The 57206-nt window shown below is 43.3% G+C and carries 62 protein-coding genes and 2 pseudogenes (2 of these 64 cut by a window edge); 42 read left to right on the top strand and 22 right to left on the bottom strand.

The genetic code is table 11. From position 1 onward, the window contains the following. The 9 genes in view from icmH to tssB are tightly spaced (at most 23 nt apart) and all read right to left on the bottom strand, a layout consistent with a single transcriptional unit that may run on beyond the window. A protein-coding gene (icmH, locus tag PTE_RS10375) for a type IVB secretion system protein IcmH/DotU (protein ID WP_036845997.1) crosses the window boundary here: on the bottom strand, positions 1-614 show its 5' portion. 157 nt of this gene lie to the left of the window's left edge; only the first 614 of its 771 coding nucleotides appear in the window; it begins with the start codon at positions 612-614; its stop codon lies off the left edge, out of view. Continuing rightward, complete coding sequence (gene tssK / locus PTE_RS10370; RefSeq protein ID WP_036845995.1) at positions 614-1966, bottom strand: type VI secretion system baseplate subunit TssK; 1353 nt, start codon at positions 1964-1966, stop codon at positions 614-616. The genes icmH and tssK overlap by 1 nt, the downstream gene beginning before the upstream one ends. Before the next feature lie 2 nt (positions 1967-1968). Continuing rightward, positions 1969-2535 carry a type VI secretion system lipoprotein TssJ gene (gene tssJ, locus PTE_RS10365; RefSeq protein WP_071992969.1) on the bottom strand — a complete coding sequence of 189 codons (567 nt, stop codon included), beginning with the start codon at positions 2533-2535 and terminating at the stop codon, positions 1969-1971. Further along, entirely contained in the window at positions 2535-3821 is a 1287-nt protein-coding gene (gene tagH / locus PTE_RS10360; protein ID WP_036845992.1) for a type VI secretion system-associated FHA domain protein TagH, read from the bottom strand. The genes tssJ and tagH overlap by 1 nt, the downstream gene beginning before the upstream one ends. 5 nt (positions 3822-3826) lie before the next feature. Beyond that, a complete protein-coding gene (tssG, locus tag PTE_RS10355) occupies positions 3827-4879 on the bottom strand; it encodes a type VI secretion system baseplate subunit TssG (RefSeq protein ID WP_036845990.1) in 1053 nt (350 codons plus the stop codon). Next, complete coding sequence (tssF, locus tag PTE_RS10350) at positions 4843-6687, bottom strand: type VI secretion system baseplate subunit TssF (protein ID WP_036845987.1); 1845 nt, start codon at positions 6685-6687, stop codon at positions 4843-4845. Before tssF ends, tssG begins: the two co-directional genes overlap by 37 nt. 2 nt (positions 6688-6689) lie before the next feature. Continuing rightward, a complete protein-coding gene (gene tssE / locus PTE_RS10345; protein WP_036845985.1) occupies positions 6690-7130 on the bottom strand; it encodes a type VI secretion system baseplate subunit TssE in 441 nt (146 codons plus the stop codon). Between the two features lie 6 nt (positions 7131-7136). Then, complete coding sequence (tssC, locus tag PTE_RS10340; protein ID WP_036845982.1) at positions 7137-8615, bottom strand: type VI secretion system contractile sheath large subunit; 1479 nt, start codon at positions 8613-8615, stop codon at positions 7137-7139. A gap of 23 nt (positions 8616-8638) precedes the next feature. Beyond that, a complete protein-coding gene (gene tssB, locus PTE_RS10335) occupies positions 8639-9136 on the bottom strand; it encodes a type VI secretion system contractile sheath small subunit (protein ID WP_036845980.1) in 498 nt (165 codons plus the stop codon). A 937-nt stretch (positions 9137-10073) separates the two neighbouring features. Between tssB and PTE_RS10330 the strand changes: the two genes are divergently transcribed. The 4 genes from PTE_RS10330 (at position 10074) to PTE_RS10315 (ending at position 15284) form a co-directional block, all read left to right on the top strand. Further along, complete coding sequence (locus PTE_RS10330) at positions 10074-10592, top strand: Hcp family type VI secretion system effector (RefSeq protein ID WP_021323277.1); 519 nt, start codon at positions 10074-10076, stop codon at positions 10590-10592. A 599-nt stretch (positions 10593-11191) separates the two neighbouring features. Continuing rightward, a complete protein-coding gene (locus PTE_RS10325; protein ID WP_036845978.1) occupies positions 11192-12034 on the top strand; it encodes a 23S rRNA (adenine(2030)-N(6))-methyltransferase RlmJ in 843 nt (280 codons plus the stop codon). Between the two features lie 110 nt (positions 12035-12144). Next, positions 12145-13497, top strand: coding sequence for a glutathione-disulfide reductase (gene gorA, locus PTE_RS10320; protein WP_110742871.1), 1353 nt, complete (start codon positions 12145-12147; stop codon positions 13495-13497). A 395-nt stretch (positions 13498-13892) separates the two neighbouring features. Beyond that, the gene (locus tag PTE_RS10315) at positions 13893-15284 is read left to right on the top strand and encodes an amidohydrolase family protein (protein ID WP_036845973.1); all 1392 of its coding nucleotides are present in this window, start codon (positions 13893-13895) and stop codon (positions 15282-15284) included. Between the two features lie 111 nt (positions 15285-15395). On the opposite strand, the gene mobB is transcribed toward PTE_RS10315, so the two are convergent. Both mobB and mobA read right to left on the bottom strand, forming a co-directional pair. Further along, complete coding sequence (gene mobB / locus PTE_RS10310; protein ID WP_036845970.1) at positions 15396-15914, bottom strand: molybdopterin-guanine dinucleotide biosynthesis protein MobB; 519 nt, start codon at positions 15912-15914, stop codon at positions 15396-15398. Then, positions 15911-16501 (bottom strand): molybdenum cofactor guanylyltransferase MobA, encoded by a 591-nt coding sequence (gene mobA, locus PTE_RS10305; RefSeq protein WP_036845968.1) that lies wholly within the window; start codon positions 16499-16501, stop codon positions 15911-15913. Before mobA ends, mobB begins: the two co-directional genes overlap by 4 nt. Positions 16502-16729: 228 nt before the next feature. Between mobA and PTE_RS10300 the strand changes: the two are divergent. From PTE_RS10300 to spfP, 5 genes and pseudogenes are all read left to right on the top strand, one after another. Beyond that, a pseudogene (locus tag PTE_RS10300) lies at positions 16730-16921 on the top strand (DUF1040 family protein); the annotation flags it as partial. A 15-nt stretch (positions 16922-16936) separates the two neighbouring features. After that, entirely contained in the window at positions 16937-17929 is a 993-nt protein-coding gene (locus PTE_RS10295; RefSeq protein WP_036845965.1) for a serine/threonine protein kinase, read from the top strand. A 20-nt stretch (positions 17930-17949) separates the two neighbouring features. Then, entirely contained in the window at positions 17950-18573 is a 624-nt protein-coding gene (dsbA, locus tag PTE_RS10290; protein ID WP_036845963.1) for a thiol:disulfide interchange protein DsbA, read from the top strand. A gap of 378 nt (positions 18574-18951) precedes the next feature. Then, positions 18952-21741 carry a DNA polymerase I gene (gene polA / locus PTE_RS10285; protein WP_036845961.1) on the top strand — a complete coding sequence of 930 codons (2790 nt, stop codon included), beginning with the start codon at positions 18952-18954 and terminating at the stop codon, positions 21739-21741. Positions 21742-22261: 520 nt separating this feature from the next. Then, on the top strand, positions 22262-22318 hold the full coding sequence (gene spfP, locus PTE_RS27445) for a small protein SpfP (protein WP_445375908.1): 57 nt from the start codon (positions 22262-22264) through the stop codon (positions 22316-22318). Between the two features lie 70 nt (positions 22319-22388). Here spfP and yihA read toward each other — a convergent pair whose 3' ends face one another. Further along, entirely contained in the window at positions 22389-23021 is a 633-nt protein-coding gene (yihA, locus tag PTE_RS10280; RefSeq protein ID WP_036846551.1) for a ribosome biogenesis GTP-binding protein YihA/YsxC, read from the bottom strand. 306 nt (positions 23022-23327) lie between these two features. Between yihA and ppiA the strand changes: the two genes are divergently transcribed. Then, complete coding sequence (ppiA, locus tag PTE_RS10275; RefSeq protein WP_036845959.1) at positions 23328-23897, top strand: peptidylprolyl isomerase A; 570 nt, start codon at positions 23328-23330, stop codon at positions 23895-23897. Between the two features lie 95 nt (positions 23898-23992). Here the strand turns inward: ppiA and PTE_RS10270 are convergent, their stop codons facing one another. After that, on the bottom strand, positions 23993-24343 hold the full coding sequence (locus tag PTE_RS10270; protein WP_051477349.1) for a YcgJ family protein: 351 nt from the start codon (positions 24341-24343) through the stop codon (positions 23993-23995). A 245-nt stretch (positions 24344-24588) separates the two neighbouring features. On the opposite strand from PTE_RS10270, the gene PTE_RS10265 reads away from it, so the two are divergent. Together PTE_RS10265 and argD are read left to right on the top strand one after the other, a co-directional pair. Continuing rightward, the gene (locus PTE_RS10265) at positions 24589-25164 is read left to right on the top strand and encodes an aminodeoxychorismate synthase component II (RefSeq protein ID WP_036845957.1); all 576 of its coding nucleotides are present in this window, start codon (positions 24589-24591) and stop codon (positions 25162-25164) included. Positions 25165-25286: 122 nt separating this feature from the next. Continuing rightward, on the top strand, positions 25287-26498 hold the full coding sequence (gene argD / locus PTE_RS10260) for a bifunctional acetylornithine/succinyldiaminopimelate transaminase (protein WP_036845955.1): 1212 nt from the start codon (positions 25287-25289) through the stop codon (positions 26496-26498). Positions 26499-26547: 49 nt separating this feature from the next. On the opposite strand, the gene crp is transcribed toward argD, so the two are convergent. After that, the gene (gene crp / locus PTE_RS10255; protein WP_004240730.1) at positions 26548-27180 is read right to left on the bottom strand and encodes a cAMP-activated global transcriptional regulator CRP; all 633 of its coding nucleotides are present in this window, start codon (positions 27178-27180) and stop codon (positions 26548-26550) included. A 321-nt stretch (positions 27181-27501) separates the two neighbouring features. On the opposite strand from crp, the gene PTE_RS10250 reads away from it, so the two are divergent. Continuing rightward, a complete protein-coding gene (locus tag PTE_RS10250; protein WP_036845953.1) occupies positions 27502-27909 on the top strand; it encodes an OsmC family protein in 408 nt (135 codons plus the stop codon). Positions 27910-28030: 121 nt separating this feature from the next. On the opposite strand, the gene PTE_RS10245 is transcribed toward PTE_RS10250, so the two are convergent. From PTE_RS10245 to PTE_RS10235, 3 genes are read right to left on the bottom strand one after another with little or no spacing between them, the layout of a single operon-like run. Beyond that, positions 28031-28900 carry a phosphoribulokinase gene (locus PTE_RS10245; RefSeq protein WP_036845952.1) on the bottom strand — a complete coding sequence of 290 codons (870 nt, stop codon included), beginning with the start codon at positions 28898-28900 and terminating at the stop codon, positions 28031-28033. 20 nt (positions 28901-28920) lie between these two features. Next, positions 28921-29139: a YheU family protein gene (locus tag PTE_RS10240; RefSeq protein ID WP_036845946.1), complete on the bottom strand. Its 219-nt coding sequence runs from the start codon at positions 29137-29139 to the stop codon at positions 28921-28923. Continuing rightward, on the bottom strand, positions 29136-30116 hold the full coding sequence (locus tag PTE_RS10235; protein WP_036845943.1) for a hydrolase: 981 nt from the start codon (positions 30114-30116) through the stop codon (positions 29136-29138). Before PTE_RS10235 ends, PTE_RS10240 begins: the two co-directional genes overlap by 4 nt. Before the next feature lie 104 nt (positions 30117-30220). Between PTE_RS10235 and PTE_RS10230 the strand changes: the two genes are divergently transcribed. Next, entirely contained in the window at positions 30221-30829 is a 609-nt protein-coding gene (locus PTE_RS10230; protein WP_036845940.1) for a LysE family translocator, read from the top strand. A gap of 27 nt (positions 30830-30856) precedes the next feature. On the opposite strand, the gene murP is transcribed toward PTE_RS10230, so the two are convergent. Next, positions 30857-32308, bottom strand: coding sequence for a PTS N-acetylmuramic acid transporter subunit IIBC (gene murP, locus PTE_RS10225; RefSeq protein WP_036845937.1), 1452 nt, complete (start codon positions 32306-32308; stop codon positions 30857-30859). Positions 32309-32340: 32 nt separating this feature from the next. Continuing rightward, a complete protein-coding gene (murQ, locus tag PTE_RS10220) occupies positions 32341-33246 on the bottom strand; it encodes an N-acetylmuramic acid 6-phosphate etherase (protein ID WP_036845935.1) in 906 nt (301 codons plus the stop codon). A gap of 224 nt (positions 33247-33470) precedes the next feature. On the opposite strand from murQ, the gene PTE_RS10215 reads away from it, so the two are divergent. Continuing rightward, positions 33471-33707, top strand: coding sequence for a hypothetical protein (locus tag PTE_RS10215; protein ID WP_036845932.1), 237 nt, complete (start codon positions 33471-33473; stop codon positions 33705-33707). A gap of 36 nt (positions 33708-33743) precedes the next feature. Here the strand turns inward: PTE_RS10215 and PTE_RS10210 are convergent, their stop codons facing one another. Beyond that, the gene (locus tag PTE_RS10210) at positions 33744-34223 is read right to left on the bottom strand and encodes an Hcp family type VI secretion system effector (protein ID WP_036845929.1); all 480 of its coding nucleotides are present in this window, start codon (positions 34221-34223) and stop codon (positions 33744-33746) included. A gap of 469 nt (positions 34224-34692) precedes the next feature. On the opposite strand from PTE_RS10210, the gene PTE_RS10205 reads away from it, so the two are divergent. From PTE_RS10205 to PTE_RS10175, 7 genes are all read left to right on the top strand, one after another. Beyond that, positions 34693-34899 carry a hypothetical protein gene (locus tag PTE_RS10205; RefSeq protein ID WP_036845927.1) on the top strand — a complete coding sequence of 69 codons (207 nt, stop codon included), beginning with the start codon at positions 34693-34695 and terminating at the stop codon, positions 34897-34899. A gap of 42 nt (positions 34900-34941) precedes the next feature. Then, positions 34942-35655: a hypothetical protein gene (locus PTE_RS10200; protein ID WP_036845924.1), complete on the top strand. Its 714-nt coding sequence runs from the start codon at positions 34942-34944 to the stop codon at positions 35653-35655. A gap of 8 nt (positions 35656-35663) precedes the next feature. After that, entirely contained in the window at positions 35664-35873 is a 210-nt protein-coding gene (locus PTE_RS10195; protein WP_070974822.1) for a hypothetical protein, read from the top strand. 259 nt (positions 35874-36132) lie between these two features. Next, positions 36133-36339: a hypothetical protein gene (locus PTE_RS10190; RefSeq protein WP_036845918.1), complete on the top strand. Its 207-nt coding sequence runs from the start codon at positions 36133-36135 to the stop codon at positions 36337-36339. A gap of 43 nt (positions 36340-36382) precedes the next feature. Continuing rightward, entirely contained in the window at positions 36383-37252 is an 870-nt protein-coding gene (locus PTE_RS10185; RefSeq protein ID WP_165577090.1) for a hypothetical protein, read from the top strand. Next, entirely contained in the window at positions 37239-37646 is a 408-nt protein-coding gene (locus PTE_RS10180; RefSeq protein ID WP_051477347.1) for a DUF1240 domain-containing protein, read from the top strand. The genes PTE_RS10185 and PTE_RS10180 overlap by 14 nt, the downstream gene beginning before the upstream one ends. A 600-nt stretch (positions 37647-38246) precedes the next feature. Further along, positions 38247-39143: a LysR family transcriptional regulator gene (locus PTE_RS10175; protein WP_036845912.1), complete on the top strand. Its 897-nt coding sequence runs from the start codon at positions 38247-38249 to the stop codon at positions 39141-39143. A 256-nt stretch (positions 39144-39399) separates the two neighbouring features. Here the strand turns inward: PTE_RS10175 and PTE_RS10170 are convergent, their stop codons facing one another. Continuing rightward, positions 39400-41325, bottom strand: coding sequence for an ABC transporter ATP-binding protein (locus PTE_RS10170; protein WP_036845910.1), 1926 nt, complete (start codon positions 41323-41325; stop codon positions 39400-39402). 127 nt (positions 41326-41452) lie between these two features. On the opposite strand from PTE_RS10170, the gene kefG reads away from it, so the two are divergent. The 4 genes from kefG (at position 41453) to slyD (ending at position 44702) form a co-directional block, all read left to right on the top strand. Further along, the gene (gene kefG / locus PTE_RS10165; protein ID WP_036845907.1) at positions 41453-42004 is read left to right on the top strand and encodes a glutathione-regulated potassium-efflux system ancillary protein KefG; all 552 of its coding nucleotides are present in this window, start codon (positions 41453-41455) and stop codon (positions 42002-42004) included. Between the two features lie 2 nt (positions 42005-42006). Continuing rightward, positions 42007-43851 (top strand): glutathione-regulated potassium-efflux system protein KefB, encoded by a 1845-nt coding sequence (kefB, locus tag PTE_RS10160; RefSeq protein WP_051477345.1) that lies wholly within the window; start codon positions 42007-42009, stop codon positions 43849-43851. Continuing rightward, a complete protein-coding gene (locus tag PTE_RS10155) occupies positions 43835-44038 on the top strand; it encodes a YheV family putative zinc ribbon protein (protein WP_036845904.1) in 204 nt (67 codons plus the stop codon). The genes kefB and PTE_RS10155 overlap by 17 nt, the downstream gene beginning before the upstream one ends. An 88-nt stretch (positions 44039-44126) precedes the next feature. After that, positions 44127-44702, top strand: coding sequence for a peptidylprolyl isomerase (gene slyD, locus PTE_RS10150; protein ID WP_036845901.1), 576 nt, complete (start codon positions 44127-44129; stop codon positions 44700-44702). Between the two features lie 115 nt (positions 44703-44817). Here slyD and PTE_RS10145 read toward each other — a convergent pair whose 3' ends face one another. Next, positions 44818-45036, bottom strand: coding sequence for a protein SlyX (locus tag PTE_RS10145; protein WP_036845898.1), 219 nt, complete (start codon positions 45034-45036; stop codon positions 44818-44820). A gap of 250 nt (positions 45037-45286) precedes the next feature. On the opposite strand from PTE_RS10145, the gene fkpA reads away from it, so the two are divergent. The 16 genes and pseudogenes from fkpA to rpoB form a co-directional block, all read left to right on the top strand. Beyond that, on the top strand, positions 45287-46051 hold the full coding sequence (gene fkpA, locus PTE_RS10140) for an FKBP-type peptidyl-prolyl cis-trans isomerase (protein ID WP_051477343.1): 765 nt from the start codon (positions 45287-45289) through the stop codon (positions 46049-46051). Positions 46052-46336: 285 nt separating this feature from the next. After that, positions 46337-47062, top strand: a complete 726-nt coding sequence (locus tag PTE_RS10135) for a helix-turn-helix transcriptional regulator (RefSeq protein ID WP_036845895.1) — start codon at positions 46337-46339, stop codon at positions 47060-47062. After that, entirely contained in the window at positions 47062-47457 is a 396-nt protein-coding gene (gene tusD, locus PTE_RS10130; protein WP_036845892.1) for a sulfurtransferase complex subunit TusD, read from the top strand. The genes PTE_RS10135 and tusD overlap by 1 nt, the downstream gene beginning before the upstream one ends. 9 nt (positions 47458-47466) lie before the next feature. Continuing rightward, positions 47467-47826, top strand: coding sequence for a sulfurtransferase complex subunit TusC (gene tusC, locus PTE_RS10125; RefSeq protein ID WP_036845890.1), 360 nt, complete (start codon positions 47467-47469; stop codon positions 47824-47826). A gap of 20 nt (positions 47827-47846) precedes the next feature. Beyond that, the gene (tusB, locus tag PTE_RS10120; protein ID WP_036845888.1) at positions 47847-48134 is read left to right on the top strand and encodes a sulfurtransferase complex subunit TusB; all 288 of its coding nucleotides are present in this window, start codon (positions 47847-47849) and stop codon (positions 48132-48134) included. Positions 48135-48269: 135 nt separating this feature from the next. Then, positions 48270-48644, top strand: a complete 375-nt coding sequence (rpsL, locus tag PTE_RS10115; RefSeq protein ID WP_036845886.1) for a 30S ribosomal protein S12 — start codon at positions 48270-48272, stop codon at positions 48642-48644. A gap of 96 nt (positions 48645-48740) precedes the next feature. Beyond that, a complete protein-coding gene (rpsG, locus tag PTE_RS10110) occupies positions 48741-49211 on the top strand; it encodes a 30S ribosomal protein S7 (protein ID WP_036845883.1) in 471 nt (156 codons plus the stop codon). 80 nt (positions 49212-49291) lie between these two features. Then, the gene (gene fusA, locus PTE_RS10105; RefSeq protein ID WP_036845880.1) at positions 49292-51400 is read left to right on the top strand and encodes an elongation factor G; all 2109 of its coding nucleotides are present in this window, start codon (positions 49292-49294) and stop codon (positions 51398-51400) included. Positions 51401-51472: 72 nt separating this feature from the next. Next, positions 51473-52668 (top strand): annotated as a pseudogene (gene tuf, locus PTE_RS10100) (elongation factor Tu). A gap of 260 nt (positions 52669-52928) precedes the next feature. Continuing rightward, on the top strand, positions 52929-53312 hold the full coding sequence (gene secE / locus PTE_RS10095) for a preprotein translocase subunit SecE (RefSeq protein ID WP_021322887.1): 384 nt from the start codon (positions 52929-52931) through the stop codon (positions 53310-53312). A gap of 1 nt (position 53313) precedes the next feature. Next, complete coding sequence (gene nusG / locus PTE_RS10090) at positions 53314-53859, top strand: transcription termination/antitermination protein NusG (RefSeq protein WP_011144820.1); 546 nt, start codon at positions 53314-53316, stop codon at positions 53857-53859. Between the two features lie 157 nt (positions 53860-54016). Beyond that, the gene (gene rplK, locus PTE_RS10085) at positions 54017-54445 is read left to right on the top strand and encodes a 50S ribosomal protein L11 (protein WP_021322885.1); all 429 of its coding nucleotides are present in this window, start codon (positions 54017-54019) and stop codon (positions 54443-54445) included. 3 nt (positions 54446-54448) lie between these two features. Next, positions 54449-55150 (top strand): 50S ribosomal protein L1, encoded by a 702-nt coding sequence (gene rplA / locus PTE_RS10080; RefSeq protein WP_036845877.1) that lies wholly within the window; start codon positions 54449-54451, stop codon positions 55148-55150. Positions 55151-55457: 307 nt separating this feature from the next. Further along, entirely contained in the window at positions 55458-55964 is a 507-nt protein-coding gene (gene rplJ / locus PTE_RS10075) for a 50S ribosomal protein L10 (protein WP_036845874.1), read from the top strand. Between the two features lie 63 nt (positions 55965-56027). Continuing rightward, positions 56028-56393, top strand: a complete 366-nt coding sequence (gene rplL / locus PTE_RS10070; protein ID WP_036845871.1) for a 50S ribosomal protein L7/L12 — start codon at positions 56028-56030, stop codon at positions 56391-56393. Between the two features lie 339 nt (positions 56394-56732). Continuing rightward, positions 56733-57206, top strand: the 5' end (the start) of a protein-coding gene (rpoB, locus tag PTE_RS10065; protein ID WP_036845869.1) for a DNA-directed RNA polymerase subunit beta. The gene runs 3555 nt beyond the window's last position; the window shows 474 of its 4029 coding nt (coding positions 1-474); the start codon lies at positions 56733-56735; the stop codon falls past the right edge of the window.

Here is a 57206-nt window from a genome sequence, read left to right as displayed (position 1 = left end):
TCGTTAGCGTTACTGTGCAGAATGGTTGCTGGCGCTTCGCCCCGCAGCGTGTGCAGTTGTTGGTGTAACCGGCGGAATAAATGTTCAAAATCATCACCTTTCTGCGAAGCCACTTTGTAGCGGCCACGGTAGCCAAGGCAGAAGCAGAGATAGATAAATTCCAGCAGATGCTGATAGCGCTTAGGTTCACCCATTAGACGCTCCAGCAACTGAAAGACTTTTTCACCGCCCCAGGTTTCATTGTGAAATCTCACCAGCAGTGATTGTTGTAACCACTCATTTTTGCTGTTCCAGCCATGTCCCAGTGCGGTTTCGTCAATGAAGGTACAGAGCATGTAGCGGAAAGAGACAATCGCGCCCGGTTCATAACCTTTAGTTTGCAGAAATTGTTCGATTGCCTGAATATCGGTCACGACCTGTTGGTAAAGTTGGTCCGGCAGTGGCTGATCACCCATGTCTCTCATTCGCATTACCATGCCAAGCAGCGGTGTGGCGGCATCAATCATTGGATTTAGGCTTTCTCCGCGCAGCGGTAACTGATACTGACGATGCAAGACAGTATCAGTGACTTCCGGCGTTAGTGCCGGGTTGTCATTAATGGCTTCGGCTTTCATTAGTCACTCCCATTGCTGACCGCCCAGAATTGCATGTCTAATCCAGGGAAATCCCCCGAAACATGGAAGGCAATGGTGGTGCCTTTCAGAATCTCTTGCCACGCCGTGCCTTGTTGATCAAAACGGAAATAGGTGTAGCCAGCGTGATAAGGCAATTGACGTGGAGCCGCAGGAAGTGCGACCAGTCCCACGCCAGGCAACTGGACGCTGACCCTTTCGCGGATTTTTTCCAACGATGTGACTTTGGTTTGCTGAGAAAATTGGCGGAGTAATTGATCTTGTGGCATCTGTGCGCGGACAGCCAGAATGAAATCCGCTTTGGTCAATACATCACGATCATGAATGTTTGCCACCCGGATGCCATTTGATTGAGTCTGTAGCTTAATCGGGATCGCGCGCGGGGTCAGGACAACACCCAGCGCTTCGCGCATGGGGATCATGGTTTCCTTGAATGTTTTCGTCAGATTATCGTGATTATAATTCGGTATATCGCCGACTTGACGCGATTCAGCCGTGAATGTTCTTAGCTCACCACAGGTTTGGATCAACTGAGTGAAAAAATCTTGTGGGTGCAGAATGGATTGTCTGGCGTAGTGGGTAAACCATGGCTGAACCCGGTTAACTAACTGGAGCATCATAAATTCAGCCACATCAGCTACTCCTTGCTGACCAGGTGAACCAATCCGATCAGCGAGTGATCTGCCTCGTTCTGTCAGTGCTCTATCTATTTCATCTATGAGGACTTTTAACCGGTTGGAAACATTGATCGACGTACAGGTTGGTACGAATTCTTCATTCAGTATGAGAGTCCCGGTCGGCAGCTTTTCTATTATCTGGCATAGCGGCAGCAAAGAGAATGCGCTGAGATCCTCTGAGCCCTGTTTCAAAACCGGTGTTAATTGTGCCAGCATGAGCTGGCTGACATCACCGCCATCGGTGTGCAGGTCACGGATATCAGCCGTATGTTCACGGTAGCGTACGGCCCCGGCCTGATTAGATTCCGAATGGGAGATTTCATTGAGGGTGTCGTTGGTTATTGGCAGTGCCAGGTAGATATTTTTGCTGTTGCTATCGTGAAGATTCGCTACATCGAGTGGTTGGGGTGTGGCATCTTGGTGAGGAATGGAGAACACGGTGCCATCCGGCATGATACCGCTGGCTTCGGTGATACCGATACGCCCCAGAGCGAGAAGATCTTTGTCAATAGTCAGGGAACTGAAGCCGTAACCGTAACTGGTTAAGGTTGCCAGGCGGCTGTGAGCCAGATAGTCATTATGCTTTTGCTGTTGTTGGAAGTGTTGTGGCTTGATAAATAATCCTTCGCGCCAAATCACCCGATTTTTACCTGACATAATTATTGCTCCTCTTTTCTAAGTTCAACTTCGTTCGCTCTGATGTGCACCAGAATGTGGTATTGCTGTCCTGTGTCTTTTACACGGATGACCTTTTTCCATTCCGATTGGTTAATATCGGCATAACGAACGATGACGCCGATGTAACGGCTATTTTTTTCCAGTGGGATGACTGGCAACGGTTTGTACTGCCCCGGTAGTAAGGTGTAATCCTGATGGTCGATGTAATTTTTCCCCAGCGCTTTATCCAGCTTGTCGCTCTCAAGCTGACCATAATCAGCGGCAAGCAGACGGGAATCTTCACTGAGATAGATCAGATGCATCTCAACCGGAGTGGGTTCGCCATTTTTGTTGGGATTGATATCAGGCTCCGCCAGCAACGTGATCGCTGCGGTGGAAGGTAAATCCGCAGGTTGACCAACCGGAGTCGATGGATCCCAGACAACTTGTCCGACTTTCTTCGTTGCCTGCCATGCACCGCTGCAACCGCTTAACATCAGCGCTGCCAGCAATACAAGCCATAAGGTATGATTACCGAACCATGAGGTATTACCGCCGGAGCGTTTCATTACTGGCTATCCTCTAAACCCTGACGCAGAGCGCGGTCATAAGCTTGTTCATAGACTTCACTAAATAGTTTTTCGAATCCCTGCTGGCGACTGGAAGCCAGTTCGTGGTAGTAACTGGTGTACATTTCCCACGCCCAGGTTGCGTCTTTCTCCTGTGTTTCATTACTGCGACGGTATTGGGCAAAACGGTTGAGCAGGTGCTCTGGTGAGAAAGCATCCAGCATGGTGTTCAATGCGGCAGTGATCGCGATCCGGTTAGCCTGATAGTGCAGTTGCAGGTTGTGCAGGCTTTCAGTGACAGCTGATGGTGCAGAGAGATGTACAGGGCTTTTTTGATCCGCAAACATCACTTGCATGGTGGTGTTGTAATCCATATTGAGCCGCAGTGGGTTATCTTCGATAGGGCGTAGTTGTTTATCACGCAGACCATGCTGTGCACGTTGCAATGCCAGTAAACCTTCAATCGCCGCTTTCATGGTTTTACCCATTTCTTCCAGAAAGTCGTTGGCCTGTTGGCTGTTATGCAAAGGTAATTGTGTGCTCAACCCTCGCATCAGGGGGGTGATAGCGACATGCTGCTGTTCCATGTCCTGATACTGTTCACTTAAAGGTGAAGAGATACTCGGTAAATCAACAAAATCCCGATCCATAGCATTGCCTCTGTTGTCTGAGAGGGGAGAGAAGAATAATGGGGTGTTGTAATGGCCTTGTTGCAGGCTCTGGGTTATTTCGTTACTCACTGGGGTTTGGTCCAGTGTGGTCAGATTTTCGCTGTCAAGAACTTTAAGTGGATCATGGCTAAAATCGTGGTTAATCGTTGGTGCTAAAGAACGGTGATCGGTGTAAGTGGTGTCTTGGGCGGGATCTTTTTCCATCATGGCATCCAGTGGATTGCTATAGCTGGAAACGAGTGATTCCGGTGATACCATCATTGGATCAATCCGATCTGCATCAGAAAAACTGATATGGCTTTTGATCACCAGCTTACCGACGGTAATTTCATCCCCTTGTTGTAGTCGGATGAAGCCGGTACCAGAGGTCAGTGGTGATTGATTCACAAACAGAGGGCCGTCGATCATTTGCAGACAAAATGCGCCATCACGCCATTGGATAGTAAATTGTGATGGATTGATATTGCCTTTCTGATCCTGAATAGACCAAAGATGGCTTTCACTGCTGCCGATTGTGCCGCCTTGAGTGGAGAACAGGCAACTGGCAGATTTACCACTTTCCAGTTGATCACTGTTGATCACGCGTAATGAAAGGGTTGGCTGTTGTTTTTCCATCGTCTTTATCCACCAACTGAAATTGTGATAAAGGGTTTCTTTTCCGGCTCGCCGAGAAAGCTGGTCCACCCCAGGTTATTGTTTTGTTTCGTACCAAGAACCATGCCGCCTGCCTGGTTTTCGGCCAGTCCAAGACGCAGATCCCAAGCCAATTGATCTCGCAGGACAAAGCAGATAAACATCACCAGTGGCAGGAAATTTTTTCCGTCCGGTAGAAATGACAGAAAGTGTTCACGGGATAGATCGTTGATACATACCATGAATTTACTATTGCAACTTCTCACCCATGAACCGAGGAAAAAGTTTTCGCCTATGACGGACTGTTCAATCTCTTTTTTTCGACCTTTTAATTTCAATTTTCCACCCAGACGGTTTTGCTGTGATGGTCCAATGGCGATTTTCCTAATCTGCCAGCTATGCACGGTAACATCCGGCAGATCAAAGCAGTGTGAAACCAAACTGCATATGACTTCCGGTGATCGACCGGGGCTGGCTAACAGGCCAGCATAGGCCAACATTTTGCTATGATTGATATTTAAATGAGCACGGTTTACATCACTGCCAAGCCCAACCAAAGCGAACATGCGTTGAGAAAAATCGTCCATTCCGTTTTTGTCAAAACAGATGTAATAGCGATATTTCCGCCAGATCTGATGAAGCATGATGATTGAGCGGTGATTGAAAATATTCAGAAAATCAGTCAGCCGGTTTTCGCCCTGAGCTTCCTCCCATGCCAGTGAATCAAGGTAGTAACCAGGCATAGGCGACTGGCTGCCATGTAATCCAAGGAAAGAGACTTCCACCTGAAAACGACCTTGTTCGGTACGTTTCACAGAGGCAATATCTCTGGTTGGAAAAGCCAGGCTTGCACTGGATTTGAAACTGATTGCTTCCCGGTCAGGGCGGTTGGTTTGCCCCGTTTTTTCCCACGCTACCGCCAATTGGTTGAGTAACTCAACCAATTGATAAAAGTTGTATTTTGAGACATCCGGCACCAGATTTTCCGGCGAATTTTTTCCTGTTACATCAACGCGTGTTGACCTATTTGTTCCGGCCATTCATAACATTCCTGATTATCTAAATTGATCACTTTCAACATGTGGAAGGAATTAACGCTGGCATATAATGCAAAGAAGCGTGACAGTATGTTGCAGAATAGGTAGAGCTCCCCTTCAGAACTGAAAGCCTGTTGCCGGATATACAATGTTGATTCCAATCCACGTACAGGAAGTCCTTTAAATAGGCGGTCTATTGGTTGAGTTTCAAGTCGTTCAATTGCGTCCAGTCGTTTCTGTGATGACCGCGATGACTGCCGGTTATGTATGCTGGGGAGATCGTAGGTACTCAGTACCTGTTTCAGGGCATCCTTATCCAGTAATGTCATATAGTTCAGTGACATATTGGAAATGAGTGACCAGTGATATTTACCGCTCATCAATGGATAAAGTGGGACGGATGGGCGGGTGATATTACGAAATGATGCAAATGACGGGCTGCCCAGTGAAGGGTAATTAATGTCACCTACCCGTAGTTGCAGTGGCAGTTCGCGATTGGTACAGGTCAGTTTGACAGAGACATTTTCGTTACTTTCCAGTTTCAGTAACTGTGATGCATCGCCACGTACGAAAGAGAGATAGTGCTCAAGCCCTTTACGGAAAGGGGATTCTTTGACCCTGATACGGAAATAGCGGGTGTTGAGTTCGCTTTCGTGCTCAATTTGATGATGAAAACTTTCAAATGGTACATAGACCCGCTCACCACCGGTGCGGTTGGGTTTACCGTCAAGATTGAGCAGGTTGCTTTCCACTTTATCAATGGAGAAAATATCGTAGCGATCAGGATGACTATAGCTGGCTCTTAATGGATATTCCGCCTGGCTGCCATCCAATCGGATAGCTTCGCTATCCATTGGGAAGAGATTAATTGCCGGCACACAATGCAGCCGGAAGGTATCCTGACGGATTTTAACTTCCGGTGGAATTGCTTCTGAGAAATAGAGATTCAGCGTGAAATCACTGGCTTTAAGATCGGTCGGTAACTTGGGGAAACCCGTGATATCAAAAAACAGAAACCCTTCAGAAAAGCAGAAGTATTCCTGCAAGATGCGATAACCCATATAGGAGTTTTTCGGGTAAGGCAACAGAGCATCTTCCCGGTTAAAACCAACCGGAACGACATCAAAATCCGGCAATGAAATGATGGTATCGCCTACGATAAGTTTTGCGTCTTCAAGGTAGTAGCTAAGCCAAAAATAGAGTTGTGTACTGCTGTAACCATCGCCGCTCAGATAAAAACGCAGCTTATCAAGTTGCAGCCCTTGTAAGCTGAGTTCTGTCTTTGAGGTAAAATTCAGACCGATAACACCTTGCTCATTGCTGTTATTGACGGAAATGTCCTTGATCGACATTGGAAACAGCCAGACATCACGGCATAAAGTGAAAGTACAGCGGTTGTCTTTTTCTGCTTTATTTGGGTCGGTACTGCTTGAGAAAATATTTTTATCGTCTTCGTCATCATCATTTGCTAGCTGGCAACTCTGGATTTGAGTTCCGCGCTTAACCTGTGTAGCTTGTGTGACGGTGCTTTCATCGGGTGTGTACTGGATAATGGTCATGCTGGGTGTTGGCCGCAGATAGTTTGGCCATAGCATATGCAGTAACCCATGAGTCAGTTCGGGGAACTGATCATCAATTTTTGCCCGTAAGTTACCGGCAAGGAATGCAAATCCTTCCAACAGACGCTCAACATCCGGGTCAGAGCCTTGTTCAGACAGAAATGAAGCGAGGTGAGGATGTTCAATTGCGGCTTGTTTCCCCAATTGTCTCAGGTAATCCAATTCCTCTCTGAAGTATTTTTCAAGTGACATATTTATTGAGTCCGCTCTAGGCAATAACGCCGGTTGTTATCCAGTTGAATGTTAAATTCAACGACATCATTAATATCATCCAGGGAAACCCGGGCACTGATCTGAAAACTCAACAGCAGCGGATCACTATCATCGTGGATTGCACTGACAGAGACTGATGATATTCTTGGTTCATAATTTCTAATGCAATGCTCTATTGCCTGTTCAATACTTTGCTTAAAGTCAGTTGCGGTGGTTGTGGCGTCATTGAGATCAATAACGCCAAGATTAACCGCACTCTGACAAGCACCCGGATGGGTATTGAGAACATTATTCAGGTGCCGTCTGATGGAGTTGAGTAGCTCACGCATTCTTGACTGGCGGGAAGAACCCGAGTTCTTCCCCTGAATACGCTCAAACAAGCTGGCAGAGCCTTCTCTATTCCAACTGTACAGCGCAGCCATGACTAATTATTCCTTATCCAAACGCCCTACTAGTGACAACTCAAAGCTGGCTCCCATGTATTTGAAATGAGGGCGAACTTGCATTGCTACCTGATACCAGCCTGGATCTCCTTCCACATCCAAAACCTGAATTTGGGCGGAGCGCAGAGGGCGACGGCTGCGGACATCTGTTGGTGGATTTTCCTGGTCGGCGATGTATTGTTTCAGCCAGGTGTTCAGTTCACGTTCCAGATCCTGACGCTCTTTCCAGGAACCAATCTGCTCGCGCTGCAACACTTTGATGTAGTGTGCAAGGCGGTTGATGATGAACATATAGGGCAGCTGAGTACCCAGTTTGTAGTTGGTTTCAGCCATTTTCCCTTCGCGGGTGTTCGGGAATACTTTTGGCTTCTGAACTGAGTTGGCAGAGAAGAATGCGGCGTTATCACTGCCTTTACGCATTGTCAGGGTGATAAAACCTTCTTCAGCCAATTCGAATTCACGGCGATCGGTAACCAGAACTTCTGTTGGGATCTTGGCCTGGATTTGTCCCATTGCTTCGAACAGATGAACGGGTAGATCGCTGACAGTACCACCGCTTTGCGGGCCGATAATGTTTGGGCACCAGCGATATTTGGCGAAGCTGTCAGTCAGGCAGGATGCCAGCAGATACGCGGTGTTACCCCACAGGAAATGTTCGTGATCTTTGCTAACATCTTCCTGATAGTTAAAGTTTTTAATTGGGTTTTCAATAGTTGAATATGGCAGACGCAGCAGGAAGCGTGGTGTTGTCAAGCCGAGATAACGTGAATCCTCAGATTCGCGCAGAGCACGCCATTTGGTGTGAGCCGGGCCTTCAAAGACGGATTTTAGATCTTTAATTGCTGGCAGTTCTGTAAAGCTGCTGATGCCAAAGAAATCAGGCGCGACAGAGGAGAGGAATGGCGCGTGAGCCATTGCACCAACCGCGCTGACGTATTGCATCAGTTTGATATCGGGTGAGCTATTGCTAAACGCATAGTTACCGATAACTGCGGCAACCGGCTCACCACCAAACTGGCCATAACCCGTTGAGTAAACATGCTTGTATAAGCCTGATTGGATGATTTCTGGTGAGAATTCAAAATCTTCCAGTAATTCGTCTTTGGTGGCATGGATGATGTTGATTTTGATGTTTTCACGGAAATCTGTGCGATCAACCAACAATTTCAGTGAACGCCATGATGATTCCAGCTCCTGGAACGCTTTGGCGTGCATGATTTCATCGACTTGAGTGCTCAGTGTCTTATCAAGTTCAACAATCATTCTATCAACGACGAGCTTGTTGATGGGTTCTTCGTTAGAACCTGTACCCAAGATGCTGCTGATAAAAGCCGCAACACCTTGTTTTGCTATATGGTAGCCGTCATTTTCCGGCGTCATTCTTGCCTGAGACATAATCTCGTCAAGCAAAGAGGTGGTAGACCCTGGGGCTAATGTTGTACTGCTCTCTTCATGCAAGGACATGTTAAAAACTCCTTTCCAGTCAATTACTTTTGATTGACGATTTCAAGTTCTTTTAGAAGTTGTTCGCGGACTTTCTCATCACCCAGTAATTCCTGTAAGCGGGTGCGGAATGCTGGAATATTTCCTAACGGTCCTTTTAGTGCGACAAGCGCTTCACGCAGCTCCAAAAGTTTGTTTAATTCAGGAACTTTTTTTGCCACGTTATCGGGTGAAAAATCGTTTAGTGATTTTATTTCCAGGTTAATTGGCAGGTCATCTCCACTATCATCATTGAGACGATTAGGAACGCTAAACGTGAGATTGATGTTTGCTTCATTCATCACGGAATTAAAGTTATTTTTGTGCACAGAAACAGCCTGGCGTTCTTCAATTGGCGTATCTTCTTTCGTCCCTTTAAGATCACCGACAATAAGTAAGTTAAGTGGTAATTCGATTTCAGCTACTTGATCACCGGTATTAGGAACATATTTGATATTAATCCTTTCCTTCGGTGCTACACTGCCTGGACTATTTTTATTCATATTAAAATCCTTCGGGTAATACAATTTAGGCAATTAGGAATTATTTGATGGCAATATTGATGAGAGAGTTGCCCCTGCTACCTACCTATTATGTGATGGATAACATAAAAATCCCTCCTGATTTAAAGAACTGGAGGATTAACTGCATTGAATTGGGTAGTAAGTCGACTTGTATGAGTATATAGACAAATACAGATTCAGAATATTCTTACTCATCGAGCAATAGCATCAATATAGACAGCTCTGCAAAGTAGAGTGTCGCATTTTGTTTTTTTATTGTAAAGATAAAACATCGGCAGATATACCCTTCTATTCGGCTTTTTGATGATTTTATTATACTTTGCAATAATTTACGTTTTGATTTTTTCTTAAACCATTTCTTTGTCAATTCCCCCAATATAGTAATATTAGCAGCTATTTTTCTGGGTATTTATAAATTTTTGATTATTTTTTGTTTCATTGTGTAACAAAGTGTTTCTAAGTGTATTTTTTGTTTACATCTTAGAATTAATTTCATATTGGAAATATTATTCTCGTTATTAACCAGGTGGATAATTTAAATTTTTTGATCTACTTCTCAATTTTTAATTGATCAAAAGATAATTTTTCTTGATTTTATTTAAATCCTTATTTTTCATATACATTAGGTGTTGTTTCTATTGGGGGAATTATTGATATCAGTTAATTATTCTAATAATTTAGTTAATTTTGATATTATTTTTATTTTTTGTGAAAATTATAATATTTTTATTTGTTGGTGATGGGAAAGCTATTTTGCAATTTAGATTTTATTTTGAAATGAGCTGTTTGGTATTTATTATTCATTTCAGCGTTCATACATTTGTAAGTGATTTTTTTCAAAATGAAATAGTTACTATTGAAATTAATATGAGCGCTACCTTAAATATGTTGACACAATTTCTTAAAGGATATTTTCATGCCGACTCCATGTTATATTTCCATCACTGGAAAAACCCAGGGTAATATTACCGCTGGTTCATTCACTGCTGAATCAGTAGGTAATATTTATGTTCAAGGGCACGAAGATGAAATGCTGGTTCAGGCATTTGATCATGTAGTTACCGTTCCAACTGATCCTCAATCAGGTCAGCCTTCTGGTCAGCGTGCTCATAAGCCATTCCGTTTTACAGTTGCATTAAATAAATCGGTGCCATTGCTTTATAACGCATTGGCTTCTGGTGAAATGCTGACGAATGTGGAATTGAAATGGTACCGCACTTCTGTTGAAGGGAAACAAGAGCATTTCTTCACAACTCAGTTGGAAGATGCCACTATTATCGACATTGATTGCAAAATGCCTCATTGTCAGGATTCAACAAAATCTGAATTTACTCAGTTGGTTCGTGTTTCTCTGTCTTATCGTAAGATTAACTGGGAACATACAACCGCAGGTACTTCTGGCGCAGATGATTGGCGCGCACCTATTGTTGCCTGATAGGTAATATAATCATTCAGCCAATGGAATACTTTTCATTGGCTGAAAAGCTTAGTTGTTTTATTAAAATTGAGTATTATTAATAACCACCTTTAATCTCTTTCAGTTTCTTTTGTTTTTTCCTTTTCTTTCTCTGCTTCTTTTTCTTTTCTATTTTTTACACGTACTATTTAACGATATTACTAAATGTTTCCGATAATACTCAGCCATTTTTCTTTCCTTTGTCCACTTTATTTATGCTTTTACTTTAGCCATTTTTCTTGATTGTAGTGATAGTTTAATGTCTTGTTTTTTGATTTTACAACTTTTGCTTATTTATGGTATGTAAGTATTTTTTATGATTGACAGTGAGAACGCAGGTAGCAGCACTTTCTTGAATATCATATTTTATCCTGACAAAATGTTTTACCTATCCTAAACGTTAATGAATATGACAAGATTGCTTTTCTGAGTTTGATATTCAGGATCCTGCCATTTTTATCGCTAATGGGGCTATAATGATGTCTTACCATCTATCTCATCTACTGGGATGGTTTTTTAGTTGTCAGGTATTCCATACTGGCAAGTAATCTATTCTCTGCTCTGGGATCTAAAACCTAATGCTAAGTTATCGTCACAGCTTTCACGCCGGTAATCATGCCGATGTGCTGAAACACACTGTACAAAGCCTGATCATTGAATCTATTAAAGAAAAGGAAAAACCTTTTCTCTATTTGGATACTCATGCTGGTGCTGGTCGCTATCAACTCAGCGCTGAACGCGCTGAACGTACCGGTGAGTATCTGGAGGGGATTGCCCGCGTCTGGCAGCGTGAGGATTTACCACAAGAATTGAAAGTTTATATAAGTGCAGTGACTGCGCTGAATCAGAATGGCAATTTACGCTATTATCCGGGATCGCCTTTAATTGCCCGCCATTTGCTACGGCAGAACGATAAACTCGGACTGACCGAATTGCATCCGAGTGACTTTCCTTTATTACGTAATGAGTTCTCCCGTGATAACCGTTCCAGGGTTGTGCGTGAAGATGGTTATCAGCAATTAAAATCACAATTGCCACCTCAGAGCCGTCGTGGATTTATCCTTATTGATCCTCCTTATGAGCTGAAATCTGATTATCAGGCGGTTGTTCAGGCAATTCAGGAAGGTTATAAACGTTTTGCGACCGGTGTTTATGCGTTGTGGTATCCGGTGGTATTACGCCAGCAGATCAAACGCTTGGTTAGAGATTTGGAAGCAACCGGTATTCGCCGAATTTTGCAAATTGAGCTGGCTGTCCGGCCTGATAGTGATCAACGGGGAATGACCGCCTCTGGCATGATCGTAATTAATCCTCCCTGGAAGCTGGAACAGCAGATGAAATCGGTATTGCCGTGGTTACATAAGGCTCTGGTGCCGGAAGGAACAGGCCACACATTGGTTAAATGGATTGCACCAGAATAACTTTCAGCAATGGCAGTGAGAGCCAGAACCATCACAACTGATTGATACTTTTTGCCATAATAGGCTTTCGGGTATTGACCCTTTACACTGATTAGATGGAAACGATCCAAATGAGTAAACATTACAACTATATAGCAATTGGTGGTGGCAGCGGTGGTATTGCATCAATTAACCGTGCGGCTATGTATGGACAGAAATGTGCCCTGATTGAGGCTAAAGCATTGGGAGGAACTTGCGTTAATGTGGGATGTGTGCCGAAAAAGGTGATGTGGCATGCGGCGCAAATTGCTGAGTCTATCCACCAGTACGGGCCGGATTACGGCTTTGATACCACTGTCAACCGCTTTGATTGGAAGACACTGATTGTTAGTCGTACTGCTTATATTGATCGTATCCATCAATCTTATGAACGTGGTTTGGGTAATAATAAAGTTGATGTGATCCAGGGTTTCGCCCATTTTGTTGATGCACACACCGTTGAAGTGAATGGCGAGAAAATAACCGCAGATCATATTCTGATTGCAACAGGTGGCCGTCCTGTACGTCCTGATGTACCAGGAGCAGAATATGGTATTGATTCTGATGGTTTTTTTGAATTGGGAGAGATGCCAAAACGGGTTGCGGTTGTTGGTGCGGGTTATATTGCGGTGGAAATCGCAGGCGTATTGCACGCACTTGGCAGTGAAACCCATCTATTTGTGCGTCAGCATGCACCTCTGCGTACTTTCGATCCGATGATTGTTGAAACACTGCTGGAAGTTATCAATACCGAAGGGCCCACTTTGCATACTGAATCTGTGCCGAAAGCAGTGATTAAAAATGTGGATGGTAGCCTGACTTTGCAACTGCAAAATGGCAAAGAACAAACCGTTGATACCTTGATTTGGGCTATTGGTCGTGAACCGGCAACGGATAATCTGAATCTGTCTGTAACCGGTGTTGAACTGAATGAAAAAGGCTACATCAAGGTTGATAAGTACCAGAACACCAATGTGAAAAGTATTTATGCAGTAGGTGATAACACTGGTGCGGTGGAATTAACGCCTGTTGCAGTTGCAGCTGGTCGTCGTTTGTCTGAACGCTTGTTTAATAATAAGCCGGAAGAATATCTGGATTACACTAATATTCCAACTGTCGTATTCAGCCATCCGCCGATTGGTACTGTAGGACTGACTGAACCTCAGGCAAAAGAGCAGTTTGGTGAAGATCAGGTGAAAACTTATCACTCTTCTTTCACTGCAATGTATACCGCTGTCACTCAACATCGTCAGCCATGCCGGATGAAACTGGTGTGTGTCGGGCCGGAAGAGAAGATTGTCGGCATTCATGGTATTGGCTTTGGAATGGATGAAATGCTGCAAGGTTTCGTTGTTGCATTGAAGATGGGAGCAACTAAGAAAGATTTTGATAACACGGTTGCAATTCATCCGACTGCGGCGGAAGAGTTTGTAACGATGCGGTAATAATATTGTCAAAAATCCACCTATACATCTTTTCTCTCTGGAAAATACGTTTAAAGGCCGGTTTTATCCGGCCTTTTTCTTAAAGGGGAGCGGGGAGGTGATTGGGTTACCAAAAGGTGGGATTGGAAAACCTTATCAAACTCCTGGGATCGTCTCGGCGTAAATTTAGAAGCTTCCTTTAGAAAATCTCAGCAAAACTGTTATGAAATCTATCCCTTCTATGACTTATCTGGCTTTCTATAATTTCTACAGAACAATTTCCCGAGAGTAAGCTGTGATAATGCGGTGATGTTGTTGAAAACCTTCTTATATATGTTCTAAATTCTGGGCAATATTCCTCAGAAGGTTAGATTTAGCCAATTTTTTTCAGGTGGATCAAATAAAAGGGATTGAATGTGAAAAAACTTCAACAACAAAGCCGTAGGGCTTTTCTCAGTCAAACTGGTAAGCTCACCACTGTTTGCGCGGCGATTTCCCTGACCGGCGGGATCGCACAGGCAGTGCCGTCAACCGTCGTAGCCGAGGTATCACAGATGCGGACTACTCTTACTGATCGTCATTACTACCTAAGTGATGTGCTGCTGGAAGAGGGATTTGAGTATGACGGCGATACGGTGATTGGCACCCGTACTGCATTATATACGTTGGAAATCAAAGATGGCAGGATCGTTGCTATCCATGTTTCCGGTATGCCGCTTAACACGAATCAGCCATGCTATCAGGCACAGGATCAGTTGCTGTTGCCCGCTTTCCGCGATATGCACATCCATTTGGATAAAACTTTCTACAGTGGTCCGTGGCAGGCGCCGAGGCCGCGCCAGGGTAAAACCATTATGGATATGATTGCCCTGGAGCAGACTCTGATCCCCAAACTGTTACCTACTTCGCAGCAGCGGGCGGAGAGCCTGATTGCCCTGTTGCAATCTAAAGGCAGTACGGTGGCACGCAGCCATTGCAATATCGATCCGGTTAGTGGTCTGAAAAGCCTGGAACATTTACAGTATGCTTTGGAAAATCACCGTGATGATTTCACTTGCGAAATTGTTGCCTTCCCGCAGCACGGTTTACTGCATTCCAAAGTGGAAGGGCTGATGCGCGAGGCGATCCAGATGGGCGTGCAATACGTTGGCGGGCTGGATCCGACTAACGTGGATGCTGCGATGGAAAAATCACTGGATACTATGTTCCAGATTGCGCTTGATAATAACGTCGGTGTAGATATTCATCTGCATGAGATTAGCCCGGAGGGCGTTGCTGCTATCAACTACATGATTGATACGGTGGAGAATATACCGGCCTTGCGAGGTAAGGTTACTATTAGCCACGCTTTCGCCTTGACCACGTTGGACGAGGGCACACTGGCAGAAACCGCTTCCCGTTTAGCGGAGCAGCAGATCACTATTGCCTCCACAGTCCCGATCGGCAGCCTGATGATGCCGTTACCGCAACTCAGAGCCAAAGGGGTGTTTATCATGACGGGTACTGACAGTGTGATTGATCACTGGTCGCCATTCGGCACTGGTGACATGTTGGAGAAGGCTAATTTGTATGCGCAATTGTACCGTGGTTCAGATGAATTTCATCTTTCCCGCTCTATGGCTATTGCTACAGGAGGTGTGTTGCCGCTTAACGACCAAGGACAGCGTATTTGGCCTCAAGTGGGTGATAAAGCTGACTTTGTCCTGGTGGCTGCGAGTTGTTCTGCTGAGGCGGTGGCACGTTTGCCTACCCGTCAGGCAACGTTCCATCAGGGGCGACTGGTGGCTGGTTCGGTGGTTAGGGTCTGATCCAGAAAAGAGTACAGCCGGTTGGTCATTCCCTTATTAAAAGTTGTTTTTGATCTTTTGCCTGTGTTCCAGTTGTCTTCACATTCGTGATGGATCATAGGCAGAAATGACTTAGTGTTCCATATTCAGCCACGCCACAATAAAGTCAGCCACTTGTTCAGGTTGATTGATATTCAGTTGTGGTAAAAGAGTCTCTACTTTTTCATCACTGGCAACAGCAATGACATATTGATCAAGAAGATCACTTAATGGATGGTTAAGAATACGGCGGTATAAGGCAATCTTATTGATTGGCTCACTCTTAAATCCCTCTACCAGAATCAGATCCAGTGAATCTGGATCAAAGCGACTGGCAAGATAGCTCAAATCTAATTCCTGTGAATCTGGTGTTTCTGCCATTAATGCCCATCGTTGTTGGCTGGCGACCAGTGTTTGCTCTGCGCCAGCTTTGCGCAGTTCATAACTGTCTTTGCCCGGTTTATCTACATCCATATCGTGATGAGTGTGTTTTATCAGACCAACCCGGATTTGCCGTTGACGCAATAATGGGATCACTTTTTTGAGAAGCGTGGTTTTTCCTGTACTGCTGTATGCCGTGATGCCAAGCAGTGGAAGAGGTCTTGTACTCATTTTTTGGTCTCTTGCATATATTCCCAATTCCGGCAATCCTCTGGTGTGTTCAGATTGGCAAAAGTAGCTGGATTATTGTCAAATTGAACGGCTATTGCGCCAACCTTATGCATAAACAGCATCAGTTTGCGATCACCATTAGCCAGATAATTTTCCAATTGACAGAACAGACTACAGTGCAGCAAAGCGAGAGTAGGATGAGCACGATTGCCATCATCTGCATAGGCTGCCAATGCCTGTTGTTTTCCCTGCCATAAACGAGTAACTAAATTAGGGGGAAAGTCCGGTACATCACAAGGAACAAACACAACCCAATCGTGACTGGCTGATTTTAGGGTTGCCAGCATTCCAGACAGTGGTCCAGAGAAATCTGGTGTCAAATCAGGAACAACTTGATCACAACTTTGTCGGTAAATATCCAGATTACGGTTGGCGTTGATGATTAATTCATCTACCTGTGGCAACAGCTTATTCGCAATATGCTGGTACAGCGGTATTCTATTTAAGAGAATTAACCCCTTATCATGGCCGCCCATGCGGGTAGCACGGCCTCCTGCGAGGATCGCACCGCTTATTTTTGGTTGCATAATGTTCAATCTATCAGCTAAGACGGTTATTGCCCGCTAATATAACCTTTTTTAGCTTGGTAATTTGGGCTTCACCAAACGTTTTTCAGATAAGATCACCGGATAACTCGCTGATAAAATAACAATCTTTACGCTTATTGACAGAGCAATTCTTTCTCTGTGCGGCTATCCCTGTTAATTTGTATAGGATTTTGTTTATAAGGAATTTGGTATGAAATATCACCGGCTGAATTTTTGCAGAAGTTGGCGAAAGAAGCGGGCTTTTTTGGTGAATTATCTAAGTTGACCGATGATATTTTGATTTATCACTTGAAAATGCGTGATGCTGAGGCAACAGGAGAAATTCCGGGGCTGAAAAAGGATCACGAAGCAGATTTTAAAACTGCGTTATTGTGCGCCCGTGGCGTTATTACAGATTAATCAAGAGAATAGAATGTGCTAACAAACCAGTCTGCTTTTAATTTCCGGGAATTAACACCGGATTTGATTATGGATGCATTGGTGCAGACCGGACTATACATAGATTCTGGGCTGACAGAATTAAACAGTTATGAGAACCGTGTTTATCAGTTTACAGATGAAGATCGTAAACGTTATGTCGTAAAATTTTATCGGCCACAGCGCTGGGATCGGCAACAGATTCAGGAAGAGCATGATTTTTCCCTGGCGCTGCAACAGGCTGATTTGCCGGTGGCCGCGCCTTTGGTGTTTGATCAGCAAACTTTATTGACTTTTAAGGATTTCTTTTTTGCTGTTTTCCCAAGTATCGGTGGCCGCCAATATGAATCTGATAATCTCTTTCAGTTAGAAGATGTGGGTCGTTTGTTAGGTAGAATTCATCAGATTGGTCGTCGGCAAAAATTTACCTCTCGCCCAACTATTGGGTTAAATGAGTATTTGCACCAGCCGCGACAGTTTTTGGCTGCATGTGAGTTAGTTCCTTCAGTACAGAAAGTGCAATTTTTGGCTGTATTGGATGATCTGATAAACGCTGTAGAATCCAATTGGCGCGACGATTGGCAAATATTGAGGCTTCATGGTGACTGCCACCCAGGTAATATCCTGTGGCGTGACGAAGCCTGGTTTGTTGATCTTGATGATGCGCGTAATGGTCCGGCAGTTCAGGATTTATGGATGTTGCTTCATGGCTCCCGTCAAGAGCAGCTATTACAGTTGGATACTCTGTTGGAAGCTTATGGTGAGTTTACGGATTTTGACCTTGGGGAGTTGTCATTAATAGAATCATTGCGTGCTATGCGGATGGTCTATTATTTGGCATGGGTTGCCCGACGTTGGCAAGATCCTGCTTTTCCCAGAGCGTTCCCCTGGATGACAGATGCCGATTTTTGGTTAAAACAGACGTCACTTTTTGCTGGGCAGATTAAGCTGTTACAAGAATCCCCTTTGCAGCTTAACCCCATGTATTAATGTTTATCATGGAGATATTTATGAAAAAGTTTTGGTTAGCTTTAGTCGGAATGATGATGGCATTTGGTGCCTCTGCTGCTAGTTTTACCGAAGGAACACAGTATGTTGAACTGAAATCACCTGTGGCAAATCAACCACAGGTGCTGGAGTTCTTCTCGTTCTATTGTCCTCATTGCTATCAGTTTGAAGAGAGTTTTAAAGTTCCGCAGACTGTGAAACAGAATTTACCGGAAGGAACAAATTTCGTTCGTTATCATGTGGAGTTCCTAGGGCCACTAGGTAAAGATTTGACTGTGGCCTGGGCAGTGGCAGTGGCAATGGGTGTTGAAGATAAAGTGACTCCGCTACTGTTTGAGGGCCTTCAGAAAACACAGACGATTAACACCCCGGCCGATATTCGTAATACCTTTATCAAAGCTGGAGTAACCGGTGAAGATTATGATGCTGCAATGAACAGTTTTGTTGTGAAATCCTTAGTGGTTAAGCAGCAAAAAGCCGCTCAGGACTTGCAACTGCGGGGTGTACCAGCAATGTTTGTTAATGGCAAATATATGGTGAGAAATAATGGCATTGATGCAACTTCTGCTGATACCTATGCGAAATCATATTCAGACGTTGTTAACTTCCTGTTAAAGCAGAAGTAAGGTTGGTTACTGAAATAGAATAACATGAGCATGTGCCGGAGTGAGAAGCTTTGGCACAATGCGTGTCAGAAAGAATTCTTTGTAAGACAAACTCCGGTTATATCCACAACTCTGTGATCTATAAGGTAATATGACAGTTTAATGACTAGGATTATAAGTCATTGATTTTTACCCACCGTTGATAAATTTTTTTTATCAACGGTCTATGCCAGAATGAAAGTCGAAATATCTATACACAAAGTTATCCACAGGATTTATAGCAGAGTGTGAATATCTGGATCTGGCTTCAGCAAAGAAAATTCACACAAAATTCGTTTCCTGCTTCTTGCTGTGGCATCCTATTCCTATTACACCCGTAACAGATAATGAAGAAGACTTATGGCTCAGATAGCAGACAATCCCCTGATTTTGGTTGATGGTTCCTCATACCTTTATCGTGCTTATCATGCTTTTCCTCCGCTGACCAACAGCGCAGGAGAACCGACCGGAGCCATGTATGGCGTATTGAATATGCTGCGCAGTCTGGTAATGCAGTACAAGCCGAGCCATGTGGCGGTGGTATTCGATGCTAAAGGTAAAACTTTCCGTGATGAATTGTTTGCTGAGTATAAGTCTCATCGTCCTCCTATGCCGGACGACTTGCGTGTGCAGATAGAGCCGTTACATCAGATGGTAGAAGCTATGGGGTTGCCGCTGCTGGTGGTCTCGGGAGTAGAAGCCGATGATGTTATCGGGACACTGGCGTTACAGGCGGAAAAAGAGGGTCGTGCGGTGCTTATCAGCACTGGCGATAAAGATATGGCGCAATTGGTAACGCCAAATATCACGCTTATCAATACAATGAATAACACCATTCTGGGGCCGGAAGAAGTGGTTGAAAAGTATGGTGTGCCGCCAGATCTGATTATCGATTTTCTGGCATTGATGGGAGACTCTTCTGACAACATTCCTGGCGTACCTGGCGTGGGAGAAAAAACCGCACTGGGATTACTGCAAGGGATTGGTGGCATGGATAATATCTTTGCCAATCTGGATAAAATTGCCGGGCTCAGTTTCCGTGGTGCGAAAACGCTGGCAGATAAGATGGCGCAGCATAAAGATGTCGCTTATCTCTCCTATAAACTGGCAACCATTAAAACCGATGTTGAGTTGGATAAAACCTGTGTTGCTTTGTCAGTCAAAGAGCCTGATACGGAGAAACTGCATCAGTTATTTTCTCGTTATGAGTTCAAACGCTGGTTGAGTGATGTGGCAAACGGCGATTGGCTGGCAGAGAAAGGCAAAAAACCGGCATCCACTGGTAATGATGAATCATCTCCGACGGAAGATAAATCTGTTTCGGCCACACTCTCTTCTGATAATTATCAGACTATTCTTGATCAAAAAAGCTTTGATGAGTGGATTGAGAAGTTGAAAAAAGCGCTGGTTTTTGCTTTTGATACCGAAACTGACAGCCTTGATACTTTAACTGCTAATTTGGTGGGTATGTCATTCGCAATTTCTGCCGGAGATGCGGCCTATCTACCTCTAGGCCATGACTATCTGGGCGCGCCGGAACAACTTGACAGAGAGGCAGTGTTGGCGGCATTAAAACCGCTGCTTGAAGACAGCAACCTGTTGAAAATTGGTCAAAATATTAAGTTTGATCGCGGTGTGCTGGCTCGCTATGGCATTGAACTGCAAGGCATTGCTTACGATACCATGCTGGAATCTTATGTACTTAATAGCGTTGCAGGTATGGGGCGGCATGATATGGATAGCTTGGCTGAACGTCATCTGAATCATAAGACCACGACGTTTGAAGAGATTGCTGGTAAAGGTAAAAATCAGCTCACCTTTAATCAAGTTCCGGTGGAACAAGCTGCAATGTACGCCGCAGAGGATGCAGATGTCACTTTGCTGCTACATCAAACTATGTGGCCGCAGTTGGAAAAAACACCAGCGCTGAAAAAAGTATTCCTGAATACAGAAATGCCATTGGTCATGGTGCTTTCCCGTATGGAGCGTACAGGCGTACTAATTGATGCAAATATTCTGGCTGAGCATTCAAAAGAAATTACCACCCGTCTGGATGAGTTGGAAAAAGAAGCTCATGAACTGGCTGGTGAGGCTTTCAATCTGGCTTCGCCAAAACAGTTGCAGGCGATATTGTTTGAAAAATTGCAATTGCCGGTAGTAAAGAAAACGCCGGGTGGTGCGCCATCCACTAATGAAGAGGTATTGGAAGAGTTGGCGGATACCCATGCGTTGCCGAAAGTGATCTTAGAGCATCGTGGGTTGGTAAAATTGAAATCCACTTACACCGATAAACTACCACAGATGGTCCATCCGCTGACCAAACGGGTGCATACTTCCTATCATCAGGCGGTAACGGCAACAGGACGTCTCTCTTCACGTGATCCTAATCTGCAAAATATTCCTGTCCGTAATGAAGAGGGCCGCCGCATTCGTCAGGCATTTGTGGCACCTGAAAGTTACCGGATTATGGCCGCTGACTATTCTCAGATTGAGTTGCGGATAATGGCTCATTTGTCTCAGGATCAAGGGTTGTTGAAGGCTTTCGCCGAAGGGCAAGATATTCACCGGGCAACGGCGGCAGAAGTCTTTGGTTTGCCACTGGAACAGGTAACCAGTGAGCAGCGCCGTAGTGCTAAGGCGATTAACTTTGGTTTGATCTATGGTATGAGTGCATTTGGTCTTTCCCGTCAGTTAGGTATTCCTCGCGGTGAAGCTCAACGCTATATGGATCTCTATTTTGAGCGCTATCCGGGGGTATTGGCATATATGGAGCGTACTCGTAAACAAGCGGAAGAGCAGGGTTACGTTGAAACGCTGGATGGCCGTCGTCTTTATCTGCCAGATATCAAATCTCGCAGTGGTATGCGCCGTAAGGCAGCAGAACGTGAAGCTATTAACGCGCCAATGCAGGGAACTGCGGCGGATATCATCAAAAAAGCAATGATTGCGGTGGATGACTGGATTATCAGTGAAGCGCCGAAAGTTCGCATGATTATGCAGGTTCACGATGAGCTGGTATTCGAGGTTCATGAGTCACAACTTGAACATGCAGAACAGAAAATTCGTGAATTGATGGAGAAGAGTTTGGTGCTTGATGTTCCGTTGAAAGTGGATGTGGGTATTGGTGACAGTTGGGATCAGGCGCACTGATATGCCAGATTAATAAGCGATAGGCTGAACTGAGGTATTTGGTTCAGCCTTTTTTAATGGCCCTGTTAATCATAGTCACCATGTTTTTTCCATCCTAAGGCTGACGAAGAATTGTTATGTTGATTCATATTATTATCCTGATCAGGTCATATTCAATAGACTGTTTTCCATAGGGAATTTGTGCTGCAAAATCCCACGATAATGGGAGATTGGGCAGGATCTTTAATTTCACTAGATAATATTAGTAGTGAACTCAGTGTTGATGTAGCAGAAAAAAGTGATCAAATAGTTGTGTCGATCTGTTTTGCTGTAAAGAAAATACTAATAATGTAATATTTTTTGTACTGTTCGAGTATATTAGATCCAGATCGCATAAATATGTAATTAAACTACATTTAGTGGTGGATAAACAAACAAAACCCTAAGCTGAATCGAGATAATCATTGAAAATAAATTACAAAAAGGCTTTTTCTGAGAAATAAAATAGGGTAGAGTTATTGGCGTAGGGTACAGAGGTAAGATGTTCTATCTTTCAGACCTTTTACTTCACGTAATCGGATTTATAGCTGAATATTAGCTGCCCCAGTCAGTTTTGACTGGGGCATTTTTTTATTTGAATTTAGTGGGTAGGAATAAAAAAAGCGGTATTAACTATTGTCTTCAATTTGAACGGTTGGCTGGCTGAACCATATGTCCAGTTTCTGTTGTAATTTATCGATCCCGATTTTTTTCAGGGCGGAGAAATATTCCACTTGAATATCTCCATCGAGAGCTGCTAACTCTTCACGTACTTTATTCAACTGGTTTTTACGGGCACCGGATGTCAGTTTATCGGCTTTAGTCAGCAATGCCATAACGGGTACATGCATTGCCACCGCCCATTGGATCATCTGTTGATCAAGGTCTTTCAATGGATGACGGATATCCATCAGCACCACTAGCCCAAGCAGGCATTCACGTTTTTGCAAATATTCACCCAGTGCTTTTTGCCATTTACGTTTTATCTCTTCCGGTACTTCGGCATAGCCATAGCCGGGTAAGTCAACCAGACGAATACCTTCTTCTACTTCGAATAAATTGATGAGCTGTGTGCGGCCTGGTGTTTTACTGGTACGGGCGAGACTTTTCTGTTTCGTCAGGGCATTTAGCGCGCTGGATTTACCCGCGTTTGAACGGCCGGCAAACGCGACTTCAATGCCCAGTTCTTGAGGCAGATGGCGAATATCAGGTGCGCTCGTGATAAAACGGGTCATATGATAGTTGTGGTTTTTGATGGTCAAAATGATTATCTCCCTGAGAAATGCACTGAATATACGCCAAAGGAGATTATACCGATAGCCACTGTTGGTTGACAGGATTAAAAATAATGACATATTTCTGATGGGTTAAGCCAAATTTGCTATTTTGCCGTCAATTATTGCCTTATTTGTGAAATAAAATCTGATCTATTGTGAGAGGATAAATTTTTACCCAAGGCACCAACCAATTGATATCGTAAAGGTAAGTAAATATTGAGCACTATGCTGAGGAGATTATTAGAATTGATTTCAGCTTGTGTTGTTGACCTTAATATATAGGAATCCAGAATGTTTAAACGTATTTTAGTGTCGCTTGTCACTGCATGTTCTCTGAGCACAATGGCACCTTTGGCTCTGGCTGCGGGTGAAACCCATGTGAAGCTGATGACAACAGAGGGTAATATTGAACTGGAATTAAATAGCCAGAAAGCGCCGATTACAACCAAAAACTTTATTGAATACGTCAATGAGGGTTATTATAACAACACAATTTTTCATCGGGTAATCCCTGGATTTATGGTTCAGGGGGGCGGTTTTACCAAAGATTTGCAGCAGAAAGTGACTAAAGAAGCCATTAAAAATGAAGCGGATAATGGGCTGCGTAATTTACGCGGAACGATTTCTATGGCGCGTACCGCTGATAAAGACAGCGCTACTAGTCAATTTTTTATCAACGTAGCGGATAATGCTTTCCTTGATCATGGTCAGCGTGACTTTGGCTATGCAGTATTTGGTAAAGTCGTAAAAGGTATGGATGTTGTAGACAAAATTTCTCAAGTAAAAACTGAAAATGTTGGTCCCTATCAGAATGTACCGGTGAAACCCGTGGTTATCCTGTCTGCTAAGATTATTCCTTAACTTTTTTCTGAGACATTAATGATCACTGCAATTATGGCAGTTTCTGGATCTGATTAATAATCGGGCCTTCATTTGAATGAAGGCCCGTTTTACGGTTATTCATACATTTTCTTGGTGAATTCTTTATTTTCTTCGGTTCGTGGATAATATCTGTCTTTGTAGCACTTCTTCTCTTTACTCTCACAGTGAACACCATTACTCAAAGTGTAGGATGAAAGGTCAAAATCTTTCCCATCACCAATCATTTCTTTCAGGCGCTCCGATGCTTTTTTCCCTAAATATCTTTTGGTAAGTTTTAGCGATAAACCTTGCTGATCAGCGCAGTATTCTCCTTTTTTATCACAAATAACCCCTTTTTCTGGAAAGAAAATATGTGCAGCTTTAGTTGCAGCCAGTATGGGTAAGGACAGCAAAAAAAGAGATGCTATGATCAGTTTTGTCTTCATAACAATTACCTTACTTATTGAATATCAAAATAGAGCCTATGTTTTGTAAAGGTATGAGAGTAAGTTGATTGAGGAAAAAGTAGTCATTGATTTTGTTACACTATGCTACAAGTGCTTATGTGCTATGATAGCCGCCCCGTTGTCGTTAGGCCGTTTTACCTGAAATCATGTTGTTCATGATAAAACAAGTTGCAGGATTGGCAGGACAACAAATACAGCGATAAAAATGGGTAGGATAGACTCCTATGTTATTAATAATAGATAACTATGATTCTTTTACGTATAACTTATATCAATATTTTTGTGAATTGGGAACAGATGTTTTAGTCAAGCGCAATGATGAATTACAGCTTGAAGATATTGAGCGATTGGCGCCTACACATCTGGTTATTTCCCCAGGCCCTTGTACCCCAAATGAAGCAGGAATTTCTCTGGTTGCGATTTCTCATTTTGCGGATAAATTGCCGATTCTGGGTGTTTGTCTTGGGCATCAGGCAATTGGGCAGGCATTCGGTGCCAGTGTGGTAAAAGCCAGGGAAGTGATGCATGGGAAAACTTCGGCCATTCATCATAATCAGCAAGGTGTGTTCAAAGGGCTAAATCGGCCATTAACGGTTACCCGTTACCATTCATTGGTGATTGCCGCAGAGACTTTACCCGCCGCTTTTGAAGTCACTGCATGGAGTCAGCATAACGGCAATGTCGATGAGATTATGGGAATTCGTCATCGTACTTTGCCCTTGGAAGGTGTGCAGTTCCATCCTGAAAGTATTCTCAGTGAACAAGGGCACCAGCTACTGAGTAACTTTCTTAGATATTAACCCGATACCCATAATTTCTTCATTTATTCATCTTTTTCATTTGCCCATCTTTGATTTTTTATGCATATTTAATGATTATAATTTCATTTTTGAATGACGATATATAAAAAACGGGTGGGAAAATGATGGAGCATGCCGCAGTAAACAGAAATACATACGATCAAGTCATGTTGCCAATTTATTCACCGGCACAGTTTATACCGGTGAAAGGGCAAGGTAGTCGTGTATGGGATCAGCAAGGGAAAGAATATATTGATTTTGCCGGTGGTATTGCTGTTATGGCTTTGGGGCATTGTCACCCTGCGTTAGTGGATGTTTTAAAGCAGCAAGGGGAGAAACTTTGGCATATCAGTAATATTTTCACCAGTGAACCGGCTTTGATACTCGCGCAGAAACTGATTGATGCAACTTTTGCGGAGCGGGTATTTTTTGCCAATTCCGGAGCGGAAGCGAATGAAGCCGCATTTAAGCTAGCGCGTCACTATGCCATTACTCGTTACCATCCATATAAAACCAAAATCATCGCATTCCATCAGGGTTTTCATGGTCGTACTCTGTTTACTGTTTCTGTTGGTGGTCAACCAAAATACGCTGATGGTTTTGGGCCAAAACCCGCAGATATTATTCATGTGCCTTTTAATGACTTAGATGCAGTAAAGGCGGTCATGGATGATCATACTTGCGCTGTTGTATTAGAACCTGTTCAGGGTGAAGGGGGAGTCACGCCGGCGACACCCGCATTTATTCATGGGTTGCGTGAGCTTTGCGATAAGTATCAGGTATTGCTGGTATTTGATGAAGTACAAAGTGGGATGGGCCGTACCGGTAAGTTATTTTCTTATATGTATTATGATGTTGTGCCGGACATTATCACCACAGCGAAAGCATTGGGAAGTGGTTTCCCTGTTAGCGCTATGCTGACTACGGCGAATATCGCTTCGGCGATGGTGCCGGGAACTCACGGCACAACTTATGGTGGTAATCCGCTGGCTTGCGCGGTTGCAAATGCCGCTTTTGACATTATCAATACGCCAGAGGTCTTGGAGGGTGTTGAAAAACGTCATCATTTGATTGTGAATTTTCTGAACGATATCAATCAGAAATATTCGATATTTGGTGAAATCCGTGGCAAGGGATTGCTGATTGGTGCGGAACTAAAAGCGCAGTATCAGGGAAAATCTAAAGAGATCCTGCAACTGGCGGCTGAAAATGGTTTGATGTTATTGAGTGCCGGTAGTGATGTACTGCGTTTCACGCCTTCGCTGATTATCAGTGAAGAGGAGATAGCCCAGGGGATGGAACGGCTGGATAAGGCAATTAGCCAGTTGGTGTAAATAAGAGTGAGAAAAATCAGCGCAATATCATGCGCTGATTAATCAGGAATTAACGTGTACCGTAAACAACAATTGTTTTGCCGTGTGCGGAGATCAGGTTTTGATCTTCCAGCATTTTTAGAATACGGCCAACCGTTTCACGGGAACAGCCAACAATCTGACCAATTTCCTGACGAGTGATTTTGATTTGCATCCCGTCCGGGTGAGTCATTGCATCGGGTTGTTTCGCCAGATTCAGTAAAGTCTGAGCAATCCGGCCGGTCACATCCAGGAAAGCCAGGTTACCGACTTTCTCAGAAGTTGTTTGCAAACGGCTTGCCATTTGGGCAGATAAACGCATTAAAATATCCGGGTTTACCTGAATCAGTTGACGGAATTTTTTATAGGAAATTTCCGCTACTTCACAGGCACTTTTGGCCCGTACCCAGGCTGTACGCTCTTGTCCTTCTTCAAATAATCCAAGTTCGCCAATGAAATCTCCCTGGTTTAAATAGGAGAGGATCATCTCTTTGCCTTCTTCATCTTTAATCAAAACCGCAACAGAACCTTTTACGATGTAGTAAAGCGTCTCTGCTTTTTCGCCTTGATGAATAAGCGTGCTTTTGGATGGATATTTATGAATATGGCAGTGTGACAAAAACCATTCAAGAGTGGGGTCTGTTTGTGGCTTGCCGAGAACCATTCGCTTCATCCTCTGTTGTTATCGCTGCCTAAATAACACGAGAACCTAAAAGTTTCTCGTCAGGCTGGCTTATAAAGACACTAGCTTAACATATTAGTTTGCTGAAAAACCGACAGGTGAGGGTTTTATATAGGTTATCTGAAATTTGCAACCTGAGTATTGATCTTAACCCACATATACCCGGACCTGCTTCTGTTTTTAACACAGGAAAAGGTTTCTGTCTTGTCTTGTATTGTTTCAGCATAATAAACCGCTCATTAGATTGCCAGTTTAATACTGAAAGAGTAGGCTTTGATGCAAAAAATGACTTAAGAGGTACTTATGCAAGCGCGGGTAAAATGGGTTGAAGGGTTGTCTCTTTTGGGGGAATCGTCTTCGGGTCATCAGATAATGATGGATGGAAATGCCGGTGATAAGGCACCAAGCCCAATGGAAATGGTATTAATGGCAGTTGGCGGTTGCAGCACGATTGATGTTATTTCTATTTTGCAGAAAGGCAGATATGACATAAGAAATTGTGAAGTGAAATTAACTTCCCGCCGTCGTGAAGAGGCACCACGCTTGTTTACTTCTATTAATCTGCATTTTATTGTTACCGGCAGGGATTTAACAGAGAAAGCGGTTGAACGTGCCGTCACGCTTTCCGCAGAGAAATATTGTTCTGTTTCGTTGATGCTGGGTAAATCAGTTGAACTTACCCACAGCTTTGAAATTAAAGAGACAGATTAAGATATTATTTCCTGATTAAAAATAACGACAGGTAACTAATATCAGTTACCTGCTTTTCTAACTGAATAAATTAAGAAGTGGATTCAAACGCTGGGTTTTCTAGATTTATCCCAGGTTTTGATCAACAAATTTTTTCCCCTTCCAGTAATCGTTGTACCAATGGCGTCATAATTAATTCCATTGCCAGTCCCATTTTTCCACCGGGAACCACGATGGTATTAATACTTGAAACGAATGAGCCCTGTAACATGGATAACAAATACGGGAAATCAATTTGAGTCAGATCACGGAAACGGATGACGATAAAACTTTCATCCAGGGATGGAATGGCTTTGGCTGAAAATGGATTGGACGTATCAACAGTCGGGACGCGCTGGAAATTTATATGTGTCCGGGAAAATTGGGGGGTAATGTAGTTAATATAATCATCCATCGAACGAACAACGGAATCCATCACCGCTTCCTGTGAGTGTCCCCGTTCTCCGGTATCGCGGATAAGTTTCTGTATCCATTCAAGGTTGACAATCGGCACCACCCCCACCAGCAGATCGACATGACTGGCAACATTATGTTGCGGTGTGACTACGCCACCATGCAGGCCTTCATAAAACAGTACATCGGTCTGCTTTGGTAAGGCTTCCCACGGAGTAAATGTACCGGGGAGCTGGTTGTAAGGCACCGCGTCATCATAGGTGTGAAGGTACTTACGGCAACGGCCTTCACCGGTCTCACCATAGTCAATCATGGTTTTCTCCAGCATGCCAAAATCATTGGCTTCTGGCCCAAAATAACTGATATGTCTGCCTTGTTCCTTGGCTTTACGGATTGCCGCGTCCATTTCAGGACGGGTATAACGGTGGAAACTGTCCCCCTCTATCTGTGCTGCGCTGATGTTAAGTTGCTGGAAAATCTTACGAAAAGCTAAACTGGTTGTTGTTGTTCCGGCACCGCTGGAGCCGGTAATCGCAATAATCGGATGTTTGGCGGACATAAGCAGTAAACTCCATAATGTTAAGAATGGAACATTTCTTTTGGCATAATATTGATGCTCTCATGCAGTTCAGACCACACCAGAATAACATCCCCCCGTTCCAACTGACGACGTATGTCAGCGACTTTCTGCTCAAGGGATTTTTCATGTTCACCGTAGTCAGTGCCTTCCCGCAGGATAAAGCTCTCTATCAAATTTAGCAGAGTTTCTGGCTCCAGTTGTTGCCATGGAATAATCATCGTTGTTGCTCCAGATAAGATGACAGCCAGCCTGGAATACGTTGTTCCAGCCACATTTGTGGTTTTTTGAGTGAACCACTGACAAAGCCGACATGTCCACCATGTTCTGTCAATTGGTATTCAATATTTTTGGGTAACGTGTTGAGATCAGGAATGACTTCCGGTGCCATAAAGGGATCGTCTTTGGCATGAATAATCAACAGTGGCACGGTAATATCAGGCAGGCGTGGCAGAGCGCTGCACTGGCGGTAGTAGTCCGCTGCATCTTTAAAACAGTGGATTTTTGCGGTCACAATTTCATCAAATTCCCGAATGTGTTTCAATCTCTTCACCTGAGACAGATTGATAGGTAGAGAACCCGGGTAGCGTAGCAATTTGCGGGTCGCATTACGTTTCAGATTATTAAGCAGATAGCGCTCATAAACCTGAGAAAATCCTTTTTCTATCCGGTGGGAACAGGCTGCTAACATCAAAGGGGCGGAAACAATGACCGCCGCATTGACTTGGGCCTGTGTTTTTTCTTCTGCCAGATAGCAGGCCAGCATATTACCGCCGACGGAATAACCCACGGCTGAGGTGGGTACATCACCGTAAGTCTGTTTTAACCAGTTCAGAAAATAACGGGCATCGCCTGTTTCGCCAGAATGATAGAGACGTTTTTGGCGGTTTGGTTCACCACTGCATCCACGGAAATGCATGACAACGCCAAGCCAGCCTTTCTTCTGACAGATATGAAGTAAACCGTGGGCATAAGGGCTGTGGAAACTGCCTTCCAGACCATGAAACAGGATCAGCCGTGGCTTATGTGCTGCGGCTGCTGGATCTTCACTCCATGCCAGGTCAACAAAATCGTTATCCGGTAAATCAAGTCGTTGCCAATAGGGTTGCAATTCAGGATACCGCCGCACCAGACGTGGGAGTAGTGTCTGCAAATGCGGATTACTGGCTCCGGTTAGAGGACGAAAGATATCAGTCATAATGATTTCGAGTTAAATTGATTAGTTATATTGTATGGTTAATAACATACTGATATTTTCTGTGAAAGGGAAACATCATTGTTCAGGATGAAAGGAAACGATTCATGACAGCAAGCCTGATTTTTTCATTAACAACTTTTTTGTTTATTTCTGCCATTACACCGGGTCCAAACAATATGTTACTGACCTCATCTGGCGCTAACTTTGGGTTTATCCGTTCTTTGGGATTGATATTTGGCATTCTTCTGGGAATGCAGACGATTTTATATCTGTCCGCTTTCGGTGTGGCGGCATTACTGCTGGTTTATCCTACTATTCACACGATAATGAAAATAGCGGGTAGTCTCTATTTACTGTGGTTAGCATGGAAAACGGCAACGGCCAGTTATCGGCGTCTGGATACTAAAGGCAGTGCTGTCATAAAGCCAGTGCGCTGGTACCAGGGCTGGTTACTACAGTTCCTGAATCCGAAGGCCTGGCTGATGGGATTAGGATCGGTTGGCAGCTACAGTATTGCAGGTGAACAGTATCTCTATTCCATCATCATTATTAGTATCGCAACGATATTGATAAGTTTTTTGAGTAGTATCGTTTGGGCTGGTTTTGGTTCGTTGATTGGAACGCTGCTCCGTAGTCGCAATGCCTGGTTTATTTTCAATATCATAATGGGAATATTAACGGCAACCTGTGTGCCATTAATTTGGGTTGGATAGTTTAATTCATTAATTTCATTTTGGTTATCAAGTCAAATCGACATTTTTATTGCCGAATAGCAGAGTCAGGACAAAACCGCTGATATAAGCAACCATCAGCCCCGCTGCGTAAACTGCCATCCCAATAAAAATACCGTTGTTTGAGGTCATCAGTGGCAGTGCGATTAATCCTGATGGACCGAAAACCGTATTCAATCCAACAGGTAAACCTAAATAAGCTACCAGACCGATAAAGAACCCCCCGGCGGCCCCGCCCAGACAGGCGGTGATAAAGGGTTTTATTCGTGGCAAGGTTACCCCGTAAATCAAAGGTTCACCGATACCGAGAAAGCCTGGAATAATGGCGCCTTTTATCTGAGTACGCAGCAGAGAGTCTTTATTCGCTTTGACATACAGCGCCAGTGCTGCACCAACTTGCCCGCCTCCAGCCATAGCGAGGATTGGGAACAGAGAGTTAAAGCCTTGTGCGTCCATCAATGCGAAATAGACCGGAACAAACCCCTGATGTACACCAAACATAACGGCGAGCAGAAACAGCCCTGCCAATATCGCCGTACCAAAAGGATTGCCGTTAAGATTAAGGAATAGCCATGACATGCTGCTAAACAGATAGCTTCCCAACGGCATGATAATAATAAAGGTGATTGCTCCCATGATCAGCAGGGTAATCGCTGAAGTGAGGATCATATCCAGATTGTCCGGAATGATCTTACGAACCTGTCGTTCTACCCATGCTCCCAGAATAGCGGCGATAATAACGCCGATAATATTGCCGCGTGGATCGATATTGTAACCAAAGAAAGTGGAGATACCGGAGTAGACACCGCTGGTGGCATCCGGGTTATAACCCAGCACAAACAGCGAGGCGATAATTGCGCCGTTTATACCTGATCCACCAAAGGCTTTTTGCGCGTTATAACCAATCAAGATACTTAAAAAGCTGAACATTCCTTTACTGAATACTTTCATATAACCAATGACTTCAACCAATACAGCATTAGGGTGTGCAACGCTCTGAATGGCGATCTGTTCAAGTAAAGTGGCGAAGCCCAGCAGTAGACCAACGGCAATAAAGCCGGGGATCAGCGGTGTAAAAATAGTAGCGAATTTCGTTAGAAATTTATGTACTGCACTGACCTGTTTCTCTTTAAGCTGCTTTTTATTGGCGGAGGCTATATTGGTTAAATCAGTGCCGCTTTGTGCCGGTTGTTCTGCATGAGCAGAAGAATCCAGCAATTGACTCATTATTTCAGCCGCAGCCTGGGCTTTTCCCGGTCCAAGGACAATCTGCAACTGGTTATCGCTTTCAATAATACCTAACACACTGGGGATCTGTTTCAGTGCGGCTTTATCCACCTTAGTATTATCATGCAGTGTCAGTCGCAGGCGGGTCATACAATTACCACATTGAGCCACATTACCCGCATTGCCGATAGCTGTAAGGATCTGAATAATTATTGCCTGATTAATCTTAGCCATCTTATTTATTCCTGTTCAGAAGAAGAAAACTATTACCGAACTGTTGATATTGCCGGGCGAATAAAACCGTGATTCTTTTCCAGTAAAGCCTTTGCCTGTTGAGCATCTATTCCTGCCAGAATCATCACAATGGCTGTTTTGCAATGTCCATCACATGCAGCCAGTGCTTGTTCAGCTTGTATCTGGTCGCATGCTGTGGCAGCCATCACGATATTTTTCTGCCTTTCAACCAGCTTGGCATTTGTCGCTTCTACATCCACCATCAGGTTGCCATAAACTTTTCCTATGCGGATCATGGCACCGGTAGTGAGCATATTGAGGATCAATTTCTGTGCTGTACCTGCTTTCATTCGTGATGAACCGGTGACGATTTCCGGCCCAACGACGGGTGTCATGGCAATATCGGCTGCTTGTGTCATCGGGCTGTCAGGATTACAACTGATACAGGCGACGGTGGCACCCACTGATTTTGCATACTCCATGGCACCCAGAACATAAGGTGTACGGCCACTGGCGGCAATACCAACCAATACATCTTTAGAGTTAAAGTGTAGCGCTTGAAGATCATTTGTGCCTAATTGCCGGTTATCTTCTGCATTTTCAACGGCTCTCAAAATAGCTTGATGTCCTCCTGCAATTAATCCAATTACCTGTTCCGGTTTAGTGCCATAAGTTGGAGAGCATTCACTGGCATCCAGAATCCCTAATCGGCCAGATGTGCCAGCACCGATATAGATTAAACGACCTCCCTGACGGAATGCTTCGGCAATTTTATCCACGGTTTCAGCGACTTGAGGTAAAGTTTGTTCTACAGCCAATGCGACTTTTTTATCTTCATTATTAATGAGTTGTAGCATTTCAAGGGTTGGTAAAGTATCAATATAAGTACTGGCAGGATTGCGGCTTTCGGTAACCATATTGTTGAGATTAATTTTCATATTGCTTTCCTGATGGGAATATTCTTGAATTGATAAATAGTTATTTACTCTTCTTTGTTAAAAAGGGCAAATTTGGTCAGTGTTTCGACAAAAGCGATAGTTTTGTGAATGTGATTTTTAGCTGAACCCATATTGTCAAAAGGCGTTGGCCTTATTAGAACAAAAAGCAGTGAAAACGATGTTGTTTCTGTAGTTGTTAAAGTAATTAGTGTGTGAGAGTGAATATGAGTAAGAAACTTTTTAGCAAAGAGTGGTTTAAGGCGCTTTTTTTCATATGGTTTAAGGATCTTTTGTGGTCAACTATACCTGTAATAGTTATTCTTGTTTGGTCAATGATGGCTGTAGTCTTTTTTCCCGATATATGGGGATGGTTAGCATTGTTTGGTGTTGTTGTTTTTATTTGTCTTTTTGTTTTCTCATATATAAGTGAGAAGCGTATAAACGATAAGCGTAAAAGTTAAGCATATATCTTTATATATGCTTAACTTGGTTTGTTGTTAATAGATTCTATCATCCCATATACTATAGGCTGATGTGCCTGCCGTCACGTGATTCCAGGTTATGGATCTGTATTTGAGAAGGACTTTCTCATACGGCATCATTTCATTATTATTTATCGAATTCGGGTAGGTGCAAGAAACGTCAACAATACTCGCTTCTGTTAATTTAACCTCATAAAAAAGCTCTAACTGCCCAGCGGTGTTTGTTCTATAAAAGAGAAAAACTGCATTCAGCAGCTCGTTTGAAGAGATTGCCATTGCTAATAATGGCGATGATTTATCTATTGGCTTGAGGAATTGTACTGGGTGATGCTCTACATTTTGTTCGCGAGTCATCATATGACTTAAACTCAATACCTGTATTTGATCTTCGTGCCCCTTCTGGTATCGATTTCCTATAGAGTCTAGTGTTGAACAACCGGCAGAAATTAAACCTTGTTTCTTACCATTTAGTGATAAGTAAATGATATGTGACATAAGTAATTACCATATGAGTTCTTTGTTTAAATGACCTAAAACTGTATGCCTTAGGCTGTAGAAGTACAACCTTAGCATTAAAATATAAAAAAATTAATAGTTCAATACCGAATTTATTTCCTGAAAGGTATTAATTAACACTTAATTTACTTATTGTATGAAGTAACTTTTGTTTTAATGATCTGTCCTTATCATTTTCATTCCAGTTTCGTCAGGTTAAATCGGATCTGGATATCAGGGCTTTACCCTTTTATTAAATTCTTATAAGTTCGAATGATAGTGCTTTGGTCATAATGATATAGGCACATATAATTATATGAGCTCTACTCTTTATATAGAGCTTTACTATTACATCATTTACATCATTTACATCATTTACATCATTGATATGATTATTGCGTGATCCGTGTGGCTATTTTTTATATAACGGTGTTATACTCTAATTTTAATTGTGAATGGGTTTAGTTGTATGGATGATAGAGGTAGAGAACAGTTATTACAACAACTAAGTGATGCGTTAGAGAATAGCTCGTTAGTTTCAGAGGAGAAACTGGTATTGGTGATGATGCTATGCTTTCAGCTGTTATCGTCAATTGAAGCTGATCTAATTAATATGAGAGTTTCGGATGGTCGTATTCTTTCACTCAAACTAGAAACGCCATCCGTTAAACACTAGTGTGGCGATTTTTGACTAATTTATTTTTTAGGGAAACTAAGAATGGCAGACTATATTGAACATTATATGAGAATGAAACTGGAGGCTGACCGAATTCTGGCTTTAAGGGCAGAAAAGGCAGTTGATGGAGTAAGAGAAGTAGCAGAAGATACAGTAAATACAATGGAGGGTGGGTTCAATCGATTAGTCAGGCGCGGGTCATATTTCTTCGATGATTATCGTGATGTAAATGAACAAATAAATAGTGAGGATGGAAGGTTTTTTTCAGCTCTATGGAGTGTAACCAAAGGACGAAATCCTATAAAGGAAATAACGGAAGTGTTTTCTAAAGAATTATTAAAGAATCAAAGTGATGAAGCTAAAAAAAGGATATATACTAAATTAGTAGAGAAATTATTGGAAATTTCATCAACATTCGTAGCATCTAGAACTACAAAAAATTCTATATCTACTGCGGTAGCTGAGATTATATATCAATCTTTAATTATGAATATGATTATAAGAGAAGGCATTAAAAAATATGGTAATATTATTTTGACGGCTTTTCAATCATATGGTCTCTTTGAAAAAGCTGCTGTGTCAGCAGATAAGTTAAAAAGAGAGCACCCGTATTTTTACTGGGCTTTATACAGCAAGAAACTGGAAATGCTGTATTTTTTAGTTGAACCCGCATTGTCAAAAGGCGTTGGCCTTATTGGAACAAAAAGCAGTGAAGACGATATTGTTTCTACAATTGTTAAAGTAATTAGTGTGTGAGAGTGAATATGAGTAAGAAAATTTTCAGTAAGGCGTGGTTCAAAGAGCTTTTTTTCATATGGTTTAAAGATCTTTTGTGGGAGGTCATTCCTTTTGGGATTATTGTTATTTGGGCATTTGTAGCTAATATCTTTTTTCCAGACATATGGTTTAGTTTAACCTTGGTTGGTATTTTTGTTGTTTTTATTGCTATGTGGTTTATTGGTAAACGTTGTTAAGCATATTTATATATCCATTCCAGTTTCGTCAAATTAAACCAGATTTGAATATCAGGACCACTCTCTTATCGAATTCTTTAAGGGGATTGAATTATATTGCTTTTAGTCATGATGATATAAAGATTTTAATATTAGAAGCGCTACTCTTTTGCAACCCTTTGCTATTATATCATCGATATGATTTTTGTATAATCGATGTGGCTATTTTTTATATAGTGGTGTTATACTCGAATTTTTAATTGTTAATGGGGTTAGCCGTATGGACGATAGAGATAGAGAACAGTTATTGCAACAGCTCAGTGATGTATTAGTGAATAGTCCGTTAATTCCGGAGGAGAAATTGGCAATGATGATGATGCTGTGTTTTCGGCTGTTGTCATCAACTCAAGCCAGTGCGATTGATATGAAGATTTCAGATGGTAGTATTCTTTCGCTAAAATTGGAAACTCCGCCCGTTAAACACTAATGTGACGATTGTTGATGTTAATAATATTAAAGGAAGTTTCACGATGACATATAAAAAATACACCCCCTCTTGGGGAGGTTATATGGGGGATTATCTAAGAGGTCATGTTGGGATTGATCAATTAAAGCCTCAGCATGAGTTCTTTGATGCTATTGGTCTTGAGACGCAGTTAAGAGAAAATACAACGTATATTGCACTGCTATCATTAGAAGAAGCGAAAAGTGTTTTAGAGGATATTGATTCCCCAAAACCAAAAAGTCCATGTATGAAGAAGGTGTTTTCGGCTGCCGATCCAATATCACCTTATGCAGGTAATATACATGATGCTTTTGACTTTACAAATGTAGTAAGAGAATTTAAACGATTAGGGATTAAAGCCACAGAGTATGTTGGCAAGAATGGTGAAAAATATATTAAAATCTCAGGTTATGCTGGAGTTAGAAAATTTATTACCGCTTCAAGATATGGTGCTTCTAATATGAAGATGATATCTATGGGGATAGGGCAGCAGGGAATAAATAGTGGCATAATTAAGGGAATGAAATTCTGTATATTATTTTCTGTGGCTTATAGAACCGTTGAATATATATTTAAGGATGAATACACACTGGCTGATTTCTTAGGTAATATCGCCGTAGATATGGCTAAAACAGCAGTGGCAGCCTTTGCTTCTTGGGTGACGGGGGCTTTTCTTTCATCTGTCTTGGTGGCAGGTGCTAGTATCATTGTTGTAGCTGGTATAATTGTTGGGGTTGGTTTAGTTGTTGCCATAGTGTTAAATTATATAGATGATAGGTATGGAATAAGCAAGAAGGTTATTGATTTAATGAAAGAAGCTTATAATAGAGAAAGATCCCCTGTAGCTGATGTAAATAAATTTCTTCATGATTGGGGAAGATATGGTCGTGGATAATAAAAGAAAAGTAATGAATATAATTGGGGCGATTTTTATATTGTCTTTGATGTCTTTGGGGGTGTTTGTTGTTGTTGATAGTTTGTATTCATTGATTACAATGGCTGAGGTGATCTTTTTTTCTAATGGGATAGTAATTGCATTTTTTTTCTTCCCATTAATTTTTTATTTTTTAAGTTTTATTATTTATTTTAATTTGACATCTCGTATCCCAAAGTATCACGATATCTGTGTTAATTGTCTTGGTATGATAGCTATTGTTGCATTTTTTTTGAGTTTTCCTACAGCTTTTTATGTGAATTATAAACTAAAGAATGAGGATTATTTGATATGCCCAAAGATATCATGGTCGTCACCTAATAAATATGTAAAAGATATTAAGCTATGTGATTGATATTATTTTATTTAAATCTAATTAATTTTTTGATAACTGGTTTCACTATGGGAAAAATATTATACATATAATCGGCGATCTTGCTTTTTTTATTTAAATCATATCATTCATGTTGAAAAATTGGAGTGAAAGTTAAAGTATATTTTAACTATAATTTTTATCTCTAACTAATTTATTACCCAATAAGATTTGGATTTATTTAAAATTAAATCACAATATTTAAAAATAAAGATTAATAATAGTATTTTAGAAATAGCATACGTCAGGTATATTGCACTATCCGGCATAGTAAGAATTACATATCATAGGGTGCCAGGTAATTTATATAGGAAAATTTTTAAAAATGAAAAAAATCATCATTTTCTAATGAGTTTTATTTAATGTGATTACTTACCTGTTTTATCTATAAAACATGTGTAAATCATTGTGGGACATATCGTGATGTATATATCGTCAATTTTTTAGAATAAATTAATTGATCATCGTATAGTTGTTGTTTAATCTCTGTTTAATTAATTTAAGTTAAGTGTGAATAATTTAGTTTATTGCTGGGATAGTAACCCAAAGAAAGCATATAAGATAAACCTGAGTGGTGAAAATGTGGATATACGTAATCTAAAAGCTTTTGTCGTGTTAGCTGAAACACTTAATTATCATAAGGCTTCTCAAATACTACATATTTCACAACCTGCGTTGACAAAGAAAATTAATGCACTGGAAGCATCTTTAGGAGCGCTACTTTTTTCCAGAGGGCCAAATGGGACCAGGCTAACTGATTTTGGACAAAAAACACTAGAGAATGCTCAGAAATTACTGGGGAATTTTGAGCAGTTTCAGGTTCAGGTTCATCATGATTTGCAATACGACTCACCAAATTATCTTTATGTGAGTTCTTGTTTTTCTATTTATGATTCTGGGAAAATGAAAGAGCAGCTTTTTTTAGGTAAACAAGAAAAAGCCGTGCTTGTGCTAATTACAGGTTTGCCATTCGAGCAGCAAATGAGCCTGTTAAATTCTGGTCTATTACATATTGCTATTGTTCCTTTGTCGTTAACTTCATCACTGATGCCTAAGCGGATTTTTACTGAAAAACTCGTTTATCTTTTTAAAAAAGGCAGTGATTGGACTCAGAATTTTGCTGAATTAAATGCTGAAATAGCTTCCTTGTATCACCTTATTGATACTGATGAGAATGATATGTCGCTTGATTTTACCGATGGCATCAGCACATTTTCTATTTATGATAATGATAGTAGTATGAATTTAATGTTAAAAACCAATGATATTATGGTGATGATTGAATTGATAATTAAACATAATGGTTTTTCTTTAGTTCCGCAGAAAGTGATTCGTTCAATTCCATCACAATATCTGGATTCACTTGAAATTTTAGAAACTGATATGGAGATTGATTTTGGTATCTTGTGGAGTCCAGTTATAGACTGCGATTTAATAAATGCAGCGGAACTATTTTCTTCATTAGTTGATAATATGTGAATGAGAAAAATAGGTGTTATTATTTTAATATTAAATTAATGAAATGGCATGTTATTCTTATGGTCGTTTTTGTATATAAATTCAATTTTAGATGAAAATGAATTTCATATAGTAAAATTATAATTTTACTATAATAATATTTATTTTTGCCGGGTGGGTTAATGGTTTTAATAAAAATCTTTGGTGTAAATGTTATTAAAAAATAAAGCGGATTGTTTTCTCCGCTTTATTTTTTTAATGTGATTTATGAAAGTATTTACCCTTCAAATTCTTGCGCCATTTGCTCAAGTTGCTCCTGAATTTCCATCCACTCTAATTCAATTTCTTCCAGTTTTGATTTGGTCTGATTTTGTTTTTGCAGATATTCAGTCAATTCGGCTTTACGGCTACTATCGTAGATAGCGCTGTCTGACAGCTGTTTTTCTAATATAGTCAGTTCGTTACCCAGTTTATCCATCTGTTTTTCTAGATTGGTAAGCTGTTTGCGCAATGGTTGCGTTTGGTTACGGAAGTCAGCTTGACGCCGTTTTTGATCTTTTCTTTCTTGAGCACTTTGACCGGAAGATTCTTTTTCCTTATCGTTGTTCTCACGTAATTGCTGATTTTGTTGACGCTGCTGATCTGTCAGCCATTGTTGATAATCTTCCAAATCGCCATTGAAAGATTCTACCCGGCCATCGTGAACCAGATACAGCTCATCGGTTGTTGAACGTAGTAGATGCCTGTCATGGGAAACCACAACCAATGCACCATCAAAATCGATCAGTGCTTCTGTCAGTGCTTGGCGCATATCCAGGTCGAGGTGGTTCGTTGGTTCATCTAGCAACAGAAGATTAGGGCGTTGCCAAACCATCAATGCTAAAACCAAACGTGCTTTCTCTCCCCCGGAAAAACGTCCGCTTGGATCAGTGACTTGATCGCCTTTAAAACCAAAACCCCCCAAATAATCCCTGAGTTGCTGCTCGGTTTCCTGTGGCGCAAGGCGCGCTATATGCTGTAATGGTGATTCATCAGCACGCAGATATTCCAATTGATGCTGGGCGAAATATCCCAGTTTGATCCCTTTGGATAATTCCACGTCTCCACTCTGAGATTGCAGCTCACCAGCCAGTAATTTGATCAACGTGGATTTACCTGCGCCATTACGGCCAAGCAGGCCTATGCGGGAGCCGGGAACCAAATTCAGCTTGATGGAGCCTAAAACCGTCCGCTCGCCATAGCCTGCGCTGACGTTTTCCATTTTCAGCAGTGGATTTGGCAGACTTTCCGGTTTACGGAAACTGAAATGGAACGGGTTATCAACATGGGCAGGTGCTATCAACTCCATCCGCTCCAGCATCTTGATACGGCTCTGAGCTTGTTTGGCTTTACTGGCTTTGGCACGGAAACGGTCAATATAACTTTGCAGATGTGTCACTTTCTCCTGCTGACTTTTATAGAGCGCCTGTTGTTGTGCCAGTTTGGTCACGCGCTGACGTTCGAAAGAGGAGTAGTTACCGCTGTATTCAAACAGAGATTGTTGCTCGATATGAAGGATCTTATCGGCAATCGGGTCCAGAAAATCCCGGTCATGGGAGATAAGGATTAATGTACCGGGGTAGTTTTTCAGCCATTTTTCCAGCCAGATAACCGCGTCCAGATCAAGATGGTTGGTCGGTTCGTCAAGCAACAGTAAATCAGAACGGCAGATCAGGGCTTGTGCCAGATTCAAGCGCATGCGCCATCCACCGGAAAATGCACGTACAGGTTGCTCAAGCTGTTCTTGAGAGAAACCTAAGCCGTGAAGCAGACTTGATGCTCTTGAACGGATAGTCCAGGCTTGAATCGTGTCCAGTTGACTGTGCAGATGCGCGATCAGATTACCGTCATTTTTTTCATTGGCTAACTGCAATTGTTGTTCCAGTTGACGGAACTCACGATCACCATCAATGACATATTCCAGAGCAGGTATTTCCAGTGCCGGTGTTTCTTGATTCACCCAGGCCAGCGCCCAGTTACCGGGAAAAGTGAATGTTCCTGCTTCAGCCTGAAGCTCATTTTTTAATAGTGCAAGTAAGGTAGATTTGCCACAGCCATTTTTCCCTACCAGACCCACTTTCTGCCCGGGATTGATAGTGGCGCTGGCATTATCCAGTAAGACACGGGTTCCGCGACGAATTTGTAATGAAGAGAAAACAATCATAGGTGTCGTTTGTATAGAGTATGTTAAATTATTAGAAAGTAATGGGACAATAAGCGTCCTAATTTTGTCACTTTGTATGCATGGTAACGGAAAATACGTGTCCTGACACGTTCTTGAGGAGGGAACGATGTTACAGCCGCCTAAAGTCCTGCTGCTGTATGCCCATCCTGAGCCACAGGATTCAGTAGCAAATTGTGTTTTGTTGCAACCTGTGCTGGATTTAGAGCATGTTACGGTTCACGACTTATATAGAGCTTATCCAGATTTTTTTATTGATGTTCACCATGAGCAACAACTGCTTCGTGAACATCAGGTAATTGTCTTTCAACATCCACTATATACCTACAGCTGTCCAGCTTTATTAAAGGAGTGGATGGATCGCGTGCTGACGCGGGGGTTTGCCAGTGGTACCACCGGGTTGGCATTACAGGGGAAATATTGGCGTTCAGTGATCACCACTGGAGAGCCGGAAGGCGCTTTCCGGGCTGATGGTTATAACTTTTATCCGATGGAAGAGATTCTTCGCCCTTTTGAACTGACAGCATCCATGTGCCGTATGCATTGGTTATCACCGATAATTATTTATTGGGCACGTCGTCAAAAACCTGAACTTCTTGCCATCCATGCTAATGCTTATCGTGAGTGGCTCAAATCGCCATTATCATTAGGAGGGCTATAGCTATGGAGCATTCAGCGCAACTCAGCGCCGGGGTATTATTTTTATTTGCTGCTGTAGTGGCAGTGCCGATCGCACAGAAATTCAGGATTGGGGCAGTATTAGGTTATTTGTTAGCCGGGATTGTCCTTGGCCCGTGGGGGTTAAGCTTTATCAGAGATGTTGATGATATTCTTCATTTCTCTGAGCTGGGGATCGTTTTTCTGATGTTTATCATCGGCCTTGAACTTAACCCTTCTAAACTTTGGCAACTCAGGCGATCGATTTTTGGTGTCGGTGCGGCTCAGGTTATTTTCACCGCAGGTGTGCTGGCCGGGCTGTTATATCTAACAGATTTTTCGTGGCAGGCGGCGGTTATCGGTGGTATCGGGATGGCGATGTCCTCAACAGCAATGGCTCTGCAACTGATGAAAGAGAAGGGCATGAACCGCAATGAAGGCGGGCAGCTTGGTTTCTCTGTTTTGCTGTTTCAGGATATGGCTGTGATCCCGGCTTTGGCGTTGATCCCGCTTCTGGCAGGTGAAACAGCATCCAGTGACTGGTATCGGATAGTGTTAAAAATAGCGGCTTTTGCCGTTATGTTGCTGGGTGGCCGTTATCTGTTACGTCCGTTGTTTCGTTTGGTCGTCAGAGCTGGAGTACGTGAGGTGTTTACTGCGGCGGCGTTATTGGTGGTGCTCAGTTCGGCGCTGTTTATGGAAGCGCTGGGTTTTTCCATGGCACTGGGAACCTTTATCGCCGGTGTATTGCTGGCAGATAGTGAATATCGCCATGAACTGGAAATATCCATAGAACCGTTCAAGGGATTACTGTTAGGGCTGTTTTTTATTTCGGTAGGTATGTCCCTGAATCTGGGCGTGTTACTGATACATTTGTCCGATGTGTTACTTGGCGTACTGGCTTTGGTCGTTGTGAAAGGCGTTGTTCTTTATCTTATCGCATGGACTGCTGGCTTACGGGGTTCGTCTTGCTTGCAATTTTCCGGCGTTCTCAGCCAGGGCGGAGAATTTGCCTTTGTTCTGTTTTCTGCTGCACTGGGCCAGAATGTACTCAATAGCGGGCAGATGGCTTTGTTGTTGGTTGTAGTGACGATATCAATGATGACAACGCCGCTTGTGATGCAATTGATAGATGCCATTTTGGCACGTCGTTATAATGCCCCGGATGAGATGGAAGAACAGCCATTTGTGGAAGATAACGACCCACAGGTGATTTTAGTTGGTTTTGGCCGGTTTGGGCAGGTAATAGGCCGTCTTTTGATGGTGAATAAAATCCACATAACGGTACTGGAGCGTGATGTTAGTGTTGTTAGTACCATGCGGCGTTATGGCTACAAAGTTTATTATGGTGATGCGGTTGAATTGGAATTGCTTCGTGCGGCAGGGGCGGATAAAGCCAAAGCGATAGTTATTACCTGTAATGAGCCGGAAGATACCATGATGATCGTTCATTTATGCCAAAAACATTTCCCGAATCTGCATATTATGGCGCGGGCCAGAGGACGTTTGGAAGCGCATGAATTGCTACAGAATGGCGTAGAAAATTTCACCCGCGAAACTTTCTCCAGCGCATTGGAATTGGGCCGTAAGACGTTGGTCGGATTGGGAATGCATCCGCATAAGGCTTATCGTGCAAAACATCATTTTCAGCGGTTGGATATGCGGATGCTGAGAGAATTGATGCCACAGCGACAGGGTGATGTGGCTCACATATCCCGCATAAAAGAGGCGCGACGGGAACTGGAAGAGTTGTTCGAACGGGAAATGCTGAATGAGCGTCTCCAACCGGATGGTTGGAATGAACACGAATATATGAATAGTAGTGGAGCAAACAATGACAGTAAGCCGTAAAAGATTTATTGCTGGTGCTGTCTGCCCTGAATGTCACTCACAGGATACGCTGGCAATGTGGCGGGAAGATCAGGTGGATGTGGTGGAATGTGTCCATTGTGGTCATCAACAACGTCAAGCTGATGAAAAAGTGGCCTTTCATGTGAGAAAACAGGAGCAGGTTATTGGTATTTTTACACCACAATAATTGTGTGAATTTTAATGCGGGTCGGTACAGAGGCTTAGAATTCCGCTACAATCGGTAAAAATTTTTAGACCCACGGGAAGGAGATGTCATGAAAGTAGCAAAAGACTTGGTAGTCAGCTTGGCTTATCAAGTAAGAACAGAAGATGGTGTTTTAGTTGATGAGTCACCGGTGAGTGCGCCGTTGGACTATCTGCATGGCCGTGGTTCATTGATCAGTGGTTTGGAAAAAGCGCTGGAAGGCCGTGAGGCTGGTGAGAGTTTTGATGTCAGCGTACAGGCTGATGATGCATATGGTCAGTATGATGACAATTTGGTTCAACGTGTGCCAAAAGATGTATTTGTTGGTGTTGACGAATTAGAAGTTGGCATGCGTTTTCTGGCTGACACCGATATGGGACCGGTACCCGTAGAAATCACAGCGGTTGAAGATGAGCACGTTGTGGTTGATGGTAACCATATGCTGGCTGGTCAGAATTTGAAATTCAATGTTGAAGTTATTGCTATCCGCGAAGCGACCGAAGAAGAGCTGGCTCATGGTCATGTTCACGGCGCGCATGGTCACGAACATGGCGAGGGTGGCTGCTGTGGTGGTCACGGTCATGATGATAGTCATCATCACCATAATGAAGGGAACGGCTGCTGCGGAGGTGGTAGTTGCCATTGATAAGTTAAAGCGGATATAGGCTTTAACATTCAAAAAAAGTGGGGCAAGTTTGGGGATGAGCGGTTTCTATACTTGCCCTGATATATTTTGAGTGGTTGTTTTGGTTTTGTAAAAATCAGTAATGAGGTGGGGGCGTTTCCTCCGACGGTGAAGCGACCATTGATGGTTGAGTGGCTTTCAACCGTTCTGTCATCAACCGTAAATGCTCTCTTAATTTCGTCATTTCCATTTGTTGTTCAGTCACCACCTGATTCAGCTCTTCGATAGTAATTTCCTGAAAAGCCGCCCGGCTTTCTAAATGTTCAAGCCGCTGTTCAAACTCTGACAGATCCATGATTTCCCCCCGTTCCAGATCGTGTATTATCTGTATTAGACGTCTCATGTTAATTAGTGTAACCCATTATGCCCAGAATATTCTGTGAAATATGATTGTTATGAAACCTCTTTTCATTCACGTTGTCTCAATAGTTTTGGGGCACTAAAAAGCAGCAAATATTGTGTTGTGCTCCTGTAGACAGTTATAGTGACTTGATTGCATAACTTTTGCTGACAGTAAATATCCCCCAAAGCTATTGGAGAACCAGATGAAATCATTGTTTAAAGTTACCCTGCTTGCGACCACATTGGCGATGGCTTTCAGCGCCCCTCATGCGTTGGCCGCCAAAGCGGATAGTCAGGGCAGTACAGAATTGAATAGCGCATTTAAAACAGAAGATCAGCAAAATGCTTATGCTCTGGGCGCATCTTTAGGGCGTTATATGGAAAACACTCTGAAAGAGCAGAAATCTCTGGGTATCCCATTGGATAAAGATCAATTGTTGGCAGGTGTGCAGGATGCTTTTAATAACAAGAGCAAACTGAATGACAGCGAAATTGAAAATACTTTGCGTGCGTTTGAAGGCAAAGTGAAGTCAGCAGCTGAAGCGAAGATGGAAAAAGAAGCCAGCGATAATGAAGCTAAGGGTGCTAAATATCGTGACGCGTTCGCCAAGGAAAAAGGCGTCGTTAAGAGCAAAACCGGCCTTTTGTATAAAATAGAGAAGGAAGGTAGTGGTAAAAAGCCTGCGGCAAGTGACACTGTCGTCGTAAACTATAAGGGAGCATTGATTGACGGCAAAGAGTTCGATAGCTCATATAAGCGTAATGAACCACTTTCTATTCGCTTGGATGGCGTTATCCCTGGTTGGACCGAAGGTCTGCAAAATGTGAAAAAAGGCGGAAAAATCAAACTGGTTATTCCACCAGAACTGGCCTATGGTAAAGCTGGTGTTCCAGGCATTCCTGCAAATTCTACATTAGTGTTTGATATTGAGCTGCTGGATGTGAAAGCGGATACCAAAGCTAAGTAATCTATTTGCTAAATATCTTTGATGAATGTGGATAAAACCGTTGGTATAAATTCTGTCAACGGTTTTTTGTTACTGAAAGCTGTGATATAGGCCAAATGTCTGAGTAGTGATGGCTTGACGATGATGTAATGTGGTTTTAACGTCAATATTTAACATGAATGTAAAGATCTTTGATTGAAATCTCTGTTAAGCTGCAATAGTTGAATTTTCACAAGAAATTTTTATACGTTTATCACGTTGTGTTTTTAGCAAGACGTTGTCTGCGTTTGAAGGATGGTGTATTGAATGTCTAACCCGTTATTATCTGGTGATATCAATGATATCGATTTATTGGAAAACCAACCGTTTACTGAAACGGATCACGAAATTTTAAAATCTTATGAAGCCGCGGTTGATGGCTTGGCTATGCTGATTGGTGGGCATTGCGAGATTGTCCTTCATTCACTGGAAGATCTTAAATGTTCAGCTGTCAGAATAGCTAATGGAGAACATACAGGTCGAAAAATAGGCTCACCTATCACAGATCTTGCACTGCGTATGTTACATGACATTACAGATGAAGACTGTAGTGCATCCAAGGCCTATTTTACCCGGGCGAAAAGCGGTTCATTGATGAAGTCAGTCACTATTGCGATCCGCAATCGGAATCGCAGAGTGATCGGCCTCCTGTGCATTAATATGAATCTTGATGTCCCTTTCTCTGAAATAATTCAGACATTTATTCCAGAGGAGACCCATGACGTTGCACCAACAAATGTAAACTTTGCATCATCCGTGGATGATTTGGTGGCGCAAACGCTGGAATACACTATCGAAGAAGTCAATATTGATCGCAATGTATCTAATAATGCGAAGAACAGGCAGGTGGTTCTGAATCTCTATGAGAAAGGCATTTTTGATATTAAAGACGCAATTAATCAGGTTGCCGAGCGTTTAAATATTTCTAAACATACTGTTTACCTCTATATTCGCCAATTTAAAAATGGGGAATGCTTAGGGCCCGAACGGTAATGTCTTCGCTGTCTTATTGTCTGCTGGTGATGGGGCCTGCGTATGGTACTCAGCAAGCCAGCAGTGCTTACCAATTCGCGCAAGCTTTGGTTGCGATGGGACATAAACTGAATACCGTATTTTTTTATCGGGAAGGGGTTTATAACGGTAATCAACTGACCACACCAGCCAGTGATGAGTTTAATTTGGTTAACGCGTGGCAGATGATGGCAACAGAGCATCGGTTTGGCATGCATATTTGTATTGCCGCTGCTCTTCGCCGTGGCGTCCTTGATGCGCAGCAGGCGAATGAATTGAATTTACCTGTTGCAAACCTGGCGGAGGGGTTTGAATTAAGTGGATTGGGAACGCTTGCTGAAGCCATGCTGACTTGCGATCGTGTGGTGCAATTCTGAGAGGCAAAAATGAAAAGAATTGCTTTTGTCTTTACAAAAGCACCTCATGGTGATTCTGGTGGCAGAGAAGGTCTGGATGCATTATTGGCAACCTCGGCATTTACAGAAGAGATTGGTGTATTTTTCATTTCTGATGGTGTGCTGCAACTCCTGCCGAATCAGCAACCTGACAGGATCCTCGCCAGAAACTATATCGCTACGTTTAAGGTCTTGCCTTTATACGATATTGAAAAATATTATTTGTGCCAGGAAGATCTTATCATGCGTGGGTTAAGCTCAATCCGCAATTGTATTCTGGATGTGGAAGTGATACCCGCAAAAGTTATTCGTGAAAAATTGGCTGACTATGATGTGGTGCTGACATTCTGAGCGATTGGAAGGACGATGATATGCTATATACTGTTGGCCGATCCCCTTATCAATGTGATTTCAATGTGATATTCAATCTGCTTGCCAGTGGTGATGACATACTGTTTATTCAGGATGGTGTACTGGCAGGTATTGATGGTAGCTGCTATCTTCCGGCTTTAATGAATCATGGCGTCACATTATATGTTCTGAAAGAAGATATTGAGGCGCGGGGATTGGTAGGTCAAATTTCGGACAAAGTGCAAGTTATCGACTATACTGACTTTGTTAACCTGACGGTAAAACACCATCAACAATTCGCTTGGTAGGTCAGAGAAAATGTATATTTCTTGACACCCTGGCGAGTCAGCCATAAAATTCCGCGTCCTCGTGTTTTGCCGTCAGGGCAGACAAGAGATTTTATCCGTGTTTACGAAGCAAAAAAACCAGGAGTTTTTTTAATAATGGCAACTATTAACCAGCTGGTGCGCAAACCCCGCAGCATGAAGGTTGCAAAAAGCAACGTTCCTGCTCTGGACGCTTGCCCGCAGAAGCGTGGCGTATGTACTCGCGTATATACCACCACTCCTAAAAAACCAAACTCCGCACTGCGTAAAGTATGTCGCGTGCGTTTGACTAACGGTTACGAAGTTTCTTCCTACATCGGTGGTGAAGGCCACAACTTGCAGGAACACTCCGTAATTCTGATCCGTGGCGGTCGTGTTAAAGACTTGCCAGGTGTGCGTTACCACACTGTTCGCGGTGCACTGGACTGTTCCGGTGTTAAAGACCGTAAACAAGGTCGTTCTAAGTACGGTGTGAAGAAGCCAAAGGCTTAATGGTTCTCCGTTAAGTAAGGCCAAACATTTTCACTTTAATGTCAAAATAAACTCGTAGAGTTTTGGACAACCCTGAATTCGAAACGGAGTATTTCCATGCCACGTCGTCGTGTAATTGGTCAGCGTAAAATTCTGCCAGATCCAAAGTTCGGATCTGAATTACTGGCCAAATTTGTCAATATCCTGATGGTAGATGGTAAAAAATCTACCGCGGAAGCAATTGTATATAGTGCGCTTGAGACCCTGGCTCAGCGTTCTGGTAAAGAACATCTGGAAGTGTTTGAACTCGCACTGGATAACGTGCGTCCAACCGTGGAAGTTAAATCCCGCCGTGTTGGTGGTTCTACTTATCAGGTTCCAGTTGAAGTTCGTCCGGTTCGTCGTAATGCTCTGGCAATGCGCTGGATTGTTGAAGCTGCTCGTAAACGCGGTGATAAGTCTATGGCCCTGCGCCTGGCGAACGAACTATCTGACGCAGCCGAGAATAAAGGCTCTGCTGTTAAGAAACGTGAAGACGTTCATCGTATGGCAGAAGCTAACAAGGCGTTCGCACACTACCGTTGGTAATTCCATTGTAGTGATGATGCCCTGGGTGGCAGCTCTGCCACCCAGATTTAAATTGAACGTCCTAGGAATAGAGGAATCAAATGGCTCGTACAACACCCATTGCACGCTACCGTAACATCGGTATCAGTGCACACATCGACGCCGGTAAAACCACCACTACCGAACGTATTCTGTTCTACACTGGTGTAAACCATAAGATCGGTGAAGTTCATGATGGCGCTGCTACTATGGACTGGATGGAACAGGAGCAGGAGCGTGGTATTACCATCACCTCCGCAGCAACAACTGCTTTTTGGTCAGGTATGGCTAAGCAGTTTGATGCGCACCGTATCAATATCATCGACACCCCAGGCCACGTTGACTTCACTATCGAAGTAGAACGTTCTATGCGTGTCCTTGACGGTGCAGTCATGGTTTACTGTGCGGTTGGTGGTGTTCAGCCACAGTCTGAAACCGTATGGCGTCAGGCGAATAAATATAAAGTTCCACGTATCGCGTTCGTTAACAAAATGGACCGTATGGGAGCGAATTTCTTACGCGTTGTTGAGCAGATCAAAAGCCGTTTGGCTGCAAATCCAGTTCCTCTGCAATTGGCAATTGGTGCGGAAGATGTTTTCACCGGTGTTGTTGACCTGGTGAAAATGAAAGCTATCAACTGGAACGAGGAAGATCAGGGAACTACCTTCACTTATGAAGATATTCCAGCTGATATGCAGGATCTGGCTGAAGAATGGCGTAACAACTTGGTTGAAGCCGCAGCGGAAGCATCAGAAGAGCTGATGGAAAAATACCTCGGCGGTGAAGAGCTGACCGAAGAAGAGATCAAAGCGGGTCTGCGTCATCGTGTTATGACTAACGAAATCATCCTGGTTACCTGTGGTTCTGCATTTAAGAACAAAGGTGTTCAGGCAATGCTGGATGCCGTTATTGAGTACCTGCCGGCGCCAACTGACGTTGAATCCATTAAAGGCCTTCTGCCAGATGGTAAAGATACCCCGGCAGAGCGTCATTCTGACGATAACGAACCGTTCTCGGCACTGGCGTTTAAAATCGCTACTGACCCATTCGTTGGTAACCTGACCTTCTTCCGTGTCTACTCTGGCGTGGTTAATTCCGGTGATACCGTTCTTAACCCAGTGAAAGACAAAAAAGAGCGTTTTGGCCGTATCGTTCAGATGCATGCTAACAAGCGTGAGGAAATCAAAGAAGTTCGCGCAGGCGACATCGCAGCTGCGATCGGTCTGAAAGACGTGACTACTGGTGATACCCTGTGTGATATCAGTTCTCCAATCATTCTGGAGCGTATGGAATTCCCAGAGCCGGTAATCTCTGTTGCGATTGAGCCAAAAACTAAAGTCGACCAGGAAAAAATGGGTATCGCTTTAGGTCGTCTGGCTCAGGAAGACCCATCATTCCGCGTGTCTACCGATGAAGAATCCGGCCAGACTATTATCGCGGGCATGGGTGAGCTTCACTTAGACGTTCTGGTTGACCGTATGCGTCGTGAGTTCAAAGTTGAAGCAAACGTCGGTAAACCTCAGGTTGCTTACCGTGAAACCATCCGTACTACTGTTGAACAAGAAGGTAAATTTGTTCGTCAGTCTGGTGGTCGTGGTCAGTTTGGTCACGTATGGCTGCGTATTGAGCCAATGGAAGCAGGTGGCCCAGGCTACCAATTCGCTAACGAAATCGTTGGTGGTGTTATTCCTAAAGAATATATCCCTGCTGTAGATAAGGGTATTCAGGAACAAATGAAGAATGGTGTTCTGGCCGGTTACCCGATTGTTGACGTTAAAGTAGCAGTGTTCGATGGTTCTTACCACGAAGTTGACTCCTCTGAAATGGCGTTCAAAATCGCAGGTTCTATGGGCTTCAAAGAAGGCTTCATGAAAGCGAAACCAGTTCTGCTGGAACCTATCATGAAAGTTGAAGTTGAAACTCCAGAAGACTACATGGGTGACGTTATCGGTGACCTGAACCGTCGCCGTGGTATGATCGACGGTATGGAAGATCTTGCTACCGGTAAAATCGTACGTGCTCAGGTACCATTATCTGAAATGTTTGGTTATGCTACTGATCTGCGTTCTCAGACCCAAGGTCGTGCTTCTTACTCCATGGAGTTCCTGAAGTACAATGAAGCGCCGAGCAACGTCGCTCAGGCTATTATCGAAGCTCGTAAAGCTAAATAAGCTTTTCGGGTTTAATATCTAGATTTAGCTCCCTCCCCATATAACGAGGGAGCGATATTAAGGAATAGAGTCGTGTCTAAAGAAAAATTTGACGTAAAACCGCACGTTACGTTGGTACTATCGGCCACGTTGACCATGGTAAAACTACCCTGACTGCTGCCATCACTACTGTACTGGCTAAAACCTNCGGNGGTAACGCTCGNGCATTCGACCAGATCGATAACGCGCCAGAAGAAAAAGCGCGTGGTATCACCATCTCTACTTCTCACGTAGAATATGATACGCCAAGTCGTCACTATGCACACGTTGACTGCCCAGGCCACGCCGACTACCTGAAAAACATGATCACCGGTGCTGCTCAGATGGACGGCGCGATCCTGGTCGTTGCAACAACTGACGGCCCAATGCCACAGACTCTTGAGCACATCCTGTTAGGCCGTCAGGTAGGCGTTCCTTACATCATCGTGTTCCTGAACAAATGTGACATGGTAGACGACGAAGAGCTGCTGGAACTGGTTGAGATGGAAGTGCGTGAGCTGCTGTCTCAGTATGATTTCCCAGGCGACGACCCGCCAGTAATCCGTGGTTCTGCTCTGAAAGCACTGGAAGGTGATGCACAGTGGGAAGCCAAAATCATCGAACTGGCAGAAGCCCTGGATAGCTACATTCCAGAGNCAGCAGNNATGNTATNGNCCANCCATTCCTGCTGGCCAATNGAAGANGTATTCTNTATTTNAGGCCGTGGTNNTGNNGTGNCCNNTCNTGTAGANNNCGGTATCNTTAAANTNGGGTGAAGAAGNNGAAATNGTGGGGATCATAGTCGCCGGGAAAATAACTTGGACAGAGGTAGAAATGCTCTTCCATCTCATCCAGTTAGACCAGGTAGTCGTGGTCGTGCGTGTTACATTGGTTCAGGAACAAGGTGATGAAATGAAACGTGGTCAGGTATTGGCACAGCCAGGTTCAATTAGTCCACACACCACTTTCGAATCAGAAGTTTATACCAGAGCAAAGCCGAAGGCGGCCGTCATACTGGGTTCTTCAAAGGCTACCGCCCGCAGTTCCACTTCCGGTCAACTGACGCATCCGGGCCTCTCGAAGTATCAGATTGTGTAGAAATGGTGATGACAGGTGACCCATTCAGATGATTGTGGCCCTGAAGCACCAATCGCGATGGACCAGGGTCACCACTCGCGGTCCGTGAAGGTGCCGGTACAGTAGGTCAGGGTGTTGTAGTTAAAGCAATGTGGCATAGTTTTTTGATGTGATTACTGTAAAAGTGCATCAACTGATGCCCTTTTTGTACGTTGTTTTATAAGAACCTATCTCATCAAGAGTTGTTTTTAATTATTGGTGAGATAGGCTCTGATACAACGAATTGGCTATATATCTCTCAGATATACAATGTCATACTGAATTATGGCGCCAAGTCAGATACAATCACTCAAATTTTTTGGTTCGGTCTGATTTGTTTTGCTCTTGCGAGGCAAGCTGGCTATCTATTTAAATCATAGTTACAGGTTGGTTTATGAGTGCGAATAGCGATGCTCAAGAAAGCAGGCGCGGTCTTGAGGTAATGAAATGGCTATTAGTGGCAGCTTTATTAACGGCTGCTATCGTTGGTAACTACCTTTATCGGGAGTATAGCCTTCCTTTGCGCGCGATAGCGGTTGTTGTTATTGTTGCTCTTGCGGGAGCGGTTGCGCTCTGGACAGCTAAAGGTAAAACCACACTGGCTTTTGCCCGTGAAGCCCGCGTTGAAATGCGCAAAGTCATTTGGCCAACTCGCCAGGAAGCGTTGCACACAACTTTGATTGTGGCGGCAGTGACTGCATTGATGTCTTTGATCCTCTGGGGTCTTGACGGCATCCTGGTGCGTTTAGTTTCATTTATTACAGGCCTGAGGTTCTAAGATGTCAGATTCCCCAAAAAAACGTTGGTATGTCATACAGGCATTCTCCGGGTTTGAAGGTCGTGTTGCACAATCTTTACGTGAACATATCAAACTGCATGATATGGAAGATTCTTTTGGCGAAGTGATGGTGCCAACAGAGGAAGTTGTTGAGATTCGTAGCGGCCAGCGTCGCAAAAGTGAACGCAAATTCTTCCCTGGGTATGTGCTGGTACAAATGATCATGAACGATGCAACATGGCATCTTGTTCGCAGCGTACCGCGTGTCATGGGTTTTATCGGTGGCACATCTGACCGCCCGGCACCAATCAGTGATAAAGAAGTTGATGCGATTATGAATCGTCTTCAGCAGGTTGGTGATAAACCACGGCCAAAAACATTGTTCGAACCAGGCGAAATGGTCCGTGTCAGCGATGGCCCATTTGCAGACTTCAATGGTGTTGTGGAAGAAGTCGACTACGAGAAAAGCCGCCTGAAGGTATCGGTTTCTATCTTTGGTCGTGCTACACCCGTTGAGCTGGATTTCAGTCAGGTAGAGAAAGCTTAATTTCTAGGCATATCTTCTAGCTGGCTTGCAATAGGCGTGAAATTAACATACAATTTCGCGCCTTTTGTTTTTAGTGGTCTGGCCTGAAACGGCGGGGCTGAAATGACAGGGGAGCCTTTTAAACAAGGCGATATCACCCACACAGAGGAAATTATCAATGGCTAAGAAAGTACAAGCCTATGTCAAGTTGCAGGTTGCAGCTGGTATGGCTAACCCAAGCCCTCCAGTAGGTCCTGCTTTAGGTCAGCAGGGTGTTAACATCATGGAATTCTGTAAGGCGTTCAATGCTAAAACTGATAGCATTGAAAAAGGCTTGCCGATTCCTGTTGTGATCACTGTTTATTCTGATCGCTCTTTCACTTTCGTGACTAAAACCCCACCAGCCGCTGTTCTGCTGAAAAAAGCAGCCGGTGTTAAATCAGGTTCCGGCAAACCGAATAAAGATAAAGTTGGTAAAGTAACCAGCGCTCAGATTCGTGAAATTGCTGAAACTAAAGCTGCGGATATGACTGGTGCTGATGTTGACGCAATGATGCGTTCAATCGAAGGTACTGCTCGTTCCATGGGCCTGGTAGTGGAGGGTTAATCGATGGCTAAACTGACCAAGCGCATGCGCACAATCCGTGAAAAAGTTGATGCAACTAAACAGTATGACATTAACGAAGCTGTTGTTCTTCTGAAAGAACTGGCAACTGCTAAATTTGTAGAAAGCGTTGACGTTGCTGTTAATCTCGGCATCGACGCTCGTAAATCTGACCAGAACGTACGTGGTGCAACTGTACTGCCTCACGGTACTGGCCGTTCCGTTCGCGTAGCTGTATTTACCCAGGGTGCAAACGCTGAAGCTGCTAAAGCGGCTGGCGCTGAACTGGTAGGTATGGAAGACCTGGCTGAACAGGTTAAAAAAGGCGAAATGAACTTTGACGTTGTTATCGCATCTCCAGATGCAATGCGCGTTGTTGGCCAATTAGGTCAAATCCTGGGCCCACGTGGTCTGATGCCAAACCCTAAAGTGGGTACTGTAACGCCTAACGTCGCTGAAGCTGTTCAGAATGCTAAAGCGGGCCAGGTTCGTTACCGTAACGATAAAAACGGCATTATCCACACCACCATCGGTAAAGTTGACTTTGACGCTGACAAACTGAAAGAAAACTTGGAAGCTCTGCTGGTTGCGCTGAAAAAAGCAAAACCATCTTCTGCTAAAGGTGTTTTCATTAAGAAAATTAGCCTGTCCACTACTATGGGTGCAGGTGTAGCGATTGACCAGTCTGGTCTGAGCGCTTCAGTTTAATTTGAACTGGACGTGATTATCGCTTTACCTTGGCGTCAGATTTGTCTAAAATTTGGCGCCTTATGTTTGGCTGGTAGATTATTTATTAGCTAAACAAACAATTTTCGGTTGGAGCTTGGCCTAATCCAAGCCCCGTCCAAGACCGCAGGTGTAAATGATTACTTAATATCCCTGCGTAGACGGTGACAGAGCCAAATGAAATTCATTTCTGGATTCTGCTCACCGTGTTTTAGAGCTCAGACACATCTGGTGTTATGAGTGATGTGAGTTCCGGGTTCTTCCCGGTTAATCCAGGAGCAAGAAGCTAATGGCACTAAATCTTCAAGACAAACAAGCGATTGTTGCTGAAGTCAGCGAAGTAGCCAAAGGCGCGCTGTCTGCGGTTGTTGCGGATTCCCGTGGCGTTACTGTAGGTAAAATGACTGAACTGCGTAAAGCAGGTCGCGAAGCTGGCGTTTACATCCGTGTTGTTCGTAACACACTGATCCGCCGTGCTGTTGAAGGTACTGAATATGAGTGCCTGAAAGAAGCGTTTATTGGTCCGACCTTGATTGCTTTCTCTAAAGAACATCCGGGCGCAGCTGCTCGTCTGTTCAAAGAGTTCGCGAAAGCGAATCCGGCATTTGAGATTAAAGCAGCAGCCTTTGAGGGTGAGTTCATTCCTGCGGCCAATATTGACCGTTTGGCAACACTCCCGACTTACGAAGAAGCAATCGCACGCCTGATGTCAACCATGAAAGAAGCCGTTGCTGGCAAACTGGTTCGTACTCTGGCTGCGTTACGCGAGTCACGCGAGCAGAAAGAAGTAGCTTAATTGCCGATTTCCTTCGTTGCTTTTTAACGTATAAATTATTTCTGAATTTTAGGAACACTTGTTATGTCTATCAATAAAGAACAAATTCTGGACGCAGTTGCAGGCATGTCCGTTATGGATGTTGTTGAACTGATCACTGCAATGGAAGACAAATTCGGCGTTTCTGCTGCTGCGGCTGTAGCTGTAGTTGCTGGCGCTGCTGAAGCTGTTGAAGAACAAACTGAGTTTGACGTTGTTCTGTCTTCTATCGGCGCTAACAAAGTTGCTGTTATCAAGGCAGTACGCGGTGCAACTGGCCTGGGTCTGAAAGAAGCGAAAGACTTGGTTGAAAGCGCTCCAGCTGTAATGAAAGAAGCTATCAGCAAAGATGACGCTGAAGCACTGAAAAAATCTCTGGAAGAAGCTGGTGCTTCTGTTGAGATTAAGTAAGTTCAGTTTTGAGTTAGCAGCCTGACTTTACAGGCTGACGGCTGGTGATTTTTTAATCACCAGCCTTTTTGCGCTGTAGGGCATTAGTAGCATTTCCACTGTTTGGCTGCTAATTAACCCCCAAATACTTTTTCCTATTGACGACTTAATATACTGCGTTCTCAGCTACGATCCACTCGGGTAGCTCGGTAGTAAGGTAGCGCAATGAAATGATTTAAGAGTAATAGCAATGAGTATTACGGAAAATAATTCAATTTTCTGTTCGAAAAAACAGTGTCGTAAAGAGCTGTCCTTTAGGGCGGGCAGAGTGGGTCACTGATCAGCGAGCTGAGGAACCCTATGGTTTACTCCTATACCGAGAAAAAACGTATTCGTAAGGATTTTGGTAAGCGTCCACAAGTTTTGGATGTACCCTATCTCCTTTCTATCCAACTTGACTCGTTCCAGAAATTTATCGAGCAAGATCCAGAAGGCCAGAATGGTTTAGAAGCGGCATTCCGTTCTGTATTCCCAATTCAGAGCTACAGTGGCAGTTCGGAGCTGCAATACGTTAGCTACCGTCTTGGTGAGCCAGTGTTTGATGTTAAAGAGTGCCAGATTCGTGGTGTCACTTATTCTGCACCTCTGCGCGTTAAACTGCGTCTGGTCATCTATGAACGTGAAGCACCGGAAGGCACAGTCAAAGACATCAAAGAACAAGAAGTCTACATGGGTGAAATTCCGCTCATGACTGACAACGGTACTTTTGTTATCAATGGTACTGAGCGGGTTATTGTCTCCCAATTACATCGTAGTCCTGGTGTATTCTTTGAC

The organism is Photorhabdus khanii NC19, assembly GCF_000517265.1.
Taxonomy (GTDB): Bacteria; Pseudomonadota; Gammaproteobacteria; order Enterobacterales; family Enterobacteriaceae; genus Photorhabdus; species Photorhabdus khanii.
The sequence above is the reverse complement of the archived record's forward strand: the minus strand, read 5'-3'. Positions and strand labels throughout refer to the sequence as shown.

Coding starts and splice junctions, on each gene's coding strand:
- gorA (WP_110742871.1), top strand. CDS start 12,145: ATGAGTAAACATTACAACTATATAGCAATTGGTGGTGGCAGCGGTGGT.
- tusC (WP_036845890.1), top strand. CDS start 47,467: ATGAAAAGAATTGCTTTTGTCTTTACAAAAGCACCTCATGGTGATTCT.
- PTE_RS10170 (WP_036845910.1), bottom strand. CDS start 41,325: ATGATTGTTTTCTCTTCATTACAAATTCGTCGCGGAACCCGTGTCTTA.
- rplL (WP_036845871.1), top strand. CDS start 56,028: ATGTCTATCAATAAAGAACAAATTCTGGACGCAGTTGCAGGCATGTCC.
- PTE_RS10145 (WP_036845898.1), bottom strand. CDS start 45,036: ATGGATCTGTCAGAGTTTGAACAGCGGCTTGAACATTTAGAAAGCCGG.
- PTE_RS10240 (WP_036845946.1), bottom strand. CDS start 29,139: ATGATTATTCCATGGCAACAACTGGAGCCAGAAACTCTGCTAAATTTG.
- tssK (WP_036845995.1), bottom strand. CDS start 1,966: ATGTCAGGTAAAAATCGGGTGATTTGGCGCGAAGGATTATTTATCAAG.
- tssF (WP_036845987.1), bottom strand. CDS start 6,687: ATGTCACTTGAAAAATACTTCAGAGAGGAATTGGATTACCTGAGACAA.
- PTE_RS10185 (WP_165577090.1), top strand. CDS start 36,383: ATGACATATAAAAAATACACCCCCTCTTGGGGAGGTTATATGGGGGAT.
- PTE_RS10235 (WP_036845943.1), bottom strand. CDS start 30,116: ATGACTGATATCTTTCGTCCTCTAACCGGAGCCAGTAATCCGCATTTG.
- argD (WP_036845955.1), top strand. CDS start 25,287: ATGATGGAGCATGCCGCAGTAAACAGAAATACATACGATCAAGTCATG.
- rplA (WP_036845877.1), top strand. CDS start 54,449: ATGGCTAAACTGACCAAGCGCATGCGCACAATCCGTGAAAAAGTTGAT.
- PTE_RS10245 (WP_036845952.1), bottom strand. CDS start 28,900: ATGTCCGCCAAACATCCGATTATTGCGATTACCGGCTCCAGCGGTGCC.
- ppiA (WP_036845959.1), top strand. CDS start 23,328: ATGTTTAAACGTATTTTAGTGTCGCTTGTCACTGCATGTTCTCTGAGC.
- PTE_RS10180 (WP_051477347.1), top strand. CDS start 37,239: ATGGTCGTGGATAATAAAAGAAAAGTAATGAATATAATTGGGGCGATT.
- tusD (WP_036845892.1), top strand. CDS start 47,062: ATGTCTTCGCTGTCTTATTGTCTGCTGGTGATGGGGCCTGCGTATGGT.
- tssG (WP_036845990.1), bottom strand. CDS start 4,879: ATGGCCGGAACAAATAGGTCAACACGCGTTGATGTAACAGGAAAAAAT.
- murQ (WP_036845935.1), bottom strand. CDS start 33,246: ATGAAAATTAATCTCAACAATATGGTTACCGAAAGCCGCAATCCTGCC.
- mobA (WP_036845968.1), bottom strand. CDS start 16,501: ATGCAACCAAAAATAAGCGGTGCGATCCTCGCAGGAGGCCGTGCTACC.
- rpsL (WP_036845886.1), top strand. CDS start 48,270: ATGGCAACTATTAACCAGCTGGTGCGCAAACCCCGCAGCATGAAGGTT.
- PTE_RS10190 (WP_036845918.1), top strand. CDS start 36,133: ATGGACGATAGAGATAGAGAACAGTTATTGCAACAGCTCAGTGATGTA.
- rplK (WP_021322885.1), top strand. CDS start 54,017: ATGGCTAAGAAAGTACAAGCCTATGTCAAGTTGCAGGTTGCAGCTGGT.
- PTE_RS10325 (WP_036845978.1), top strand. CDS start 11,192: ATGCTAAGTTATCGTCACAGCTTTCACGCCGGTAATCATGCCGATGTG.
- tssC (WP_036845982.1), bottom strand. CDS start 8,615: ATGTCCTTGCATGAAGAGAGCAGTACAACATTAGCCCCAGGGTCTACC.
- murP (WP_036845937.1), bottom strand. CDS start 32,308: ATGGCTAAGATTAATCAGGCAATAATTATTCAGATCCTTACAGCTATC.
- PTE_RS10205 (WP_036845927.1), top strand. CDS start 34,693: ATGGATGATAGAGGTAGAGAACAGTTATTACAACAACTAAGTGATGCG.
- kefB (WP_051477345.1), top strand. CDS start 42,007: ATGGAGCATTCAGCGCAACTCAGCGCCGGGGTATTATTTTTATTTGCT.
- rpsG (WP_036845883.1), top strand. CDS start 48,741: ATGCCACGTCGTCGTGTAATTGGTCAGCGTAAAATTCTGCCAGATCCA.
- tssJ (WP_071992969.1), bottom strand. CDS start 2,535: ATGAAACGCTCCGGCGGTAATACCTCATGGTTCGGTAATCATACCTTA.
- PTE_RS10330 (WP_021323277.1), top strand. CDS start 10,074: ATGCCGACTCCATGTTATATTTCCATCACTGGAAAAACCCAGGGTAAT.
- PTE_RS10250 (WP_036845953.1), top strand. CDS start 27,502: ATGCAAGCGCGGGTAAAATGGGTTGAAGGGTTGTCTCTTTTGGGGGAA.
- mobB (WP_036845970.1), bottom strand. CDS start 15,914: ATGAGTACAAGACCTCTTCCACTGCTTGGCATCACGGCATACAGCAGT.
- secE (WP_021322887.1), top strand. CDS start 52,929: ATGAGTGCGAATAGCGATGCTCAAGAAAGCAGGCGCGGTCTTGAGGTA.
- PTE_RS10230 (WP_036845940.1), top strand. CDS start 30,221: ATGACAGCAAGCCTGATTTTTTCATTAACAACTTTTTTGTTTATTTCT.
- nusG (WP_011144820.1), top strand. CDS start 53,314: ATGTCAGATTCCCCAAAAAAACGTTGGTATGTCATACAGGCATTCTCC.
- PTE_RS10135 (WP_036845895.1), top strand. CDS start 46,337: ATGTCTAACCCGTTATTATCTGGTGATATCAATGATATCGATTTATTG.
- tssB (WP_036845980.1), bottom strand. CDS start 9,136: ATGAATAAAAATAGTCCAGGCAGTGTAGCACCGAAGGAAAGGATTAAT.
- dsbA (WP_036845963.1), top strand. CDS start 17,950: ATGAAAAAGTTTTGGTTAGCTTTAGTCGGAATGATGATGGCATTTGGT.
- kefG (WP_036845907.1), top strand. CDS start 41,453: ATGTTACAGCCGCCTAAAGTCCTGCTGCTGTATGCCCATCCTGAGCCA.
- tagH (WP_036845992.1), bottom strand. CDS start 3,821: ATGGAAAAACAACAGCCAACCCTTTCATTACGCGTGATCAACAGTGAT.
- crp (WP_004240730.1), bottom strand. CDS start 27,180: ATGGTTCTCGGCAAGCCACAAACAGACCCCACTCTTGAATGGTTTTTG.
- rplJ (WP_036845874.1), top strand. CDS start 55,458: ATGGCACTAAATCTTCAAGACAAACAAGCGATTGTTGCTGAAGTCAGC.
- PTE_RS10195 (WP_070974822.1), top strand. CDS start 35,664: ATGAGTAAGAAAATTTTCAGTAAGGCGTGGTTCAAAGAGCTTTTTTTC.
- tssE (WP_036845985.1), bottom strand. CDS start 7,130: ATGGCTGCGCTGTACAGTTGGAATAGAGAAGGCTCTGCCAGCTTGTTT.
- PTE_RS10265 (WP_036845957.1), top strand. CDS start 24,589: ATGTTATTAATAATAGATAACTATGATTCTTTTACGTATAACTTATAT.
- fusA (WP_036845880.1), top strand. CDS start 49,292: ATGGCTCGTACAACACCCATTGCACGCTACCGTAACATCGGTATCAGT.
- PTE_RS10200 (WP_036845924.1), top strand. CDS start 34,942: ATGGCAGACTATATTGAACATTATATGAGAATGAAACTGGAGGCTGAC.
- fkpA (WP_051477343.1), top strand. CDS start 45,287: ATGAAATCATTGTTTAAAGTTACCCTGCTTGCGACCACATTGGCGATG.
- PTE_RS10270 (WP_051477349.1), bottom strand. CDS start 24,343: ATGAAGACAAAACTGATCATAGCATCTCTTTTTTTGCTGTCCTTACCC.
- tusB (WP_036845888.1), top strand. CDS start 47,847: ATGCTATATACTGTTGGCCGATCCCCTTATCAATGTGATTTCAATGTG.
- PTE_RS10155 (WP_036845904.1), top strand. CDS start 43,835: ATGACAGTAAGCCGTAAAAGATTTATTGCTGGTGCTGTCTGCCCTGAA.
- polA (WP_036845961.1), top strand. CDS start 18,952: ATGGCTCAGATAGCAGACAATCCCCTGATTTTGGTTGATGGTTCCTCA.
- slyD (WP_036845901.1), top strand. CDS start 44,127: ATGAAAGTAGCAAAAGACTTGGTAGTCAGCTTGGCTTATCAAGTAAGA.
- PTE_RS10215 (WP_036845932.1), top strand. CDS start 33,471: ATGAGTAAGAAACTTTTTAGCAAAGAGTGGTTTAAGGCGCTTTTTTTC.
- PTE_RS10210 (WP_036845929.1), bottom strand. CDS start 34,223: ATGTCACATATCATTTACTTATCACTAAATGGTAAGAAACAAGGTTTA.